This is a genomic window from Flavobacterium sp. HTF, assembly GCF_003105115.1.
GTDB lineage: Bacteria > Bacteroidota > Bacteroidia > Flavobacteriales > Flavobacteriaceae > Flavobacterium.
Genome location: NZ_QETH01000030.1, coordinates 1 through 49,790, shown reverse-complemented (window position 1 = coordinate 49,790; position 49,790 = coordinate 1). Strand labels below are relative to the sequence as shown.

43 protein-coding genes are annotated in these 49,790 nt (G+C 33.6%); 29 read left to right on the top strand and 14 right to left on the bottom strand.

All coding sequences use genetic code 11. From position 1 onward, the window contains the following. Positions 1 to 392 precede the first annotated feature (392 nt). Positions 393 to 836: a hypothetical protein gene (locus DCO46_RS11245; RefSeq protein WP_116752649.1), complete on the bottom strand. Its 444-nt coding sequence runs from the start codon at positions 834 to 836 to the stop codon at positions 393 to 395. A gap of 247 nt (positions 837 to 1,083) precedes the next feature. Between DCO46_RS11245 and DCO46_RS11240 the strand changes: the two genes are divergently transcribed. Beyond that, positions 1,084 to 1,458 (top strand): hypothetical protein, encoded by a 375-nt coding sequence (locus DCO46_RS11240; RefSeq protein ID WP_116752648.1) that lies wholly within the window; start codon positions 1,084 to 1,086, stop codon positions 1,456 to 1,458. A 132-nt stretch (positions 1,459 to 1,590) separates the two neighbouring features. On the opposite strand, the gene pheT is transcribed toward DCO46_RS11240, so the two are convergent. The 5 genes from pheT to DCO46_RS11215 all read right to left on the bottom strand — a co-directional run bounded on the left by pheT (position 1,591) and on the right by DCO46_RS11215 (position 10,706). After that, the gene (gene pheT / locus DCO46_RS11235) at positions 1,591 to 4,011 is read right to left on the bottom strand and encodes a phenylalanine--tRNA ligase subunit beta (protein WP_116752647.1); all 2,421 of its coding nucleotides are present in this window, start codon (positions 4,009 to 4,011) and stop codon (positions 1,591 to 1,593) included. Between the two features lie 181 nt (positions 4,012 to 4,192). Then, the gene (locus DCO46_RS11230; RefSeq protein WP_116752646.1) at positions 4,193 to 5,056 is read right to left on the bottom strand and encodes a bestrophin family protein; all 864 of its coding nucleotides are present in this window, start codon (positions 5,054 to 5,056) and stop codon (positions 4,193 to 4,195) included. A gap of 27 nt (positions 5,057 to 5,083) precedes the next feature. Further along, the gene (locus tag DCO46_RS11225; protein ID WP_116752645.1) at positions 5,084 to 6,394 is read right to left on the bottom strand and encodes a TolC family protein; all 1,311 of its coding nucleotides are present in this window, start codon (positions 6,392 to 6,394) and stop codon (positions 5,084 to 5,086) included. A gap of 55 nt (positions 6,395 to 6,449) precedes the next feature. Continuing rightward, positions 6,450 to 9,545 (bottom strand): efflux RND transporter permease subunit, encoded by a 3,096-nt coding sequence (locus DCO46_RS11220; protein ID WP_116752644.1) that lies wholly within the window; start codon positions 9,543 to 9,545, stop codon positions 6,450 to 6,452. 99 nt (positions 9,546 to 9,644) lie between these two features. Next, entirely contained in the window at positions 9,645 to 10,706 is a 1,062-nt protein-coding gene (locus DCO46_RS11215; RefSeq protein ID WP_116752643.1) for an efflux RND transporter periplasmic adaptor subunit, read from the bottom strand. A 639-nt stretch (positions 10,707 to 11,345) separates the two neighbouring features. On the opposite strand from DCO46_RS11215, the gene DCO46_RS11210 reads away from it, so the two are divergent. The 4 genes from DCO46_RS11210 to DCO46_RS11195 all read left to right on the top strand — a co-directional run bounded on the left by DCO46_RS11210 (position 11,346) and on the right by DCO46_RS11195 (position 13,886). Further along, the gene (locus DCO46_RS11210) at positions 11,346 to 11,945 is read left to right on the top strand and encodes a TlpA family protein disulfide reductase (protein ID WP_116752651.1); all 600 of its coding nucleotides are present in this window, start codon (positions 11,346 to 11,348) and stop codon (positions 11,943 to 11,945) included. 30 nt (positions 11,946 to 11,975) lie between these two features. Continuing rightward, a complete protein-coding gene (locus tag DCO46_RS11205) occupies positions 11,976 to 12,830 on the top strand; it encodes a hypothetical protein (protein ID WP_116752642.1) in 855 nt (284 codons plus the stop codon). A 62-nt stretch (positions 12,831 to 12,892) separates the two neighbouring features. After that, positions 12,893 to 13,210, top strand: coding sequence for a hypothetical protein (locus DCO46_RS11200; protein ID WP_116752641.1), 318 nt, complete (start codon positions 12,893 to 12,895; stop codon positions 13,208 to 13,210). A gap of 73 nt (positions 13,211 to 13,283) precedes the next feature. Further along, a complete protein-coding gene (locus DCO46_RS11195; RefSeq protein ID WP_116752640.1) occupies positions 13,284 to 13,886 on the top strand; it encodes a PAS domain-containing protein in 603 nt (200 codons plus the stop codon). 319 nt (positions 13,887 to 14,205) lie between these two features. Here the strand turns inward: DCO46_RS11195 and recG are convergent, their stop codons facing one another. Beyond that, the gene (recG, locus tag DCO46_RS11190; RefSeq protein WP_116752639.1) at positions 14,206 to 16,314 is read right to left on the bottom strand and encodes an ATP-dependent DNA helicase RecG; all 2,109 of its coding nucleotides are present in this window, start codon (positions 16,312 to 16,314) and stop codon (positions 14,206 to 14,208) included. Positions 16,315 to 16,604: 290 nt separating this feature from the next. Here recG and DCO46_RS11185 point away from each other — a divergent pair, with 290 nt between their 5' ends. The 5 genes from DCO46_RS11185 (at position 16,605) to DCO46_RS11165 (ending at position 21,876) form a co-directional block, all read left to right on the top strand. Beyond that, entirely contained in the window at positions 16,605 to 17,177 is a 573-nt protein-coding gene (locus tag DCO46_RS11185) for a hypothetical protein (RefSeq protein ID WP_116752638.1), read from the top strand. Positions 17,178 to 17,285: 108 nt separating this feature from the next. Continuing rightward, on the top strand, positions 17,286 to 19,529 hold the full coding sequence (locus DCO46_RS11180; RefSeq protein ID WP_207784967.1) for a DUF6892 domain-containing protein: 2,244 nt from the start codon (positions 17,286 to 17,288) through the stop codon (positions 19,527 to 19,529). A gap of 210 nt (positions 19,530 to 19,739) precedes the next feature. Next, positions 19,740 to 20,360: a hypothetical protein gene (locus tag DCO46_RS11175; protein ID WP_116752637.1), complete on the top strand. Its 621-nt coding sequence runs from the start codon at positions 19,740 to 19,742 to the stop codon at positions 20,358 to 20,360. 16 nt (positions 20,361 to 20,376) lie between these two features. Then, positions 20,377 to 21,045, top strand: a complete 669-nt coding sequence (locus tag DCO46_RS11170; protein WP_116752636.1) for a hypothetical protein — start codon at positions 20,377 to 20,379, stop codon at positions 21,043 to 21,045. Between the two features lie 45 nt (positions 21,046 to 21,090). Then, positions 21,091 to 21,876 (top strand): hypothetical protein, encoded by a 786-nt coding sequence (locus DCO46_RS11165; protein ID WP_116752635.1) that lies wholly within the window; start codon positions 21,091 to 21,093, stop codon positions 21,874 to 21,876. A gap of 68 nt (positions 21,877 to 21,944) precedes the next feature. On the opposite strand, the gene DCO46_RS22675 is transcribed toward DCO46_RS11165, so the two are convergent. From DCO46_RS22675 to DCO46_RS11145, 5 genes are all read right to left on the bottom strand, one after another. Next, positions 21,945 to 22,103 carry a hypothetical protein gene (locus tag DCO46_RS22675; protein WP_165828918.1) on the bottom strand — a complete coding sequence of 53 codons (159 nt, stop codon included), beginning with the start codon at positions 22,101 to 22,103 and terminating at the stop codon, positions 21,945 to 21,947. A 1-nt stretch (position 22,104) separates the two neighbouring features. Beyond that, positions 22,105 to 22,566 (bottom strand): hypothetical protein, encoded by a 462-nt coding sequence (locus tag DCO46_RS11160; protein ID WP_116752634.1) that lies wholly within the window; start codon positions 22,564 to 22,566, stop codon positions 22,105 to 22,107. 105 nt (positions 22,567 to 22,671) lie between these two features. Then, positions 22,672 to 24,138 (bottom strand): BT4734/BF3469 family protein, encoded by a 1,467-nt coding sequence (locus DCO46_RS11155; protein WP_116752633.1) that lies wholly within the window; start codon positions 24,136 to 24,138, stop codon positions 22,672 to 22,674. 168 nt (positions 24,139 to 24,306) lie between these two features. After that, complete coding sequence (locus DCO46_RS11150; protein WP_124019559.1) at positions 24,307 to 24,534, bottom strand: hypothetical protein; 228 nt, start codon at positions 24,532 to 24,534, stop codon at positions 24,307 to 24,309. 81 nt (positions 24,535 to 24,615) lie between these two features. Further along, the gene (locus tag DCO46_RS11145; RefSeq protein WP_116752631.1) at positions 24,616 to 25,107 is read right to left on the bottom strand and encodes a hypothetical protein; all 492 of its coding nucleotides are present in this window, start codon (positions 25,105 to 25,107) and stop codon (positions 24,616 to 24,618) included. 404 nt (positions 25,108 to 25,511) lie between these two features. Between DCO46_RS11145 and DCO46_RS23065 the strand changes: the two genes are divergently transcribed. The 10 genes from DCO46_RS23065 to DCO46_RS11095 all read left to right on the top strand — a co-directional run bounded on the left by DCO46_RS23065 (position 25,512) and on the right by DCO46_RS11095 (position 37,458). Further along, positions 25,512 to 26,159 carry a hypothetical protein gene (locus tag DCO46_RS23065; protein ID WP_207784966.1) on the top strand — a complete coding sequence of 216 codons (648 nt, stop codon included), beginning with the start codon at positions 25,512 to 25,514 and terminating at the stop codon, positions 26,157 to 26,159. 114 nt (positions 26,160 to 26,273) lie between these two features. Then, positions 26,274 to 26,888 (top strand): glycoside hydrolase family 19 protein, encoded by a 615-nt coding sequence (locus DCO46_RS11135; RefSeq protein ID WP_116752630.1) that lies wholly within the window; start codon positions 26,274 to 26,276, stop codon positions 26,886 to 26,888. A gap of 61 nt (positions 26,889 to 26,949) precedes the next feature. Beyond that, the gene (locus DCO46_RS11130) at positions 26,950 to 28,239 is read left to right on the top strand and encodes a Clp protease ClpP (RefSeq protein ID WP_116752629.1); all 1,290 of its coding nucleotides are present in this window, start codon (positions 26,950 to 26,952) and stop codon (positions 28,237 to 28,239) included. Positions 28,240 to 28,286: 47 nt separating this feature from the next. After that, positions 28,287 to 29,186, top strand: a complete 900-nt coding sequence (locus tag DCO46_RS11125; protein ID WP_124019558.1) for a hypothetical protein — start codon at positions 28,287 to 28,289, stop codon at positions 29,184 to 29,186. Between the two features lie 80 nt (positions 29,187 to 29,266). Further along, a complete protein-coding gene (locus tag DCO46_RS11120) occupies positions 29,267 to 29,845 on the top strand; it encodes a hypothetical protein (RefSeq protein WP_116752627.1) in 579 nt (192 codons plus the stop codon). A gap of 88 nt (positions 29,846 to 29,933) precedes the next feature. After that, positions 29,934 to 30,218: a hypothetical protein gene (locus DCO46_RS11115; RefSeq protein ID WP_116752626.1), complete on the top strand. Its 285-nt coding sequence runs from the start codon at positions 29,934 to 29,936 to the stop codon at positions 30,216 to 30,218. After that, on the top strand, positions 30,218 to 31,366 hold the full coding sequence (locus DCO46_RS11110) for a hypothetical protein (RefSeq protein WP_116752625.1): 1,149 nt from the start codon (positions 30,218 to 30,220) through the stop codon (positions 31,364 to 31,366). Before DCO46_RS11115 ends, DCO46_RS11110 begins: the two co-directional genes overlap by 1 nt. Next, entirely contained in the window at positions 31,359 to 31,883 is a 525-nt protein-coding gene (locus tag DCO46_RS11105; protein ID WP_116752624.1) for a hypothetical protein, read from the top strand. Before DCO46_RS11110 ends, DCO46_RS11105 begins: the two co-directional genes overlap by 8 nt. Then, positions 31,884 to 36,962 (top strand): beta strand repeat-containing protein, encoded by a 5,079-nt coding sequence (locus tag DCO46_RS11100; protein WP_116752623.1) that lies wholly within the window; start codon positions 31,884 to 31,886, stop codon positions 36,960 to 36,962. A gap of 49 nt (positions 36,963 to 37,011) precedes the next feature. Next, complete coding sequence (locus tag DCO46_RS11095; protein ID WP_165828916.1) at positions 37,012 to 37,458, top strand: phage holin family protein; 447 nt, start codon at positions 37,012 to 37,014, stop codon at positions 37,456 to 37,458. A 67-nt stretch (positions 37,459 to 37,525) separates the two neighbouring features. On the opposite strand, the gene DCO46_RS11090 is transcribed toward DCO46_RS11095, so the two are convergent. Further along, positions 37,526 to 38,008, bottom strand: coding sequence for a hypothetical protein (locus DCO46_RS11090; RefSeq protein WP_116752621.1), 483 nt, complete (start codon positions 38,006 to 38,008; stop codon positions 37,526 to 37,528). Continuing rightward, a complete protein-coding gene (locus DCO46_RS11085) occupies positions 38,001 to 38,777 on the bottom strand; it encodes a hypothetical protein (RefSeq protein WP_116752620.1) in 777 nt (258 codons plus the stop codon). The genes DCO46_RS11090 and DCO46_RS11085 overlap by 8 nt, the downstream gene beginning before the upstream one ends. A gap of 139 nt (positions 38,778 to 38,916) precedes the next feature. Here DCO46_RS11085 and DCO46_RS11080 point away from each other — a divergent pair, with 139 nt between their 5' ends. The 9 genes from DCO46_RS11080 (at position 38,917) to DCO46_RS11040 (ending at position 49,205) form a co-directional block, all read left to right on the top strand. Continuing rightward, the gene (locus DCO46_RS11080; RefSeq protein ID WP_124019557.1) at positions 38,917 to 39,468 is read left to right on the top strand and encodes a hypothetical protein; all 552 of its coding nucleotides are present in this window, start codon (positions 38,917 to 38,919) and stop codon (positions 39,466 to 39,468) included. Then, positions 39,468 to 40,637, top strand: a complete 1,170-nt coding sequence (locus DCO46_RS11075; protein ID WP_116752618.1) for a PBSX family phage terminase large subunit — start codon at positions 39,468 to 39,470, stop codon at positions 40,635 to 40,637. The genes DCO46_RS11080 and DCO46_RS11075 overlap by 1 nt, the downstream gene beginning before the upstream one ends. Further along, a complete protein-coding gene (locus DCO46_RS11070) occupies positions 40,625 to 41,233 on the top strand; it encodes a hypothetical protein (protein WP_116752617.1) in 609 nt (202 codons plus the stop codon). Before DCO46_RS11075 ends, DCO46_RS11070 begins: the two co-directional genes overlap by 13 nt. Further along, on the top strand, positions 41,233 to 41,634 hold the full coding sequence (locus DCO46_RS11065; RefSeq protein WP_116752616.1) for a hypothetical protein: 402 nt from the start codon (positions 41,233 to 41,235) through the stop codon (positions 41,632 to 41,634). The genes DCO46_RS11070 and DCO46_RS11065 overlap by 1 nt, the downstream gene beginning before the upstream one ends. A 2-nt stretch (positions 41,635 to 41,636) precedes the next feature. After that, positions 41,637 to 42,101, top strand: coding sequence for a hypothetical protein (locus DCO46_RS11060; RefSeq protein WP_116752615.1), 465 nt, complete (start codon positions 41,637 to 41,639; stop codon positions 42,099 to 42,101). Continuing rightward, positions 42,098 to 43,207, top strand: a complete 1,110-nt coding sequence (locus tag DCO46_RS11055; RefSeq protein ID WP_116752614.1) for a hypothetical protein — start codon at positions 42,098 to 42,100, stop codon at positions 43,205 to 43,207. Before DCO46_RS11060 ends, DCO46_RS11055 begins: the two co-directional genes overlap by 4 nt. Next, entirely contained in the window at positions 43,207 to 45,525 is a 2,319-nt protein-coding gene (locus DCO46_RS11050) for a hypothetical protein (protein WP_116752613.1), read from the top strand. Before DCO46_RS11055 ends, DCO46_RS11050 begins: the two co-directional genes overlap by 1 nt. A gap of 43 nt (positions 45,526 to 45,568) precedes the next feature. Next, complete coding sequence (locus DCO46_RS11045) at positions 45,569 to 48,319, top strand: hypothetical protein (protein WP_124019556.1); 2,751 nt, start codon at positions 45,569 to 45,571, stop codon at positions 48,317 to 48,319. A gap of 211 nt (positions 48,320 to 48,530) precedes the next feature. Continuing rightward, positions 48,531 to 49,205, top strand: a complete 675-nt coding sequence (locus DCO46_RS11040) for a sigma-70 family RNA polymerase sigma factor (protein WP_165828914.1) — start codon at positions 48,531 to 48,533, stop codon at positions 49,203 to 49,205. Positions 49,206 to 49,790 lie beyond the last annotated feature (585 nt).

The window sequence follows — 49,790 nt, the reverse complement described above, 5'->3', positions numbered from 1 at the left end:
ACCAGGTGGAAGCAAAATGCGAAACTGTAAGTAAATGATTATATTATGTATTTTTTTAAATATAAAATATTTAGAAAAAAAGAAACGATAAACAATATTAAAAATAATACAGCCGAGATTCTGTTGGTTATTTTTTTCAGAAGACTTCGCAGCAGTATTATGTAGGCGACGAAAGTAACGAACATGTAAAAATTATACACATAATAATTTAACAGACCCGTCCATTGTGTAAAATAATAGCCAACCAATTCGGTTAGTACTGAAAACCAGATTAAAAGTAGTAAAAATTTAGCTTTATTACCAGGTAACTTGTGAAGATAAATCAACCCGACAGTTCCTGATAGTAAAGCTAAATAGATAATATAAGATCTTAAAAATTCGAACATAATTTTTTAATAGATTAAGCTTGGTGGTCTCCCGATGTTTCCGTAGTTCATTGGTTCAAGGCTTTGAATGTCAGCAGATGCTGCCTGTTTTGCAGCCACAAAGCCTTGTACTTTATTTGTACTGTCATCAGAATCCGTATTTGTTTTTCTGCCTGTTGCAGATAAAAACAGGGTAGTCAGGCCTGCTTTTTCACCATGTTTTTCGTCGTCCGGATAAACCCCAAAGTAAAAACGTATTCCATCCACTTCATAACCACTATTGGCTCCGTGTGTTTTTATATAATGAATATAACTTTCTAATGCTTCTAGTGAATACCATATCGCATTAGCATCTTCTTTTCTGGAAGATTTTGCTGTTAGCTGTGCTTTTTTATTATTGTAATTCAAATTCAGCTGCTTAGCAAATTCTTTTGTAATTAACTGACTAGGTTTTTCAGCAAGGTTTTTCATGATTTTTAAGTTTAAATGATTAGTTACTTATTCGATGGTTTGAAAATATTTCTGACAAAATTATTTTAAAAGACAAAATCCTACAAGGGTGAAATTACCCTTTTTTCTGTAGGTAAAAATATTCAGTAAAATGGGGTAATGTGCTAGTAAATAGTGTTTTGTGAATATTTAATTTTATGCTGTTCATTTTGAAAGCAATTTTTTGATAAAAATAACAATCAGTTGATTTTAAGTAAAATAGAGAATTATGAGTTTTTTAGCAGATCAAATGATCAATACTTTATCCAATAAAGTGTTGCGTCTCGAAAAAGCAAACAGCGATCGTGATTATTCCGGCGGAGGCTGGTACGAAGAGATAAAATATGCAATTTTTTTATATGCTGATTTTAGTGCAGTTTATATAAAAGAATCTTTCAGGAGTGCTTCAAGCGGAGGTTTGTACATTCCCAATCAGTCATCCCAAAAGGATATTGGAAAATGGAATGTATGTGAAGAATACGGCAAAATATATCTCGAAGTAATTTTTGACGATAATTCGAGTCAGAAATTAGAAACACAAAATTTCGGGCCCGGGCTTCAGAAACTTGGCGATCATGTCTGGAACAGGTATATTATTGGTTAGTTTTTGAGTATGGTTTTGTTTTTCGGCGAAAGTTTGAGCAGGTTATCAGGTCTGCTTGCCGAAATGACAAAACGGAACAAAAAAACCGACAATGTCTGATTGTCGGTTTTTTTATTGTGATTTACATATTCCTTATCTTAAACTTGCGCCAAGTTCATTTTCAAATGTTTGTTGCAATTTAGACATGATTTTATCAATTTGAGAATCGGTAAGGGTTTTTGTATTATCCTGTATCGTAAAACTCAAAGCATATGATTTTTTTCCTTCCGGAAGGTTTTTACCTTCATAGACATCAAACAGATTTATATCTTTTAAAAGTGCTTTTTCAGTCTGTTTTGCCAGATTATAAATACTCTCGTAAGTAGTTTTCTGATCAATCAATAAAGCTAAATCTCTTCGTACTTCAGGATATTTAGGAATTTCAGAATACTTAATTTTTCCTGTGATAATTTTTAAAATCAAATCCCAGTTAAAATCAGCGTAGTAAACATCCTGTTTAATGCCGAAGTGTTTTAAAATCGATTTTTTTACCACACCCATTTCCACCAAAGTGTCGTTGTTGTAACAAATAGATGTTCCTTCAGAGAAAATATCAGATTGTACCGGAGCGTTTGATATTTTATCGATTCCTAAGCGTGACAAAATTGCTTTTACATATCCTTTCAATAAAAAGAAATCTGTAGATTTCTGAGGATTTGTCCAGCTTTCTTTGTTTCTCTCTCCCGAAATTGACAAAGTCAGATGTTTATGTTCTTCGAAACCATTCAGGTATTTATGGTATGATTTTCCAAACTCAAACAATTTCAAATCAGCATTTCTTCTGTTGATATTGTATGAAATCGCTTCAAGAGCAGAGAACAACAGCGACTGGCGCATTGTTGCCAAATCACCGCTCAACGGATTCAACATGGTAACGTTGTGTTCTTCCTTTAAAACAGTCGATAATTTTGCATAAGCGGCTGTTGTCAGTGAATTTGCCATCATTTCATGAAAACCTTGCGAGTTCAATTGGGAAGCGATGATATTCTGTACTTTATAATCTTCAGTTCTTGGCGAATTTGAAACTGTAGCATTGAATTTTTTAGAGAACTCGATATTATTATACCCGTAAACTCTCAAAATTTCTTCGATCACATCAATTTCACGCTGAACATCAACACGGTAAGCAGGAATTGTTAATCCTAATCCTGATTCAGAAACACTGTTTACTTTAATATCTAAAGAAACTAATATTTTTTTGATAGTATCTTTTGGAATTTCCTGTCCGATAATTTTTGATACATGGCTGAAATTCAAAAGAACAGAAAAGTCTTCTATTTTTTTAGGGTAAATTTCAACAACATCAGAAGTGATTTTTCCTCCGGCAACTTCCTGAATCAAAATAGCTGCACGTTTTAAGGCATATTCTGTGATAGTTGGATCAATTCCTCTTTCAAATCTAAATGAAGCGTCAGTGTTTAACTGATGTCTTTTTGCTGTTTTACGAACACTTACAGCATCAAAATAAGCACTTTCTAAGAATATAGAAGTTGTCCCTTCTGATACACCTGATTTTTTTCCGCCAAAAACACCTGCAATACAAAGCGGTCCTTTTTCATCGCAAATCATTAAATCTTCAGCGTGCAATGTTCTTTCGACATCGTCCAAAGTCGTAAATTTTGTACCTTCAGGTAACGTTTTTACAATTATCTTTCCGTTTATTTTTGCTGCATCAAAAGCATGAAGCGGCTGTCCTAATTCGTGTAAAACATAATTGGTAACGTCAACAATATTATTTTTTGGAGTCAGTCCGATAGCTTTTAGACGGTCTTGTAACCACGCAGGAGATTCTTCAACAGAAATCCCTGAAATTGTTAAACCGCAATATCTTGGAGCCAAATGAGAATCTTCAACACTTACATCAATTTTAAGAGTACGCATGTCAACTCTGAAATTGCTTACAGAAGGCGTAATCAATTCTATGTTTACACCACGTTGTAGCATTCCTGCTCTTAAATCACGTGCCGTACCGTAATGGCTCATAGCATCAGCACGGTTGGGAGTTAAGCCAATTTCGAAAACTTCATCGCTGGTGATATCAAAGACCTGTGCAGCAGGAGTTCCCGGTTCCAGATTTTCGTCTAAAACCATAATTCCGTCATGGCTTGTACCAAGACCCAATTCATCTTCAGCGCAAATCATTCCGTGACTATCCTGTCCACGTATTTTTCCTTTTTTGATAGTAAATTCTCCGCCATCTTTATCGTATAAAACGGTTCCGATAGTAGCAACAGGAACTTTTTGACCTGCAGCAACGTTGGCAGCGCCACAAACAATCTGTATAGGAGCTTCCTGACCAATGTTTACAGTAGTCACTTTTAGCCTGTCGGCATCCGGATGTTTTTCACAAGTAAGTACGTGTCCTACAACAACTCCTTCCAAACCACCTTTTATAGATTCGTATTTTTCAACAACTTCAACTTCCAGACCTAAATCTGTCAGTAATTCTGAAGTCTGCTCTGATGTCCAGTCTGTTTTAATGAATTGTTTTAACCAGTTGTAAGATATTTTCATGTTAACTTTTTATTCTTGAATAAGGATACAAATATAAGGATTAGGTGCTGTAGTAAGAAAGAATTTATTTGGTTTTTTGAAACTGTTTTCTTTTTTTAATTCTTAATCAATATTGCAAGTTTTATATCGGTATATTATAATTCTTTGTATTTATTAGAAGTAAATTTTAGAATGTTTTATATTAGATCAATTCTTCAACGTGCTTTTTAATATTCTCAGCAATCTTTTTTGTTGGCAAATCATTTTCATCATCGCCAAAAGGGTCTTCAATTTCTTCTGCGATAAGCTCCAAACTTGCCAGTACATAAAAGATAAAGACTACAACAGGGGCTACAAAATATCCTAAGCTGATAGAATAACCAAAAGGCAGTGTCATCGTATAAAAGAAAATGAATTTTTTGATGAAAGCGCTATAAGAATAGGGTATAGGAGTATTTTTTATTCGCTCGCAGGCACCGCAGATATCTGTAAACGATTGTAATTCCTGATTTATCGTAATAAGCTGATCACCTGTAATTTTTTTAGTTTCGTATAAATAATTGATTTTATGATACATCATTCGCATTACCTGATTTGGTTTGTGTTTATGATGGTCAATTTCAAGGTCAACGTCTTCAAAAAGCTGTTTGCTGGTTTCTTCGTCTTTTAAATGTTTATGCAGAAAAGAGGCGTAAGTCGCAATTATTTCCCTAAAAAACTTTTTGTCGCTTTCGTCTTTTAGAATGGCAGAAAGTTTAATCGCAAGGTTTCGGCTGTTGTTTACAAGACTTCCCCATAATTTTCGTCCTTCCCACCAGCGGTCATAAGCTGTATTCGTTCTGAAAACCAATAATAAAGAAATAACAAAACCAAGCATTCCGTGCATAATCGGAATATTATGGATGTAATGGTTTTTATTAAATTCAAAATATTCTACTTCAAGATAGCCTACAGCTGCCGAATAAACCCCTATAGCGAGCATAATCGGAAGTAATTTTCTGATCGTATCCGATTTGTGAAAATGAAAGATAAAAGTAAACCAGTCCTTGGTATTGTATGAAATCATTTAAATCTGTTTTTGAACAAATTTAAATTAAAAATTAATATTTCCCGCTAATTCTTTTAGTGCAATTTCAGATAATTTTGCTTCGAACTGGGCATTACTGTAACGTACTTTTGCATTGACATAATTGAGCTGTGCCGTTCTGAAATCAATGGTTGTAATGGTTCCGATTCTGAATTTATCTAAAGTGATTTCTAAATTTTGTTTGGCAATTGCTTCGTTATCTTCTTCCAGGTCAATCAGTTCCAAATTGGTTAAATAGGTCTGAAATGCTGTGCTTAATTGCGTATTCAAAATCAGATTTTGCTGTTCGATGGCAATTTGAGAATTTTCAATTTGAATTTTAGCCACTTTTTCATTTCGATGCTGATTAAAACCGTCAAAAATATTTAAGGTAGCATTAAAACCATAATTTAAACCTCTGTTGGATGTTGAACTGGTAAAGCCTAAACTCGATTCGCTTTCCGCAAAATTATATCCGGAAGTTAATCGTACAACAGGATAACGGTCTGCTCTTACCTGTTTCAATTGCAGTTCGGCTACACGTTTGTTTATGATTTGTGTTTCCAGAACAGGATTTTGTTTTTGGGCTAAATTCATCAAATCGGCCAAAACCAATTTGTTATCAACGGTTACATTATCGGTTACTTTAAAATCAATTTTCGGGTCACGGGCCAAATATTGGTTTAATAATATTTTGCCGTTTGCATAAGCTTCTTTTTGTCTCAATAAAGCAACCTGATCAGAATTTAAATCCACCTGCGCGTTTAAAACTTCTAATTTTGAAGCTTTACCAATGGTAAAACGATTTTGGGCCAGAGTCAGTCTTTGTTTGGAAATAACGATTGTGGTGTCTAAAGCCGCTAATTGTTGCTGTTTTTGCACAAGGTCATAATAAGCAGAATTTACCTGACCAATTTTGACAAGGATAGTACTTTTGAGCTCGGCATCGCCCAGTTTCTGAAGTTCTTTTAACTGATCGTATCGGGCAAACATTTTCATTCCGTCAAAAACAGTCCATCCTAAGCTAACGCCATAAGTCAAACTGTTGTTTTTAGCATTATCCAGATTGGTCGAAGTTCCGTCCTGACGTGTTTGAGATGAATTCTGAATACTATTATTATCTGTAACAGAAGCAGTAGCAGTAGGTAACATTCCGGCATTTCCGACAGTTACATTGGTTTCGCTTACTCTTGTATTGTTTTTCGCAATTTTAATTTCAAAGTTGTTTTCCAAAGCTATTTTCATAGCTTCTTCGATAGTCAAAACTTCCTGCGCCTGTGTGCTTATGGCGCAAAAGAAGAATAGTATTAAACTACGGAATAGAATTTTAGTGTTCATGATTTTTTTCTTTTACCTGAAATTCAGATTATAAACTGAATTTCAGGCTAATAAATTATTTACTTTCTTTTTCATATTCTTCGATATGGTCAAATTCCGGATAATGTTTCCTTGCTTTAGACCACATTAAATAAATTGCCGGAATAACAAAAAGCGTTAAAGCCAATGAGAAAATAGTTCCTCCAACAATTACAACTCCCATTCCGATTCTGCTGGTAGAGGCAGCTCCCAAAGACATCGCAATTGGTAATGCTCCTAAAGCAATCGCTAAACTCGTCATTAAAATCGGACGTAAACGCGCTTCTGATGCTTCTAAAATAGCTTCTAATTTTGGTTTTCCCTGTTCTCTAAGCTGATTGGCAAATTCTACGATCAGAATACCATTTTTAGTAACCAGACCAATAAGCATTACCGTACCAATCTGACTAAAGATGTTCCATGTCTGGTTAAACAGCCATAATGAAAATAAAGCTCCTGCAACGGCCATTGGCACAGTCAGGATAATAATGAAAGGATCAATAAAACTCTCAAACTGAGCCGCAAGAATTAAAAAGATTAATAGCAAAGCCAATCCGAACGCAAAAGAAGTATTTGAACTACTTTCTACGAAATCTCTTGATTCTCCGCTCAAATCGGTTGTAAAGGTTTCGTCCAGCACTTTTGCCTTAATCTGATCCATGGCTTCAATACCGTCACTGATACTTTTCCCAGGTGCTAAACCTGCAGAAACGGTTGCAGACATATAACGGTTGTTATGATACAATTGCGGAGGATTACTTTGCTCTTCAATATTAACAACATTGTCCATCTGGATTAATTCACCACTTTTGTTTTTAACGAACATTGAAGTTAAGTCCAAAGGTTTGGAGCGGTCTTTTTGGTCGAATTGCCCGATTACCTGATATTGTTTTCCGTTTTTTATGAAATATCCAAAACGCTGACCGCTTAAGGAAAGCTGTAAAGTTTGTGCAATATCAATAATAGAAATTCCTAAACTCTCGGCTTTTGCACGATCAATGCTTACGTTGATTTCAGGTTTATTAAATTTTAAGTTTACATCGTTATTCGAGAAAACATCGCTTTTACCGACTTCTTCCATAAAAACAGGAATTTTTTCTCTTAATTTTTCAAAAGTCGGAGCCTGAATGATATACTGTATCGGTAATCCTCCACGTCTGTTTACAGCGATGGTAGGCTGTTGAATTACAGAAGTTTTGGCATTTGGATATTTTTTCGTCCATTTGGATAATTGATCAGCAATATCTTTTTGGGATTTTTCTCTTTCTCCCGGATCTTTTAATGAAAGCCTGATAAACCCGGAATTTGCTGCCGAACCTCCCGAACCTGGAGCCGTAATCACCAAACTCACTTTTTTCTCGGGAATAGAATCATCAACCAATTTTGAGATTTCCTGCATAAATCGGTTGGTGTATTCATAAGACGAACCTTCAGGTGTAGTCATACGCATCGTTACAGAACTACGGTCGTCGTAAGGAGCTGTCTCTTTTGGAAGTATGGTGAAAAACAAATAAATCAATCCGAAACACACAATCAAAATCGGGAAACTAATCCATTTTTTGTTCATGAAACGGGCCAAAGAATCGGCATAACCGCTGTTTAATTTTTCAAAAAACGGTTCTGTTTTAATATAGAATTTCGATTTTTTCTGTTCGCCGCCTTTCATCAAATAAGCGTTCAGCATCGGTGTTAGGGTTAATGATACAAAGGCAGAAATTAATACCGCAGCACCAATTACAACTCCAAATTCCCTAAAGAGTCGGCCAACGAAACCTTCGAGGAAAATAACGGGTAGAAATACCGCTGCCAAAGTTACCGAAATCGAGATTACAGCATAGAAAATTTCATTAGAACCTTTTATCGCTGCTTCAATTGGCGACATTCCTTCTTCAACCTTTTTAAAGATATTTTCGGTCACTACAATACCATCATCCACAACCAGACCAGTTGCCAGTACAATAGCCAGAAGAGTTAATACATTTATGGAAAATCCGAAAAGCCACATAATAAAAAACGTAGCAATTAACGAAACCGGAATATCAATCAGAGGCCTGAATGCAATTGCCCAGTCCCTGAAGAATAAATAGATAATAATGATTACCAATACAATAGAAATCCCTAAGGTTTCTGCTACTTCATGCACTGATTTTTTTACGAAAAGGGTATTATCAAGGGCAATATTTAGTTTAATATCCTTTGGTAAATCTTTTTTTAAGGCATCATATTTTTTATAAAATTCAGATGAAATATCCAGGTAATTGGCTCCCGGCATAGGCACAATCGCCAAACCAATCATCGGAAGTCCTGAAGAAGTTAATCCGGTTTCGATATTTTCCGGCCCTAATTCTGCCCCGCCGACATCACTCAGACGAACAATTTTTTCCCCGTCTGTACGAATGATAATATTGTTGAATTCTTCCGGTTTAGAAAGATTTCCGATTGTTTTTACCGTTAATTCTGTATTGTTTCCGGTTAATTTTCCGGATGGTAATTCTACGTTTTGAGCGTTTAAGGCGTTACGAACATCAGAAACCGTACAATTGTAGGCGTTTAATTTTATAGGATCAATCCACAAACGCATGGCATAACGCTTTTGTCCCCAGATCTGCACTCCGCTTACTCCCGGAATGGTTTCTAAACGTTGCGAAATGACATTCTCAGCATAATCACTTAGTTCTAAAGCACTTCTTGTATCACTTTGAACGGTCATCGAAATAATAGATTCACTATCGGCATCTGCTTTGGAAACTACAGGCGGTGCATCAATATCCTGAGGTAAACTTCTGACAGCCTGTGAAACTTTATCACGAACATCATTTGCGGCTTCCTCTAAGTTTTTATCTAAATTAAATTCGATTGTAATGTTACTGCTTCCCTGATTACTTGACGAAGTGATATTTCTAATTCCGTCGATTGCATTTACCGCTTTTTCAAGAGGTTCTGTAATTTGTGATTCAATAATGTCTGAATTGGCTCCGGTATAGTTTGTTCTGATAGAAACCTGTGCCGGATCAATAGACGGGAATTCACGAACACCCAAAAAGGTATAACCAATAAAACCGAATAAAATAATCAAAAGATTCAGTACAATGGTTAAAACGGGTCTTCTTATACTTGTAGTTGATAAACTCATATGAGATTTTAGATTTTAGATCATAGATTTTAGATTGCTAAATATCTATTTTCAAGTTTTTTGTCTTTAGACTTTATGACTTTAAACTTTAAGACTAAATTATTTTTTAACTTTCACTTTTATTGGAGCGTCATTTTTTAAGGACATAACACCACTTGTAATGAGGGTATCTCCGGCTTTTAGCCCCGATAAAATTAAGATCGAAGCATCTGTTCTGGTAGTAGCGTCCACCATCACTTCTTTGGCTTTTCCCATATTGGCGATAAACACTTTTTTACCACTCTGCACAGGTACAATAGCTTCTGAAGGAACTACGATAGCGTCTTTAATAATATTTAAAGGAAGTTTTACATCTGCAAAAGTACCGGGAAATAGTTTTCCGTCCGTATTAACGGCTATGGCACGAATTTGAAGAGTACGTGTTGCTACAGCCACTTCGGGCTCAATCGCATATATTTTTGCGGCATATACCTTTTCAGATCCAGAAACAGTAAATTCGATATTTGATCCTGATTTTACTTGTGAAGCATATTTTTCAGGAATAGAAAATGTGATTTTTAACTTGCCCGTGTTAACTAGTTTGGCAACTAAAAGGGCAGGGGTGATATAAGTTCCCGGAGATATGGAACGTAAACCGATTTTTCCTGAGAAAGGCGCTTTCACGGAAGTTTTGGCAATTTGGGCGCTGATTAGCTGGCTTTGTGCTTTCGCGGAAGCGTAGTCTGCATTGGCAACATCAAATTCTTCCTGGCTAATGGCTTCTTTCTGAAGTAACAGTTTTGCTCTTCTCTGGTTTTCTCCTGCCAGATTCTCTTTTGTAACAGCCTGTCTTAGTTGTGCTCTTAACTCAATATCATTTACTTTAAAAAGAACCTGACCTTTATTTACATTAGTACCTTCATTAAAGTAAATACCTTCCACAATACCCGAAACTTCACTGTGAATCTCTACTTGTTCATTGGCTTCAATAGAACCTGATAAGGATAGGTTATTATCAAATGTAGATGTTTTGACCACAATTCCGGTTACAGAAGTAGGGTTGTCTTTGTCTCCGAATTTTTTAGATTCTTCGTTTTTACTTTTATTAGATATGATTCTGTAGGCAATAAACCCTCCAATTCCGATAATAAGAAGGGCATAAATTAGGTTTTTTACTTTCATAAAATTGAGGTAAATGTATTTTGGTATGTGTTTAGGTAAGTGTACAAAATTAGCTTTTTGAACTGAATACTAAAGAGCTTATTTTTTATTTAACATTTGTATGTACAAATCTTTACATTAGTTTTAAAATGTTGTAAATCAGTTAGTAATGTGTTTTTTTTTGTGTTTGTTATAGTGATAAATGTAATTTGGTCATCAATAGTTTTTTCCGTGTTTTAAATTAGGATATAGTCATGAAGAGTTTAGACTGCGTTTTTATTATTTGGTTTAATGCGATATTGGCTTTTTTTTAATTTTTTAACAAATTTTCCAATAAACACCTTTTAATGACGCTATTTGTCTGTTTTTACTCACGTAATTTTACTCAAAAATATATTTTAATTTAAGTAATTTCTTTCAAATAAATAAATATCTGCATTTTGTCTGATTTTTTTTGCACTTTATCGATTTTATTCGTAACATTGATAAGCTTAAACAAAATGATGAATTTTTTGTGAGAATAATAATGTTTTTGGAGCTTAAGCGTTAAAATGTGTAGGTTTTTTATTTGTTTTTAAGTTAAAATTATTAATTTATAAAATCAATTAATTAACAATTGTTTATAAATTGTTAATGTTTCTTTCCAAAAACTACTTATTTATGGCGAAAAAATTATTGCTTGGCTTATGGTTATGCTTATTGCTGTTTGCAATATCCTATTTATTTTGGCAAAATGAATTCAAATACAGTCTTCCAACGCCTGTCCCTAAAAACTACCATCAGATTGCGATGGGATCCAGAATTGATTTAGGAAAATGCTGGGTTACCAACAACAAGCCGGTTTTTATCCATTTCTTTAATCCTGATTGTCCATGTTCCCGTTTTAATATCCCTCATGTAAGCGGTTTGATCAAAAAATATGGAGATCAGCTCAATTTTAAAATCGTAGTCCTCAACAAACATAAAAATTTTACCATTGAGGAAATCCAGAAAAAATTTGGAGCCGATGTTCCGGTTTATTTTGATTCGGCAATGGCAGAAAAATGTGGTGTTTTCTCAACGCCCCAGGCCGTTATTATTGACCCTTCGCACAATTTATATTACCGTGGAAATTATAACAAAACCAGATATTGCACTAATGCTGACAGCAATTATGCCCAAATGGCAATTGACGCTTTGCTGCAGCAAACCAAAAGCCCCTCGTTTAATGCTTTGGCTCTAAGAGCTTACGGATGTTCGTTACCAAAATGCACTAAATAAATCTAACCCCTTAACCCAAAAACCAAAATTATGAAAACAAAAGCTAGTTTGAATGAACAGGATTACCTGCACAGTTTTACGTCAACCATGACTCAAAAGTCTGATACCATTATCAATTACGTTCTGGCTATCTATTTCCTACTCGGAATCGCTCTGGCCTTTAAATACGATACTTTTGAGATCGGTGTGGGTGTGGGTACGATCAATCTTTTATTATATTATTCTGCAAAATGGTTTCTTAAAAAATCTAATTTTTACCAATACGTATTATCTGTAGTGCTGGCTATTTTTATGGCACAATACATTTATCAGATGCATGGTTTGTTCGAGATGCATTTTACAGTATTCATTGCCAGTACGATTCTGATTATTTATCAGAACTGGAGATTACAAATACCGCTTACGCTTTTGGTAGTGCTGCACCACGCAGGTTTAGCCTATATGCAGAGTTTTGTATATAATGATCCAAAAGGGCTGCAATTGTATTTTTCACAGGTAAATTTTGATTTAGAAACGCTTCTTATTCATGTTGTTTTGGCCGCTGTTGTATTCTTTATGAATGGGTACTGGGCTTATTATTTTAAAGAACACAGTCAAAAACATATTTCTAAAATATCTGACGAGTACGAACTGGAAAATATAAAACTGGCATCTGCAAAATACAGTTCGTTATCGGCCAATAATGAGTTTAATGTTTTTGTTTACAGAACGGCACAGGATTTAAAGCTTCCGGTAAATTCTGTTTTAAAACTAATTGATGTTTCAAAAGGGCATACCGATAACGATAAACTGCTGAGTTATCTGGAAATGATGAGAGAAAGTGCTAAAAAAATTGATGATTTGGTCAATGATATTCATGGTAAATCAGCAAACAGGGTTTCCTGATTAGCGCTGAGCTGTATTAAAGTATATTAAATCAATCAGTTTTTAACTTAAATTCTTATTGTATGTCCAAACATGATTTTGAATCAGCAAAAACAATGCTCGATTCTCTCAAAAAATCTTTTGATTCAAATTCGTATGAGAAAATAGGAAGTGAAACCGAATTTGGAAAAGAAGTTGCTTCTATATTTAGTGAGTACAAGGGTAATCCAAATGCAAAAAATCTGGATTTTCAATACAAAAAACTTATCCAGATTGCCAATGATATCCAGCATCTCAAGTTAGCCAACGATGCAACTCTCCCGGACTGGCTGGAAGAGGAACTCGAAGCGGTTTTCAGGAAAATAAAAGACACCTTGATTATTTTAGAAAACGATCTTTAATGAGAATATTACTTTAGAAAAGACATTTTTAAAAGCACAAAATAATAGCATATTAATTATTAAATAAAAAATTATGGATACCAGAATTACCCGCCCGACTCCATCCGACAGAGAAGTTGATTGGAATAAAACTAAAGTATTACTCAGTAAAACAGATACAAAAGGAACAATTTTATATGCTAATGAAGCTTTTATTGATGTATCGGGTTATGATGAATTTGAACTCATCGGACAGCCGCACAACGTTATTCGTCATCCTGATATGCCAAGGGTTATTTTTAAATTTTTGTGGGATAGTATCAAAGCCAATCAGAATATCCATGCTATTATAAAGAATATGTCTAAAACAGGCAGATTTTATTGGGTAATTACAGATTTCAAAATCATTTCTGATTCTGATGGGGAAATTGTGGGTTTCTTCGGAACCCGAAAATCAGTCCCTGAAGATATAATTGTAAAATTTATCGAACCGCTGTACAAAAAACTGCTGCATATTGAAGAAGCAAGCGGAATTCACGCTTCTGAGGAATATCTGGTTGGTTTTCTTGAAGAAAGAAACAAATCTTATATGGAATATGTAGATCATCTGGTGGCAACGGGAAAAGATGACAAAAACAAAGTAAAAAAAGGTTTTTTTAATGGCTTTTTCGAAAAGAAAGATGTCAAAAAGAAATAGATAAGATAAAAATACGCTTCATTGTATCAGCTCTAAAATAGTAAAGCTTTTTTGCCCCAAATCTATCAAGCTTACTAATTTAATAGAATGTTTTAGACTTAAACACGGAGGGTTTAAGATGATACTTTGAAGTGTTTTTTTTGAAGGTTCAAAGCTGCAGAGGTACAAAGGTGCAAAGGTATTAAGTTGCTATCCAGAAGCTTGAGATAATACTTTCAGCTTTTAAAAAACATAATTCGCGAAATTTTAAAATTAAAAATCTTAGAATACATTACTATCTCAACACCTTTGCACCTTTGTCCCTCTGTACCTTTGTCCCTCAACTAATATAATTCCAAATATTCTTCTTCTTAGTGAGTTCTATAAAGACGGCTTTTAGGATTGCGTGTTCGGGTTTTTGGAGTGCGGGATCTTCTTTTAATATTTTCATGGCATAATTTCTACCTAAAGATAAAATATCACGGTCTCTTACAATATCGGCAATCTGCAGATTCAGGACACCGCTTTGCTGTGTTCCCATCAAATCTCCGGGACCGCGAAGTTTAAGGTCAACTTCGGCAATTTCAAAACCATCGTTGGTCTGTACCATTGTTTCCATACGCGTTTTGCTGTCGGAACTCAGTTTATGGCTGGTCATCAGGATACAATAACTTTGTTCGGCACCACGGCCAACGCGCCCGCGCAGCTGGTGTAATTGTGACAGTCCAAAACGTTCGGCACTTTCTATGATCATTACACTGGCATTCGGTACATTTACACCCACCTCAATTACCGTTGTGGCCACCATGATATTGGTTTTACCTTCAGAAAAGCGTTTCATTTCGGCATCTTTATCTGCGGGTTTCATTTTTCCGTGCAAAATCGAAATTGAATACTGAGGCAGCGGAAAATCTCTTGAAATACTTTCATAGCCATCCATTAAATCCTTGTAATCCATTTTTTCAGATTCCTGAATCAACGGATAAACGATATAGATTTGTCTTCCTTTTGCAATTTCATCCCGAAGGAATTTCCAGACTTTCAGTCGATTCGTGTCGTAACGGTGCACGGTTTGAATTGGTTTTCTTCCCGGCGGCAATTCATCAATTACAGAAATATCTAAATCTCCGTATAAACTCATCGCCAGAGTCCTCGGAATAGGAGTAGCGGTCATGACTAAAACGTGCGGCGGAATATCATTTTTCTTCCATAATTTAGAACGCTGCTCCACACCAAAACGATGCTGCTCATCAATCACAGACAAGCCTAAATTTTTAAATTTTACTTTGTCTTCCAACAAAGCATGCGTGCCGATTAAAATATGCAAAGTTCCATTTTCAAGTTCTTCATGAATTACTTTTCTGGCTGCAGTTTTGGTTGAACCGGTTAGTATTTTGATGTTGATATTTAATGTTTTAGCCAGTTCGGATAATCCGATGAAATGCTGATTGGCCAGAATTTCCGTTGGTGCCATCAAACAGGCCTGAAAACCATTATCAATAGCCAAAAGCATGCTCATAAAAGCCACAATTGTTTTTCCAGAACCTACGTCTCCCTGTAATAAACGGTTCATCTGGGCATTGCTTCCCATATCTGACCGAATTTCTTTGATCACTCTTTTCTGTGCATTGGTCAGATTAAACGGCAAATGATTTTGATAGAATTCATTAAAAAGTTCTCCCACTTTCGTGAAAGGATGCCCTTTTATTTTATGTTTCCGAATGAGGTTTTTTGTGATTAACTGCAACTGGATGAAAAACAATTCCTCAAACTTTAAACGAAATTGCGCTTTCGCTAAAGCATCCGTACTTTTCGGAAAATGTATATTGAATAAAGCGGCTTTTTTAGAAATCAGTTTTACTTCGTCCATTAAATACTGCGGAAAAGTTTCCATAAACAAAGCCTGGGTTTCAATAAACAGCTGTTGCATTAATTTATTGATCGTTCTGTTTGAAATTCCTCTGTTTGTCAGCGTTTCCGTAGAAGGATAAACGGGCTGCATGGCAGAACGCAGGCTTTTTTCATGCTCACTTAACAGTTCAATTTCCGGATGTGCCATACTAAACTGGCTTCCGTACAAAGAACATTTTCCAAAAATTACACAAACCTCGTTCAGTTTCAGACTCTCGCGAACCCATTTGTGCCCCTGAAACCAGTTTAAATCAATTTGTCCTGTATCATCCACGAAAGTGGCAACAAGACGTTTTTTGTTTTTAGCAAACTCAACTGTTTTGATATTAATTATTTTTCCGATAATCTGAACCTCAGAGCCTGTATTTTGAAGTTCGTTTATCTTATAATAGCGGGTTCTGTCGATATAGCGGTTCGGAAAAAAATTAATCAAATCTCCATATTTATGAATTCCCAATTCCTTGCGAAGCAGCTGGCCGCGACTCGGACCAACACCTTTTAAGTATTCGATTGGGGTTTCCAGAAGATTATTAGACATTAGGTAATTTTAGATTTTTAGATTTTAGTCCGATTCCGAAATTTCGGGACGGAATTGATTTAGACTTGAAGGATTGAATTTTTGATTTGGAATTTTCCAATAGCGAAGATAGATTTTAATTGGGAATTTTGAAAATTCAATTCTTTGAAGATTAATTAATAGCCAGTCATTTTCCTTTTCATATTATTTATATATAACAAAAACTTATATTTAATTTTTTTTATTGCCTTTGTAAATTCTTTATGTAGCTAATTCGAAACCAAAATGCATAATATAAAATATATATAACAATGAAAAAGCTTTATAAATTTGATAAAGACGAATTATGGTATGCTGAATATTGGATTTCAGATTTAAAGAAAGTTATCATCCATACTGGTAAAGTGGGTACAAAAGGAACTACAGAAGAATTGGATTTCTCAAACTTTGATCAAAACGATAAGAAGCTAGATGATTTTTTTCAAGATCGTTTTAGAAAAATGGGATTTAACGAATTTCATAGTGATAATTTATATTGGTTAGTTGTCCAGTATAAAATGAAGAGTTTAAAAGGAAATACTCGTGATTACTGGTTGAGAGATAAAGCGACAGACTATTTGAATGATGAACTTGGATGGAAAGGTTTAGGACATGTTGATGGATTTGATATGGGAAAAACAATAACAGATTCAAAAAAATTTGTACTTAACATATTTTGTGTTGTAGTGAACGAAGAATTAGGAATTAATGCAATTAAACGTTGTTTAAAGGAATATAGACTCGATTATACGCAAATTAAAATTGCATCAAGAAAATATTCATTTGATGGACAATATAAATTAAAATATTCAGCTAAAAAAAATGATCAGACCTTCAATATTTAGAAGACATAAGCTTTTTAAATAGAGGAGTTTTTGTATTTATTTTAAACGATAATATTTTAATAAATAAAGATAATTCTTAGATTTGTTCAACTATAAGCCACTAAAAAAATGAGTAAAGAAGAAAAATTTCCTTTTGAAACTATTGAATTTGCAGGTGTTACATTTAAAGTTATTAACCGACATGAAGCCCACGAAATTATTGGAAATCTAACGGATTTTAAAGACCAGAAAATCTACAATGTTTTTGAAGATACCTGGCGTTTTCCTGATTATGAAGAAAATGCAATATTTCTATTGGCAGAAGCTGATGTTGAAATGGATTCCTTCGAGATGGAATTTAATACAGAAGAACATCCGGATATTTTTATTCTTGGTTTTATTTTTAAAGGAAATCTGATCGTAAATAAATTAATCAGTTCTTTCGATACAGACAATTCCCCGGCACTGATTGTACTCGGAAAAACGACTACTCTGAATATCAATTTGTTTGGCAACGTGCATTATCTTGGTGGCGGACTGCAGTGTGATACCCTCGCAGGAGAATACAATCATGGAGAACTTTTTGTAAAAGGAGAGGTATCAGCCTGGTTGATTTACAGCGACGACATGCAGATGCATTTTGAAATGTTTAATAACGTTCAGTCCGTTATTAGTGCAAATCGCCCTGATGTAACGATCTGCAGCAGGCTTAGTACGGCAGATGGAGAAACGATTATGATAGAAAGTTATTTCCCATCTACGCATAAGTTATCTGATATTGTAAAAGATTTATATGTCGAATATTCAACAGATTACGATAGAGAAACATTAATTTCTGATTACTTCGAAAAGGTCTTCAAAGAAGGACTTTCGCTTATTGACCACGAAAAAGAAGACCGGTATCTGTATACCAATTTTCGGGATCAGTTTGTTGTAATGGTACAAACGTTATTAGATAATGAAGTCACCGTTAAAGACGGAAGTTTGTATGTTGAGGACGGAATTTCAAAATATAGTTTTGTTAAGTTTTCACACGAAGAAGAACGTTACTGTCAGATCGCAACAACAATTATAAATGGATTTGACATTAGAATACGTGCGTTATGGAATGTTGAAAGCAAAGAAATAACACTTTTGCTGGAATATCTTGATGAAGAAGAAAACACCAAATACCAATGGATAAATAATGAAACGGCAGTAGGAATTGAATATTACGCTGTAAAGCATGCTATTATAGAAGCCTTTGAAATCTTAAATAAAGAAAGCCTTGCCGTATATGATGAAACTGAAGAATATGACGAAGAAGATGAAGACAAACTAACGTTAGAGGATTTTTTAGTTCAGTTTGGAGAATCTGAAGTTCCTGATGATTTGCTAAAATTATTCGAATTTCAATCTGAATATGGAGGAGAATCATTTTCAGAATCATTTTATTTTTATACGTACGATAAGACCGGAATAAAAACATGGTCTGAAGATGAAGAATTTTACAATAGCTTTATCGAATTTGCCACTGCCAACGGATCAGGAAGTTCTTATGCCTATTGGCTTGTTGACAAAGATTTGAATAAATGCCCGATTGTCGTTTTTGGAGATGAAGGTGGTATTCATGTTGTAGCAGAAAATACAAAACAGTTTATTTCCCTGCTTACTTACGATACTGAAATTTCGGTTGATCACGAAACTGTCTATTTCTACAGAGATGACGAAGAGTATGAGGAAAGCGAAAATAAAGAGGAATTTGTAAACTGGGTAAAAGAAACTTTTGGTTCAGATGCTGTTGATACAGAAGAAGAAGCCGAAAAAATCCTTCATAACGCCAAAGAAAAATTCGGAAAGAAATTGAATGCTTTTTTGGAGAAATTCGACATTGAAACTTTTGAAGAACAAGAATATAAACCGAAAGAAAAAGTAGCTTCGGATAAGTATGCCTTTCAAAAAATTGAGGGAGAAAAAATAGAATTTAAAGATTTTAATTTTAAACTGGCAGTCATTCAGATTTTGATGTACGAAAAAGAATTGCTGCACCCGAAATTTGATTTGTACGAGTTTGTAGAAATTTATGACAAAAGGGAAATTGATGTTGAAGAAGAAGGTTATGGTTTTATTCCCGAAGTAACGGAATACTTTGAAAACCTTGAAATTGACAGGAAATTTGCAGACGAAATAACAGAAATTATTCAGGATGGCGGAGACGATATTTATCTGGAATTATATCGTTTTTGGGATGGCGAAGATGATGTCTTTAATATCAAATCGGCAGATGATTTTAAGAATTTTAAAAACATAGCCAAAGTAGAATTGTTTTATGATGAAGATGACAGCCTGATAAACGAACTGAAGAAAATGGGGATAGAAACCGACTATATTTAGACTTTACGACCGGAATAAATTATCTTTGAATAAATTTAAAAAGAATGACAACACATTTAGCACTTTTACAAGGTATAATTTAACTGCACTATGATTTTATATTATTGATTTACAATGTTTTAGCTTCCTAAAAAAAAGTAAAAAAAATTAAACTTTAACATTTGCTATAATACTTCTGATAAATTATTATATTTAAATCAAAAAAAATAGATGGATATTCTTATATATACTGTTATAGCATTTGCGTGTGGTTTAGTGCCAACACTACTAACACTGTGGTTGAATGAAAGGGTCAAGGGGAGTGTAAAAAATACCTTCGATAAACAGTTAGAAGTCCTAAAAAAAGAACATTCAAAGGAAATTTTTCAATTTCAATCAGAGATAAATCACCTTAAATCTAATGATAGTTTTAAGTTTACAAAGTTGAACGAAATTCGACTTAAAGTGCTGGCAAAAACACATCAACTTTTAAATGAAAATTTATCGTTGCTTAAAGAATATACATCACCAGTCAAAATTGTTCCTAACGGAAAAACTTTCGAGGAAAGTGAAAGGGAATTCAGTTTAAAATATCGAGAGGCACACAATAAATTTTTAAAATACTTCAATCACAACTCTATTTATTTGTCTGAAGAGATGGAGAATTTAATATTAGACTACGTGGCCAAATGTGCTTCGATATTTGACACTTATGATGCAAAAGTACAATATCCAAAAAGTGAAAACATAATCTTGCGTGATGCTTATACCGTTTATAAGAAAATACCAGCAGAAATTCACCCGTTAAAGAAAGGAATTGAAGTTGAATTTCGTAAACTTTTAGGAGAATAATTTAACGATTTAATTTATGTTGAACTATCCAGATATAATATACCAAATACTAGGTTTTGTTGGCTTACCTGCATTATTTACATTGTACTTAACTGAAAGAGTTAAAGGCAACATCAAAAGCACGTATGACCGAAAGCTCGAAGAAATTAAAAAAGAAAATACTAAAGAAATTGAAGAAGTTAAAAAGGAGCATTCAAAAGAAATTTCTCGCTTTCAAGCTGATGTAAATCAATTGAAGTCCCGAGAGAATTTTAAGTTTACAAAATTACACGAAAAGCGATTTGAAGGCTTAGCTGAAATCTACAGTTATCTGTCACAATTAATGGAGCTTTTACATATATACAGTGTATCCATAAAGAATCAACAAACTAATAATATAGACAGTATTGAAATTGCTAACGCTCAAAATAGTTTTATAAATACCTATGCTGAGTCATCAAAATATATATCTCGCAATATGTTATTCTTTGATGACAAAACTGAAATAATGCTTGTAAATTATATGATACATTGTAGAGACTTTTTTAATACATATGACCAATATAAGTATATGCAAGAAATTAATAAGGAAGATAAATTAGGTTTTACATTTAATTTTGACGCAGAGTATCAAAAATTGGAAAAATTAATATTTCCTCTTAAGAAAGAAATAGAAAAGGAGTTTCGTAAATTTTTAGAGGAATAATCTTTTCCCATTATAACCAATCTGTAATTCAATAACATATAATAAATGATTCAAACTGGTATAAAAGTTAAAAGCGTAATTGTCTTCATTAAAGAAAATCTAAGTATCATAATTATATTGCCAGCGTTGTTTGGAGGTTTATGGCAGTTATTTGAACTATGGAGCATTGCGCCATCTTTTATTAGATTTTTTTCAATATCGCAGATTGTACCAGATGGGTTATTCATCTTATTTCTTTTAATATATTGCTCTCTACCTTTTTTAGGGGCACATTTAGTACATACTGCAATAATTAAAGATGATAAAACTACTTTCGAACTAATGACCCTTCCAATAATTAAAAATAAAAAAGTGAAACTAAAGGTCTATGGGTTAGGTTTTTTATTACTTACGTTATGTGGTATTATCCTTTATTTGTATTCTTCATTTATCGATGACACAATCATAAGAATGGATATGGGACTTATATTAGCAATTCCATTGATTGCGTTTTCTAATTTATTTCTTAATAATTGCTACAATACTACCAGTCCCGAATCAAAGTACAACTATAAATTAGGAAATTTTCTTCTACTAATTTTGTATTGCGCAATTGCGATATATGCCTTTAAAAGAGTTCATAAAATTCGATTACCACGTAATATAGCGAACATTGAATACATTACTGCTGTCACACAAAAAAAATATCCTGATTCAAAGAATGAAATTCTATATTTCAATGATAAATTCATTTTTTTTAAAATCACCGACAAACATAAAATTGATAAAGAAACAGATGAACTTACTGAGAAGATTGAGATACTAAAACTTGATGACCTTTTCATCAAGTAATTCTGCTATAATTAAAAAGCCACTTAGAGATAAGTGGCTTAATTTATTGTTTATAGCTTCAATGCTTTCTATTCATCATCAAGTAATATATCTGATGAAATTATGAATTCATCAATTGCTTCAAAGAATTCTAATTGATTCCTTTTGTAGCGTTCAATTTGAATCAATATTTGCTTTAATATTTCATCTTCTGGTGTTTCATTTTCTAATGTTGGTTCTTGTTTCATTTTAGTTAAGTTTTCCTTTATGTGCTTCAGTTCCGATTTTGCAATTGTATATTGGTTTTGGAACTTGTTGCTTATTACCAAGATTGGTTTTGTTTCTATTTTGGATTGTTGGTACTTGCTTAATATGAGTGTCTGTTGTTGTCCAAATTCGTATCACATCATCGTTATAAATATTGATATATTGAATCTCAATATTAACATCATCTTCATTATCAATATTCCGATAAACTTCTAATAAATTATCGTGCTTCTTTTGTTCATAATCCCAATTACAATATTCATTTGAATTGTAATTCCGTTTCTTTATTTCTCCAATTATCTTCGTTGTACCAGAATAATATATTACGTCCCAATGCGCATAATCATCTTTTGATTCTTCTTTAAAGTAACACCACGATTGTGTATCGCAATATGATTTGAAGATTTTCCGTCCGTCTTCATCGGCTTGCCTAAATTTGTTCATTCTATTCTGTTTTTTCTTGTGGTTGTTCGCCAGTATCCGAACCTGTTTTATTATGTGTTTATTATAAATATCTAGCTTTTTCCAAAACGCCAGATTATTTTCATTTTAATATGAAATTCTTTCTTCCAGCTCTTCCAACGTTAATATCTGACCGTTATCAATTTCATCTTGGATTAATGCCTTCTGGATATATTTGATATTCGCTTGGCTTAGAATTTCTGATAGATAATGTGAATCAATTGAATCTATTTCGACTTCAACTCTTTGATTTATTTGGCCAATAAATTCATCGGCATATGTGGTAGCAGATTCTCTCATCATCGCCAGAAATAAATCATCATCATTTGGTTCGATATCTTGTGTTTTAGGCTCTGAATTTAACCTCATAACACTATTGTTGTTTTCCTTGTTTAAATCGCCTGTATAATCTTTGAAGTTGCTCCAATACCTTTTAATTGTGACTGTACTTTTATTTGTCTGGTTCGCCACTTTTTTCTGGGTAATTTTCCCCTCTTTTTCAAAGTCCCAATTTTCTAGTACTTCGTAAATTTCCTGTGATGTTTTATCTCTTCTAAGTTTGGATATTTCTTGACAAACAATTTTTTGTTTTTCTTTTTTATCCATTTTTAAATTTGGATTGAAGAGGATTCTTCGTTCCTTATTCAAATGAACATCTAAGGTGTTTTCGTTTCTTTTTTTCATAACACTTGAAATGATGCCTTTGATTTCACTTTCTTTTAGTTGGGGATGCATATTTTGATTAATCACATTTGCGCACGCTCTTAAAAATGGTTCACCTTTCGTCTGGTTCAATAGTGCGTATTGTGATAGAATGAAGAACATTGTTGAATTTCTGTTACCACTTTCAATTCTTCTGGGTATAAATGGTATACACATATTTTCTTTGTGGTCAGTGAATACAACATAAGGTGTATCATCACTAAAATATTCGTCAGTGTTATCAAATCTTAGTTTCGTTGAATCATCTTTGAAAAAGGTATCATTTGTCGTTATACATCTTTCTCTCTCTTTCTTATTATCAACAAATGATACCTTTTTTGCAATTTGATAAGTTAAACTGCTTTCGTTGTAATATAAATTAGGGTCGTATGATAAAACTGTTTGTTGAGTTGCTTTCTTAGCACCTATATCTGCTCTGATTCCAAGTAAATCTGATACCTCAGTGTAAGTGTCCGAGAAGTTCTGTAATGTTAGGCCATTAACCTTAACAAGAATTCCAAACCCCGTTTCGGAGATTGATTTCCAACTTGCCATAACATATTCGTTATTGGTAATAGTGGTCTCACCATCAACATCAATATATAGTAAGCCAGTATTGCTTTTGATGTTGTCATTTGTAGCTTTTTGATTGAAGTTAAAGTTGAAACGAAACGTTGGGAGTTTCGATATTTTAATATCGTCAAATAAGTCATTGGCTTTACCAATTTGTCGTAGTGATTGGATTGTTTGAAGGTTTGAATCACCTTCTTTGATTGTTTTTAATATATCAATTATTGGTAACGATGATATAACGTTTGAGTTTTTTCCGTTCTGGAACTTGTTGATTAACATTGTTCATATTGTATTCTGTTTTTCGTTAGATTCTGTTTTTTAATGGGTAACAGAACCAGCAGTAGATGGCCGTCTATTTGTCTGCTGGAAACCCAAATTTGTGAAAGTTTATTCTTTTTATATTAAATATCTACAATTAACTAAAAATGTACATGCTATTGTTTTTTTTTACTGGGAGAATTCGCTAAAATTACCTGTATATGATATAAAATCTTTCTTCTTAGTATCCCAAATATAGCCCCAAATAGTGGGGTTGGATATTGTAGCCATTCCTAAACTAAGATAGGCATCTGAAATCTTCGAGTAGTCACCCTCAAATGATTCATCTTCTATATTACCATTTGTATTAGTTGTTTTTCCATTCCCGTAAAAGAGAGTATATCTTTTTGTTTTCATTGTATTACTTTTTTTGTTATGGTTGCCCATAGGCAACCATTTATGTTTTGTGGTTAGTATAAAATGTAAATTATTGGTGATTTATTTGATACTTTGAAAAAGGTATTCAACCTTTTGAAAAAAATCGTTGGTGTGGTTAACCTTTTCATATCTTAATGTGTGAGCATATTCGTGAGCCACTAACCATTTAACCAGCTCCGCTTTGTTACTTACATTTCTTCTGATGAACTTAGTTTCTTTTTTATATTTAGATTCAATTTCAGTCACTGATGGATATTGCAAGAAATTCAACAATGATTTCATATTTACGTGAATTCTATTTTGTTTATAATTTGCCCAAGCTAATTCTTTTCCATCAGCTTCAATAAATAGGGAAGGTTGTTCCTTCATTTCATCTAGTACAATTTCGATACTGTAGTAATTACGAACAAACTTCTCTTCACCTAATTTATTTTTAAAAATTTGTTTGATAGTATTCTGCCTTTCTTGAAGTGGGATAATATGTTGAGTTTTCAACTTTGCAAATGTGTTTTCAATCAATTTGATTACTTCTTTTTCTTCAGTTAATTTCATTCTATTCTGTTTTTTATTAGGTCATCTGTCAATGACCTCTTTCATTATTGCTTTATTATAAATATTGGCCGAATTTGAAAACGACCAAATATCATTGTTAAGTTTTTGTTAACATTGACTTGGTCAATAGCTGGTGGTTCTGCTATTGTATTCGATAAAGTTTTAATTGAATGACTGCCAGCGTTGGTGGTTTCTTGCTGTTTTACTGGTCATATACAAAGATACTTCTGAAAGTATATTCGACCCAACCCCCAATACCAACTTTTTTTAAAAATTTTTCAAAAAGGTATCATTTGTCGTTATACACCCTTCTCCTTCTCTTTTTCCTTATTAACAACAAATGATACCTTTTTTGAAGACTTTACAATGACCTTGCTTGACAGTATAGTTCTTTTAAAAACTATATGGGTATCCCAAATAATGGAGAAAAAATAATACTACACTTGTGTGCAGACCTTGGAAGTGATACAAGATTCTTCAAAGAAAGTGATGATTTTAAAGTAATAATGGTTGGTGAAAGTATTGGTGTTGAAAATTATGTTCCACCAAAAAATGTATATGGTGTTGTAGCCAATCCAGTTTGTACACAACTTTCAACAGCAAGCGGTTTTCACAAGCAAAATGATGTGGATAAAGGTATGTTTCTGGTGAATCACTGTATCAGAATTATCAAGGAATGTAATCCAAAATGGTGGGTCATTGAAAACCCCGCAAATGGTCGTTTAAAAGACGTTCTCGGCAAACCGAACTACGTATATCAACCGTGGCAATTCGGGTCACCTTGGACAAAGAAAACAGCTCTTTGGACTGGCGGTGATTTCGTGATGCCAGACCCGATTTACAATAGTTGGGCTGACGTGCCAAAAAATGAGTTTCTGTACGTTAGACCCAATCGACCGAAGCCAGCTTTGGCATTTCTGCACAAGAGTGCCATCAAATACATTCCAGAATTTGAACCCTTCAAGTCATTTGTCAAAAATGATGCTGATTTTCGTTCACTATGTTCACAAGGCTTTGCACAAGCAATGTTCGTGAGCAATAGTACAATTTAAGTTGTGTTGAAAAAGGTATCATTTGTTATTATACATCTTTCTCTCTTTCTTATTAGAGACAAATGATACCTTTTTGTGCTTTACATTTTGTTGTGGAGAAAGTATCATTTTGATATGAATCAAATACAACAATTTCAATCGAATTATGGCCTAATTGCCGACGGTATTATAGGTAAAAAGACACTTTTAAAACTCAAAGAAGTATTGAAAATACAGACCAATGAAGATTTATCACACTTCATCGGCCAAATAGCTCACGAAACTGGAAATTTCAATTCAGATACTGAAAATCTCAATTATTCAGCAAAAGGATTGATAACAACCTTCAAGAAATACTTCCCAACAACCGATTCAACAAAAACCTTCGCAAATCAACCAGAAAAGATTGCTAACAAGGTTTACGCTAACAGAATGGGTAATGGAAATGAAGAATCTGGTGATGGTTTCAACTATCGTGGTCGAGGTGCATTACAATTGACTGGTAAGGCTAACTACAAGTTATTCTCAGATTATGTTGGCGAAGATTGTATAAAAAGTCCGGGATTAGTTTCAACAAAATACTTCTTCGAATCGGCCAAATTTTTCTTCGACAATAATAAGTTATGGAACTTAACAAAAACTGTTGATGATGCTTCAATTACCGTTGTTTCAAAAAGGGTAAATGGTGGTACAAATGGTCTTCAGGATAGAATCGCCAGAACAAAACACTTCTATCAATTACTTCAATAATCCCTAACAATAATTAGGTACTGCTTTACAAGCAATCATTGTGTAAGTACTATTCAGTTATATGATAGGAACAATACACATTAATGGCGTAATCGGTGAGGATACAACTCTACTTGATGTAATAAAACAAGTTAAATCACAATCAAAAGCAGAATCATTTTTAGTAAAGATAGATTCACAAGGTGGTTATGTGGATGCTGGAAACGATATCTACAATTATTTAAAAAACTTATCTCAATCAATCACAACATATACGACGCGTGCATACTCGATTGCTAGTGTGATTTTTATGTCTGGTGATAACAGAATTATTCCAGATGGCGCTGAAAATGCATTGATGATTCACTTGCCTTGGTTAGAAGCTGCTGGCGATTACTCAACGCTAAATGAATATTTGGGAGAATTAAAAGCGACAGAAGATAAACTGGTAAAATTCTATGCTGAAGCACTCGATTTAGATAAGGATACAATTCACTCATTACTTAAAAGTGAAACATATTTAAGTGCAACACAAGCAATTGAATTAGGCTTTGCAACACAACTTCAAGTTGCACCGAAAGCGGTAGCCATATTACACAATAACAAAGAAGAAAAAGAAGAAAGTTTAATGACTAAACTAAACAAAAAAATTGATGCCTTAATGAATCTGGTATCGAAAAAAATTAAAGCTGAATTGGTTCTTCAAGATGCAACAGGTGTTGAACTTGTTTTTCCTGATTTAGATGCTACAGAAGTACCAACAGTTGATGCAAAAATTGTGGTTGACAACAAACCAGCAGAAGGTGAATTTATAATGCCTGATGGGTCAACAATCATTGCTTCAAATGGTGCAGTAAGTGAAATCAAAACTGCTGAAGAAGAAGTTCCTGCTGATGAACCAGAAACAGAAGAACCATTGGCAAAAGCTGAGATTATCAAAGAAGTTGCAAAATGGGAAATCAATGTAAACAATACATCTTTTGAAGTTGGCGAGATTTTAAAATATACCTACGAAGAAGTTGAGTACAGCGTGTCGGCTGGAGAATATGAGCTAACGGACGGTAGTAGAGTAATTGCCGATGCTGACGGGAAAATCGTTGAAATCAAACAAGCAGTTACAGAATCAGAAACTGATGAAGCACCAGTTGACGAACCAGTTGAAAGCAACAATGAAGACATTGAAAAATTACTTGGTATCATTGAAGTAATGGCTCAAAAGAATTCTGAATTGGAAACCAAATTCCAAGCATTAGCAAAAAATATTGGTTCAGAGTTCAAAGCATCAAATACAAAAGAAAATAAAACAAACGTGAAATCATCTGCTGATAACACAAGCAGAGCATTTCAAATATTAACCTCAAAAACAAAATAACATAAGGAAAAAAACAAAAACAAAAAATGGCATATAATGTAAGTCAATTGGCTAACTATACGGAAGAACAAAATTTTCCAATCTTAAAAGCTTCAATCTTAGGAGCAAAAACAGCCTCTTTATTCCAATTGCAGACAGGAATTAAATCAAGTTCTGCCATCAACTTAATGGATGTTGATGTTGTATTACAAAACGATTCAGTTGGTAGTGATGTTGCTGGTGGTGGTGATGTGAAATTTTCACAAAGAATGCTTAGTGTAGCTCCAATTGCTGTTCGTGAATTCTTCGACCCTAAAGTATTAAATCAAAAATATACGCAATCACAAATTAAAGCAGGTTCTGCTGATGACGAAATTGTATTTGAAAAAGAAATTGTTGATGCTGTGACAGATAAAGTTGCTGCAATAATGGAAAATGCATTATGGAAAGGTGATACAACACTTACTTCAAATTCAAACTTAAAACACTTTGATGGATACTTAAAATTAATCAATGCATCAACAGGTGTAACATCAACTACAGCTGCAACATTTACAACTGCAAATGCTATTGCAAGCATTGACTCATTATATGCATTAATCCCAGTTGAAGTATTGGATGCGGAAGATATGTGTGTTTATATGGGGAGAGATTACTTCAGAACATATACAACTGCATTAAAAACTGCAAACTTATTCCACTACAATGCTGATTCAAGTGATGGAGAAATCACAATTCCTGGCACGCAAATTAAAATCATTGCTTTAAACGGATTAAACACTTCTAAAACTGTGGTCGCTGGTAGAAAATCAAACTTCTGGATTGGAACTGATTTAGAAGGTGAAGAAGATAATGCTTCAACTGTGTACATCGATGCAATTGAAAAAGTTAAGATGAAAATCGCTTTCAAATATGGTGCTCAAATCGCATTCCCACAAGAATTAACAGTATTAAAAGTAACTGCATAATTAAAGTAAAGAACTGGGTGCTTACTAAAAGCACCCAAATCTTTAATAATAACGAAAAAGAAAAAAGATGAAATAAAAATATGTCTTGTATAAATAAATTAACTGCCAACATAGCTTATGATTGTAATGCTACAAACAGAGCTAAAGGTGGTTTAGAATCAAAAGCTGTATTAATCAATACAGTCGATATTGATTTAACTGCTCTTACTCAATCAGGTGCAACAGTAACAAACTTAACATTGAACGCTGGCGCAACAGGTTATGAAATTGGTTGGATTAAACAATTGGGGTCAACTGCTAGTGAGTTCGCAGTTAATGATGGCCTAGATACGTTCTCTCACTCATTTGCTTGTAGAGTATTTGGTCAGGGTTCAGCAGATGCCGAAAGAATTAAAGAATTATCTCAAGGTGAATTTGTGGTTGTAGTTGAAACGAAATATAAAGGAACTGGTAATGTAGATAGTTACAAAGTGTTTGGAATTGAGAATGGATTAAAAATGTCTGAAGGTTCATTTACTTCTTTGGAGAATGACGGTTCATTCTTATTTACACTTAAAAGTGTTGAGAATTTTGGTGAATCATATCCTTACAAAGTTTACTTAGAAGGAACTTATGCTGCTTCAAAAGCAAAGTTCGATGATTTGTTTGCGAGTGAATAAATTTCTTTACAAAGAATGATAACAATAGTATAATTAAGGGGTAGATGGTGTATAGCTATCTACCCCTTTTTATTAAAAATAATTAAATATGGAAAAACCAAAAAAATCTTGTTGCACTTCAAAATCGAAACCCAAAGTGGAAAAAATAATCGAAAAAACAACAAAAGAATATAGTTCAAATTTCAAATTAAGAGCGGATTTAGGTGTTTCAAAAATATCATTTGCTGATGGTCAATTTATAACAATTGATGAAGCACCAGACAATACTTGTATTGGTTTTTTAAAAGCAAATCCAAGCCGAATATCAATGTTTGAGAAGTATCCAGAAAATTGGAAAGAATTAATAACGAAAAATGAAAATGAAAATGAATAGTGAGGATAAAATTAGTTGACCTAGACAACAGATTATCGGTAAAATATAACAAGCAAGATGGCATTTATAATTGGGGAGATGATAACGCATATCCGCAATTGGTGAAATCACTAATCAATTCAAGCGTTACTGCAAAGCAATGTGTTGATTTAAATTCGAAATACATATATGGAAAAGGATTTGAATTTGTTCAAAATATAACTAATAAAAATAGCCTAATAATCAATAAAAGAGGTCTTAACATCAATCAATTGCTACGCATTGTTAGCCGTGAATTTTCGGAACAAAATAATATCTTTTTACACGTTAATTATAATGCATTATATGAAGTAAGTAGTGTTGATTTACTGACTTCTGAGGATGTTAGAATTGGAAAAAGTGATTCAACTGGTTATTCGGGGAAATTTGTTGTTTATGATAATTGGGATAAATCAAAATCAAAAAAAATTGAAAAAAAAGATTTCATTTTAATTGATAAGTTTAATCCATCGCCAGCAATTATAGAAGCGCAAGTTGAGGCAGCTGGTGGTTGGAATAAATACAAAGGACAACTTTTACATATAACTGCCGATTTCAATGAATTATATTCATTATCAGATGTTGATTCAGTTTTATATGATGCAGACTCAGAATATCAAGCATCAGTTTTTAAAAATTCAGGTCTTAGAAAAGGTTTTTTTGGAGCTAAATTATTTGTTACCAAACCATTTACAGATGATATGGAACGAAGAGATTTTGAAAAAACTATCAATGACTTAAAAGGTTCTGAAAATTCATCAGGTGTATTATTACTTGAAGCTAATGGCCAAAGCGATGTTCTTTCTGAGCATATGCTAATTCAAAATATTGATTCAAATATTGATGATAAACAATTTGAATCAAGTGAACAATCTTCAGCAAAAAATATTAGAAAAGCCTTTGGTGTTCCATCAATCTTAATCGAAGATGGGGATAATTCTATATTCGGACAATCTGGTGAATTGTTAAAAGAAGCTAAAAAAACGCACTGGGAAAACAAAGAAGAAGAGAGAAATATAATAACGGATACTTTCCAATTATTGTTTTCAAATTTTCATACACCAATAAATCCATTTAACAATTGGAAAATAACACCAATAATCCAAATGACTCAAGTAACAAATGAATAATTTATTAACGCCAGAACAAATACAATCCTTTAAAGATATTGGTGAAAAAATCGATGTTAAGAAGATTAATCCAATTATTGAACAAGCACAAACCGTTGATTTAAAATCGACACTTGGAGACCGTTTTTATTTTGATGTTTTAGCGAATAAAGATAATCCTGATTATGCGCCACTATTTAGTGGTTGTTCTTTCACGTATTTCGATATAAACTATTATCAAGATGGATTGAATTCATTATTAGCTGATTATTTTATGTCAAAATATGTGCTTCAAATAAACACAAACTTCACACCTTTTGGTGCAACAATTAAATTGGGAGCAAATGGTGAACCAGCTGATAGGAATTCACTAAAAGATATCAGTACTCAACAATTACAGTTGGCTGGTTCGAGATGGGAAATCATTTATTTATACCTAAATGCAAACCCATCATTGTTTCCAAATTGGAAAAATAACATATATAGTTCTGAATCAGCACCAGCTGGCGATAGAACATTTAGATTTCGCAAAATATAAATGCAAGTAATACAAAATATCAATTCAACAAGTTTTACTTTAAATGGCTTAAAATATGTAAAAAACTTTATCGTAATTAAACAGGGCACTACTAACATTGCCATACATAATTACTTTGATACGAATTTTCAATTAATGCCTAGCACACCTTTTAATCAAGTGCAGGTAAATGGCAGTATTTATTCAAGCCAAAGTCAGTTGATGTCTGTATTAGCACCTCTATTGTTTATAAAAGATGGTGGTTCAGGTGGTGGTGATGTCGAATCTGTGAATGGAAAAACGGGTGTTGTAATATTGACTAAAGATGATTTAGGATTATCAAATGTGGATAATACATCTGATGCTGATAAACCTGTTTCTAATGCTACGGCAAATGCCATCCAATTCCAACCTCAAGGGACTAGTGGAATCAAATCAAAACATTCAAATAATATTGCATCAGGAGATTTTTCATTTGCGGTTGGTTTTGAAGCGGAAGCTCAAGGAAATACATCATTAGCACAAGGTTTCAAAGCGAGAGCCATTGGTGATAATTCAGTAGCATTAGGTACAAATGTAATTGCTCAAGGTTATCAATCAACAGCTTTGGGTGTCGATTCTATTGCATCAGGATTTGGCTCAACTTCTATGGGTTCAGGTTCAACGGCTTATGGTTATATCGCGATTGTTGGTGGATATGGTAATGAAGCATCAGGAACAACGGCTGTTGCTTTAGGTGAGAAAAACTTAGCTCACGGTCATTATTCATTTGCCGCTGGTGCACAAAACCAAGCTCTTGGGGATTATGCTGTCACAATTGGTGGTAGAAATATCGCAACAAATGTTCACGCAAAAGCAATTGGACAAAGTTCTTCAGGAACTGGTTACAATTCACTAGCTACAGGTTATATTACATTAGCAAGTGGTGAAAATGCATTTACGGCAAACGAAGCAACAAAAGCTAGTGGTGAAAACTCATCAGCTTTTGGTTACTTGTCTCAATCTATTGGTTTTGCTTCACACGCTGAGGGTCAAAACACAAAATCTCAAGGTAATTATTCACACGCAGAAGGTTATCAATCAGAATCTCAAGGTTTAGCTTCACACGCAGAAAACTATTCTATTGCTTCAGGTGATTATTCACACGCTGGTGGTTACCAATCAGTAGCTAGTGGAAATCAATCATTTGCTCACGGTTCTAATAACGTTGCTATATCACCTAATTCAGTTGCCTTTGGTATTAATACTAAAGCAACAAATGGATTTGCATTTGCGGCTGGTAATTCAACAACAGCATCAGGTTCATCTTCAACTGTTTTTGGACAAAATTCAATCGCTGGTGGTTTCGTATCGACTGCTATGGGTTCAGGTACATACGCTAAAGGAAATTATTCAACATCAACTGGTATTGATACACTTGCTGAAGGTAATGCCGCATTTGCAACTGGTATTGGTTCTAAAGCGTTAGGTGGTTATTCATTTGCTATTGGAGGTAATAACGTTGCTTCAGGTGCTGCTTCATTCGCAAGTGGTGAAGAATCTAAAGCTAATGGTTATAACTCATTTGTTCACGGTTTAAATTCACAAGCTAATGCTGATTTTTGTATTATATTAGGTTCAAATATTACTGGTAATTCTCAAAACGTTACATTCGTTGAAGGATTAAATATAAAAAATGTTCCAACTGGTGTCAGCCTTAATAACTTAGGTATCGATGCTAATGGTCGTGTTGTTGTAGGTTCTGCTGGTTCAGGTGGAACTGGAACAAACTATTGGTCAGCTGGTACTGGTGCTAACTCATTCGTTACTGTAAACTCAAATTCAACAGCGGCTGGTGATTATTCATTAGCAATTGGTAATGGTTCACAGGCTAACGGTTATACTTCTTATGCAGAAGGTTTTGAAACTTTTGCTCAAGGTAACCAAGCTCACTCAGAAGGTTCAACAACTCAAGCGTTAGGAAACAACTCACACGCTGAGGGTAACTTAACATCAGCGATTGGAAGCACTTCTCACGCAGAAGGTTTCAATTCAATTGCATCAGGTGATACATCACACGCTGAAGGTCGTAATACTCTTGCTGGTGGTTCATATAGTCACGCAGAAGGTATAAACGGTCAAGCTTTAGGTTACGCATCACACGTTGAAGGTCAGAACACAAAAGCAACAGGTACAAACTCACACGCAGAAGGTGTAGCAACTGAAGCTAATGGTTTTGGTTCACACGCTGAGGGTAATTCAACTCAATCAAACGGTAATGGTTCACACTCAGAAGGTGGTGAAACAATAGCACAAGGTGATTTTTCACACGCTGGTGGTTTACAATCTCAAGCAAGTAGTGTTGGTTCATTTGTTCACGGTAGTGGTTCAACAGTTACTGGTGATTGGAGTGTTGTTTTAGGTAATGGAATAATTGGTGGATTCGATAACACAACTCACGTTGATAGATTAAATATTAAAAGATTTGGTACAGGGACACTTGTTGCTGGATTAGCAATAGATTCTAATGGACAAGTGATTACTGGTTCAACTTTATTAAATAATATTTGGTCTGCTGGTACAGGTGGTGATTCTGTTGTTCAAAGTAATACAGGTTCAAAAGCTTCAGGTCAACACGGTGTTGCAATTGGTTCAGCGACTCAAGCAATTGGCCAAGATTCATTCTCACAAGGTTTATTATCTAAAGCAATTGGTATTCGCTCAGTTGCAATGGGTGATTCAACGGTTGCATCTGGTTCAAGTTCATTTGCTATTGGTTATAATGCGCAAGCTATTTCACCAACAGCATTTGCTACAGGTCAAAATACAATAGCTAATGGAAACACGTCAGCGACATTTGGTTCAGGAACTCAAGCCAATGGAAATTATTCATTTGCACAAGGTGATGGAACTAGAGCTAATGGTTACGCTTCACATTCTGAGGGTTATAGTACAAGAGCTAACTCTGATTTTTCACACGCCGAAGGTGCAAGTTCAATTGCTTCTGGACAATCATCACACGCTGAAGGTAATACAACAATAGCCGGTGGTGTTGGTTCACACGCAGAGGGTAATGCTACATATGCAAGTGGACAAACAGCCCACGCTGAGGGTACACAATCTAGAGCAGAAGGTAATTACAGCCACGCTGAAGGTTTAGTATCAATCGCTAGAGGACAAGGTTCTCACGCAGAAGGCTCGCACACACTTGCAAGTGGAGATTTCTCACACGCACAAAATGCTTATGCTAATGCCACTGGAATTTATTCACACGCAGGCGGTTATGTAACTTATGCTAACGGTTTCGCTTCATTCGTTCACGGTAGTGGAAGTACAGCAAACGCTGATTTCGTAAACGTATTAGGTAGAAATATTACAGGAAATACGGCAGATACGACATATGTTGACCAATTAAATATTAAAAGATTTGGTGCTGGAACTTCAATTGCAGGTTTAGCAATTGACATAAATGGAAATGTTATTACAGGAACGACTGGTGGAAATTTCTGGAAAGCAAGTTATGGTAGTAACTCACTTGTAGCAATTGAAGGTGGAAGTTCTGCACAAGGTTTCAATGGTACTGCATTTGGTAGTAGTAGTGAAGCTAACGGAAATTATACTGTTGCATCAGGTATTGGTTCAAAAGCTAATGGTTTCGCTTCTAATGCAGAAGGTAACGGAACACAAGCTAATGGAACATCATCACATTCGCAAAATAATTTTACAGTAGCTGGTGGTCACTTCTCTCACGCTGGTGGATATTACTCTCAAGCAAACGGAGTCGGTTCATTTGTTCACGGTTCTGGGTCTACAGCGCAAGCTGATTATTCAATGATATTAGGTAATAATATCACAGGAACAATCGCTAATACCACTTACGTTGATAGATTCAACATTAAAAGTGTTGGTACAGGAACTTCAGTTTCTAACTTAGGTGTTGACGCATCAGGTAATGTTGTTGTTGGAACTTCGGGTGGTGATTCAGGCTTAACAAATACTAGTCCAGTTGGTGTTATTCCATTTACAAGTGATGTTTTAGGGAATATGTCAGGTAGTAACATTAGTTTTTTAGCTGATAGAACTGTTGTAATAGGTCAAATAATTGAAGAAACTACAATTCTTGACCAAGGATTTGAAAGTGGAACTATTGCTCCATTAGTTTCAACAGGTGCAACACCTTGGTTTATCCAATCAGCTATAACATATAATGGCAATTATGCATTAAGAAGTGGTGCTATTTCTGATAATGGAGTAACAGATGCTACTTTTACAATTACACCAGTATATGATTGTTATCTTTCATTTAGATATTATGTTGAAGCTGAGAACGGTTATGATTATTTCAGATTTTTAACTGGTGGTAATGAACAATTCAGAACAAGCAACACATATGGTTATTGGGAATCATATACATATTATATGTCATCTGGTTTTACTTATGATTTTACGTTTCGTTATGATAAAGACAGTGGTAGCTCATCAGGAATAGATGCTGTAATTATTGATGATTTAAAGGTTACCCAACCCGAAATTTATAATGGTGATGACATCAAGGCTAAAAAACTAATAGCTCAGGCAATTAGTATTAAAGACGAAAATGAATATCAGACAATAGAAACTACAGCTGGTGGAGGTTTACAAATTGTTAGAAATAGTAATGATTCAGTTGAAGCTTTATATGTACGTGGAGCAGGTGCTGGTATTTATATCAGTGCTGGTGGAACAGCTTTAAGAACACAAAGCAGTGGTAATTATGGTATTGACTTAAATCTTTCAAATTATGTTTTTGGTGGTCAAAGGGGTATAAGAATTCAATCACAAGCTCAAGCTTCTGATTCATTCGCTCAAGAAATTAGACATACAAGTGCTGGTAATGGTTTAAAGATTAATAATACTTTAGCAGGTACGGGTATTCCTTTCCAAATTACTAAAGGTGATGTTGTTAAAACAAGAATACTTGATAATGGAATTATTGAAGGTACTGCTTTGGTGACAACTCAAGAAGCACCGACACAAGGTGTAACTTCTGGTACAACAGGTCAAATAATAGCAACATCAGATTACATATATGTTTGTGCGGGTGGTACATCTTGGACAAGAGCAGCTCTATCAAGCTGGTAAAATAACATAATATTCGACCTATGAGTGAATAAAATTAATGATTAAAAAATTGAAAATAATAACAATATGCGTTTCGATTATCGGAACGTTTTTAACCCCAATAGCTGGTTTACTTTGGTTGATGATGCTTTTTGTCTTGCTTGATACAGCTTTTGGAATATATGCCAGTATCAAATTGGAAGGATTAAAATCTTTCAAATCACATAAACTTTTCAATATAGTAGTGAAGTTATTTTTTTATATGATGACGATTATAATGTCATTCCTTATAAACAAGCATCTATTAAATGAAACGCTTTTTGGAATCAAATATTTAATACCAAAAATTGTGACAGCTTTATGGATTTACATTGAAATAAAATCGATTGATGAATCTTCAATTAAGTTAGGAAACAAATCATTCTGGGTTTTATTAAAGGAAATGATTGAGAAATTAAAAGGAATTAAATCTGATTTAAACGAACTGATTGAGGATAAAAAAGATAAAAAGGATTAAATTAAAAAACCACCTGAAAATGGTGGTTTTTTATTTGTTATAATTCGAAACATCAGGTTTCATTTAATCAAAATGGTAAAATTCCTATTCTATCATTAACGGTTATGTTGATGTCCCAAAAGTCAAAATTCATTTTATGTTCACTAGATATCGTTTTGTAAATAGCTTCAGCTTTAGAATCACAAGTTACAAAGCAGTTAATGCTTTCCTCAATTGATGCTTGAGCAAAGAGTTTAGTATCATTTGGTATAATACTTCTTAAATCAGTACTTATAGCACCATTCCTTTTATGTCTAAATACGATTTCAGCAAAACCTCCAGCAAGATGTGCGTGTGGTAAATTGAAGTTAATTATCTGTAAATTTCTTATTGGAATATCTTCAAAATCTCCTCTTACACAATATTCTGCAATTGAAATAGTAGATATCTTCATTACTATTTTTTCCTTTAGAAAATATTGAAAATATCCCAATGCATTTTGATGTAAATCACTGGTGTTGTCTAAAAGTTTAATTAGGAAACACGTATCGATTAGTACTGCTTTAAGCATCGTAACCTCCTCTCATTTCATCAAGCCACTTATCACTATCAAAACCTTGCCATTTTGGTGTAGCATTTTTTATGCAGGAATTTAAATATTCTTCATCATAATTAGAATCGTATGAAATTAGTTCCAAAAACACAATTGATGATTTATCTATTTCCCCAGTACTTGCGTGCTGTTTCGTTTTAATTCTTGCACCAAAATTTCGATAAAGTGGATTGCCATCTAATTCTTTAATTACATCTTTAGATACTTGTATAGTTAGTGCACCATATTCTACGGTATCCAAATGCAAATTTGGTTTCGTTTTACCGCCAGCATCTGTAAGTTCTCCATACACATATAGTTCAGTCTCTACAAAATAATCCTTTGTTATAACGAATTTAGTTTGCGGGTTGATTTCTAATATTACAGAGTCAGATTCTGAAGAACTTATTTCAAATGTATAATTTTTTTGATAAGCTACTTTTTGAATTATCTCTATCGCCTTGGCTGTTTGAGGTTCTAAATGTTCGGTAGATTGTGCTTCTTGTACACTAGCAAATATTGCGGTAGATGATATTACAGCTTGTACAGTTGTTTTAAATTTATTCAATACAGAACCTTCACCCAATTCATATGTTATAAGAGGGCGATTTTTTTGATTAGGGTACAATATATCTTCAATGTTTGCCAAAAGACCAACAATTTCTTTTATATCGTAGTTAGACGGAGTTAGCTTTTCTCCTTTTGCCTCACCTAATACACGTATAACAAGTGTACCTGTATTTTCCATTTACTAGCAATTATACAACAAAATTTTGTTTTGGAGTAAAAATGGAGTTAATTTTTTGAAAAACAGTTATATCACGATTTCTTTTCGTGCTTTACAAACAACCGTAACAATAGTATTATTAATGTATAAACACAATAATATGAGTGATGGAATAGAAAAAAGGTTAGCTGGAAGACCTTTTAAAATGCAAGAGTGGGTTTTCGAATTAGTAAATATTTTAAGTGAAGAAGACATTCTTTTCTTATCAGATAAAGACCTTGTATTCTTAGTAAATCGAAGATTGCCAGAAGAAAACCAAATATCAATGTCAACATTTGAAAAATGGAAAGCTGGAAAATATGCTCCAAATGAAGAAGTCGGAAAAGAGTTTGTCGGATGTATTAATCTCGCATTAATAAGACAAAAACAATTGCTTTCCAAAAAGATGATGGAAGACAATAACGGACAGTGGACTAGATATGCTTGGATTATGGAACGCAAGTTTACGGAATGGAATCTCAAACACATTTCTGAAAATAGAAATGAACAATCAACTGTAATTAATATACAAGCTGGTAATGAAGAGCAGAGAAAATTAATTGACAACCTTATCAACGCTGATTTCGAAGAAGTAAAACCAATCCAACTATCAATATCAAAAGAAGTTAAATCATTAACCGATAACGAAAAAGAAGATGAATTGCCGTTTTAATGATTACACCAACAACTGCTTTTACAAAAATCGCAGAACTACAAAAACCAATACGATGTATTCAAGGTGGAACGTCTGCTGGTAAAACATATTCAATACTACATTACTTAATACTTTATGCATTAAAGCGTAATGTCTTAATATCAGTTGTTGCTGAATCAATGCCAGTTCTTAAACGTGGAGCTTACAAAGACTTTCAAGACATCATTATAAAAATGGGTCTATATGATGAAAAGTTTCACAATAAAACAGATAGAACCTACCAGCTAAATGATTCAACGTTTGAATTCTTTTCTGCCGATGATTCAACAAAATTGCGTGGTTCACGTCGTGATATTCTTTTTGTAAACGAAGCAAATAATATCTCATTTGAAGCATTTCAGGAATTAAATATTAGAACAAAAAAGTTCACATTCCTTGATTATAATCCAACAGCCCCATTTTATGCACACACAGATTTAATAGGACAAGATAATGTCGATTTTCTGATTGTCACGTATAAAGACAACGAATTTTTAGATTCTAAAATTGTAACTGAAATTGAGACTTGGAGAGAAAAAGCATTAACTTCTGAATATTTTGCAAACCGTTGGAAAGTAATGGGATTGGGTCAGCTTGGAATTCAATCTGGTGCAATTATTACAGATTGGACAGAAGTAGATTCAGTTCCTGTAAATGCTGAGTTACTTGGTTCGGGTCTGGATTTTGGTTTTACCAATGACCCAACAGCATTGGTTAGCGTTTACCGCTATAATGGAGAAGTAATAATTGATGAAGTCGTTTACCAAAAAGGTTTATTAAACAGTCAATTAGTTTCCCTTATAAAATCCAGTACTGCAAAGAATGCTGTAATCTATGCTGATTCGGCCGAACCAAAATCGATTGCCGAATTAAAGTATTACGGTCTTACAGTATTGCCAGTTATTAAGGGTAAAGATTCAATTCATTACGGTCTTCAACTGATTCAAGAACAACCGCTTCGTGTTACTTCCAGAAGTGTAAACTTAATAAAGGAACTTCAAAATTACACGTGGTTAAAAGATAAAGAAGGTAATTCAACATCAATACCTATTGATACATACAATCACATAATCGATGCATTAAGATATTTTTTCTTAATGAAATTCAGCAAGAAAAGCACACACTTCAATTTGAGATGGAAAAGATAATTAACTACAAGATAAAAGACTTCTTTCAGCTTCAAGATGAATTAATTATTGCTGATTACCTGAGCATTCTAGATTGTTTAAATCCATTGAAAGAAATTAAAAACCCAAATTATAAATGGTATAAAAGAAACTCTAAATTTCTACAGGTTAAAGCTGTACGATTGCTAACGTTCGCAGAAGTGACTGAAATTAGAAACAATTTTAACCAACCATCAATTGAAGGTATTATTGATTCAATTAAAATAGTCACTCGCTTGACAGATAAAGACATTATGAACTTTACAATAATACAGTTTTACGGTATTATTTCATATATCAAAAGTGAGTTAATGGACATAACAAATATGGAAGCTAACGAACTGACTGATGATTCATTTGATATAAATGTTGAAGCTGTGAATGCTAAACAAAGAATGGGAAGATTCGGAGTTTTAAACGCCATTGATACATTGGCCAAAGAAGATATTCTTCAATGGGAAGCAATTGAAAAATTACCATATATGACTGTTTTAACCAAGTTAATAATGGATAACGAAAAGAATAAAATTCAACAAGAAATTGCTGAGTTGCAGAGAAAAAAACAAGTTAAAAATTAATGTATGATTTTTTAAAGAGTATTGCGATTGATAATGACTGGGTATTTAAATATGCACCATCCGATTATCAAAATTTATACAGTGAATCAACGGTGGACAAGGTTCATTTATTTATTGACCCAATTACAATTGAAAGCCGATTCTCGGATTCAGGAGTTGAAGTACAAACCTTTTCAGGATATTTTATGTTGCTTTTTTCATCTGACGTTGATGAAGATTACACCACTAAATACGAAACCTACATCAAGCCATTAATCACTACTGGTACACAAGTTATCAAAGATTCATTACTGTGTGCTGATATACAAGTCAACAAGTTTCAATTAACTGAAGTAATCAACAGATTTGATTTTAATCTGGATGGAATTCTGGTTAACTATAATATCATATTACTTGATTAAAAATGAATATTGAAGATGAGAATCAACGTATTGTAATTGAAGAAATGGAATCGATTAAGGCCGATATACTGACAGTTTATAATGCTTCTGGCAAAAGAACTTCAGGTGAATTTGAACAAGGCTTAGAATTAAAATATGAGCCAAATAAAGCCAGTCTTTTAGGTTACGAATATTTGGCTGGTCGTAGAGGTGGTAAGATGCCACCGATTGAAGCCATTGAAAAATGGCTGACCCAGAAAGGGATTAAACCAATCGAATCTGCAATGAAAATTTCAACACTTGCTTATTTAATTGCTCGAAAGATTGCGAAAGATGGAACTCGAAAAGAATCGCAATTGATGATATACAAACAGGTTATCACACCTGAAAGAATACAAAACATAATGACAAAAATATCTCAGATAAATGTTCAATTATTTGTTTGGGAGCTTAACCAAATGTTAAGCAGTTTAGAAGAAAATCAATGATAAATTTTACCAAACAACCTCTAACAATAAATCCAGCGTACAATGATTCAATAATAGAATATACATCAACTCTAAAAGGCGTAACGTATTCTAATATCTATGTTGGCACTAATTTGTTTAAAACTTATCCTGTTGCTGGAATCTTCACTTATAACTTCAAACCAATTGTATCAGTTCTAATTAATAATAATAGATTTCAAGATTCTATCATTCCCGATTTCACTAACGCTTATGTGTATGAAGACAATACGCTAAACTACAATTTGCAACCAGTTATTCGTGTGTACAATAATAACACATACGAAGAAACTATTCCAAGCTGGCAATTTATTAAGTCGGTTGAACAATTAGTTGGATACCGTGAAAAATCTGAGGTAGAAAAATCAATTAGAATTCTATTGCCAACGAATAATAAAACAGATTATTTTCTGCCATACTTTGAGGGATATCCGAATGACTTTGCCATTTACGGTATTCCAGAAGGTGCTACATATAATTTTAAAAATGTGACCACAATTAGTGAGTCACCAACCTTTACGGCTGAAACATTTGGAACTCATCGGGTTTATTTATCTGATGGAGGACAAAATGAATTTGCATCAAATTTCCTTGGATTATCAACAACTGACAACCTTGTCGAATTGTGGGTTAATGGAAGCTTTAATTCAAATATTACTATCAAACGAAATAATTCAAGATGTGGTGTTTATCTGAAATGGTTTAATAATACAGGGTCGTATTCATATTGGTTATTTGACCCAATTTATACTGAAACAGTACAAACCAAAACACTAGATGATTTAAATGGTGAGTGGGATAATTTACAGAATGTGAGTGCGACAAGTCGAATTGCTGGTAAATCCGCAACCAGAACACTTAAAATTTCAACCAGATACACTTTACAGGAAAAAGAATATATCAATTCTATTTTGACTAGTCCAATGGTTGAAATGTATGTTGATGACAAACCTTTTAGCAAAACCGACGTGAACAAATTCGTTGGAGTTACTATCACTGATGGTTCAACTCCAAGCACTAATAAATCCACAAATAACAAATTGGATTTGACAATAACATTACCAGCTATTTACACCCAAACAATATAATGTCATTAATTGAAAGAGAAAGACTTTTTATAAACGAAATTGAAATTGAGCTTGCAACTGATGAAAGTGCCTTCGCTCGAACACTTCAGGTAAATGATTTGGTTAATATCGAAAACCGTCAGACCAATTTCACAAAGAATATCAAAGTGCCTAAAACGCCAAAGAACATTCAAACATTTGACTGGCTTGGTGTATCGGGTAATGTATCACAGTTCCCTTATCAAAAGAACATTGCGAAATATATGATTGGCAATGAATTTTTAATTTATGATGGTTGGGCATTAGTTAACCAAACGGACGGTTTCTATAACATCAGTATTTACGATGGTGCAATTGATTTATATAAGGCAATTGAAAACATAACGCTTGCTGATTTATCAATTAATGAAATTGACCACACTAAAAACATTGAAAATGTTATTGCATCATTTGGTGATGACTTGAAGTACAAATACATAGTTGCCGATTATAATGGACAATCACAATATTCATCAACTGGTGGCACATTGAACGATACAGTAAATATAGATTATTTAGTTCCGTCAACCAAGATTGGGTATCTGTTGGATAAAACATTTGAATATGCAAATGCGACTTATGACGGAAGCATCTTTAATACAGATGATTTTAAAAACACGTATATATCTTATCTAAGGAAAAATGACGGCACTGAAGTAAATCAAGTAATTTACAATGGTTCGGGTGAACACTATTCTTATGGTGGTGCTATACAGCCGAATATTGTAAGTGTTAAACATAACGTAACAAGCGGTGTTACGGGTGGCGGTTCATTCGATGCTGATACAATTGGTTTCACAGTTGATTCTTCAGGTATATATGAAGTATCATATTTCTGGTCAATCTTTGCAGACGTTGATTCAGGCAGTTATTTCTATCAAAATCTAAGACTTGTTCCCAAAGTATTAGTTAATGATACATTCTATTATCCACTTTCATTTAGTGATAGTGAGATAAGTGGAAGTACGCAAGTTCCAATGAACGCTGGTGACTCATTTAAAATAGTTGCAACAACTTCAGCTGGGAATATTTTGTATCCTTTAAGGTTCGGTATTAGTGATTCTATGATACCAATACCATTGTGGTTTCATCTTCAGTACAAGTTTGTATCGACAAGTTCTGAAACTTCCAGAAAGGCATTGGGTGAATTCAAAGTAAAAGAGTTTCTAAACGAAATACTTTGGAAGTATGGATTGACGATGTATAAAGATAAATATAGAAACCATTACACATTCAAAAACTTATCCGAGATAATAAACGAAAACAATACTATTGATTGGTCAGATAAATTCCAATCCGTAAGTAGTGAATCATATTTATACGGCACTTATGCGCAGTCGAATCAATTAGCACTTAAATATAATTCGGATAATGTTAACTATGATGACGGCTATATCACGGTGAATAATAAAAATTTAAATGATTCGAAAGTAGTTATTCAATCCAAGGTTTATGCTAAAGAAGAAGACAAAACTTCTAATCTGGGATACGAGTCAAATTTATACAAGTATTGGGATAAGGAGATTAACGATGAAGGTGAAGTAAATTATAAATCTTTATCGAGCAGGTTTTATTGGATGACATACACTAATAAAAATTATCCTGCTGGAAAATGGTTTGGTTCACAGTCACAAGCAACAAGAGCAAAAGCTTATGTTGTTCCAGAAGAATCAACTACTAATCAATCATTTAATTACACCGTAAGTAAATACTATAGTGAGTTTAATAAAATTCTGGACAATGCGAAGATTGTTACAGCTAATGTATGGCTGACTTACCTTGATGTGATTGATTTTGATTTTAGCAAATTGTATTTCATAAAACAGTTAGGTGCATATTTCTTAGTAAATAAAATCATCAACTTTCAACTAAATAAAAGTACAAGCGTCGAATTAATTCAAATTGATAATCCACTAAGTAGTACGGGAGTTCAACCACCTGCACCATTAAATGCAACAGCAGTAACACCTTATCAAGATAGTAGTGGCTTTTACTTAACATATGAAATATTAATAGAAGACGGATATACCCAACTTGAATTGGAAGCAACTTTTATGCGAATCAATGGGACTATGACAACCATTGAGAACATTACCAATGTCGGAAACCTGTACAAATTTAGAACTGGCAGAGTTGCAACAACTGCTACTGGTGGAGGGATTCTATTAGATGCAACAAGATTTAATTTCTTCAATGTCTATAATAAGATAATGTCAAGCGGTGCTGTACTTTATTTTTCACCAAGTCAGGTCAGTTCAAATGCACCAAAGGAAATACTTCTTGAATCAATCTACGAGTAAGGAACACAAACAATAACATAAAAAGATAATACTATGAAATAGAATGGCAAACCAAGTAGAGGTTCTACAATTGGATATCAACACGTCAGCACTGATTGCAAAAATGACTGCAACACGTGCTGAAATTGATAGAATAAAACAATCTCAAAAAGAATTAACCGCAACAAATCAGCAGTCAACTGACGCATTCACAAAGAATGAAGTTGAACTTAAAAGATTGCAAACACTTTACGGACAACAAAGAAATGTTGTCACACAATTAAATACTTCAACCAACGCATTCGCAAACGGAACTGAAGCTTTGACTGAAGCAATTGATAAAGAAATTGTTTCCATAGATGCCGCAACTGAAAATAATAAACAGCTAAAGGCAATTAGAAATCAGCTTAATACAGCAACGGAAGAAGGAGCACAAGCCCTTGCCGAAATCAATAAAAAGATTGATGAGAACACGGCTTTTATTAAAGCTAACGTAAGTGCCGCTGAACAACAGAAGATGGAAATCGGTGCTTATAAAGACCAGATTAAAGAAGCCTTTTCAGAAATGAATATCTTCAATGGTGGCCTTGTAGGTTTTATTGATAGAGCTAAAGAAGCTGGTGGTGTTGCACCATTACTTAAAAATGGATTTGGAACAATAACAACAGCTATCGGTGGAATGATAAAAGCTTCACTTGCATTTATTGCTACACCACTTGGTGCCGCAATCGCTGCAATCGCTGTTGTTGTAGGGTTAGTTGTTGGAGCGTTTAAGTTTATGTCTGCTTCAATGAATTCAACAGAAGCTGGTTCACAAAAGTTAGCTAAAGTAACAGCAACTATTACTGGTATTTTCAGAGGTTTATTCAATGTTATTAAACCCTTTGGTGAATGGTTAGGTAATGCATTCGTTAAGTATTTCGAAACTGCAATTGCAATTGCTGAGAAAGGCGCACGAATTATTTCAGCTGGTTTGAGAATGATTGGCGCAAATTCGGCCGCTGCTGGAATTGATAAGTTTACAAACTCCGTTAAGCAGGGAGCGAAAGCTGCCGCAGACTTGGCTGTTGCCGAAGGAAAGCTTGCAACAATGCAACGTAATTCCCAGAAGATACAATTGGATTATCAAAAGATAGCTGAAAAATTAAGACAGCAACGTGATGATGAAAGCAATTCAATTGCAAAGAGAATGCAGATAAACGAACAGTTAGGCGCAGTACTAAAAAAACAATCATCAGCCGAAATGCAGATTGCAAATCAGCAACTAAAAGTTGCCAACTTAAGAATTGCCGCAGAAGGAAAAACAACTGAAGCACTGAATGCAAAGTCCGAAGCTGAAACTAACATTAGTGATATCCAAGAACGTATCACTGGACAAGAATCTGAGCAGTTAGCAAACTTGAATTCATTAAGAAAAGAAGCCACTGATAAAGCAAAAGAAATTAATGATAAGAGAGTTGCAGACCATCAAAAAGCGGTTGATGCTGTCATACTAAAGAACAAGGAAGAACTTGATTTATATGTTGCTCAAGAAGGAAAGCTAAAGAAAACAATGGCAGAGCAATTGGCCTTTGAAGAGTCTTTAAAAGATAAGAAACTTGCCAATCTTAAAGCTGAATTTGATGCTGGAAAAATCTCCAAGACAAAGTATGAAACGGACAAGCTAAATATAACAAACGAATTTGCTCAAAAGCAAATTGATATTGCTGTTGCAAATGCCGATAAAGAACTTGAATTATTTATTGCAAATAATCAAACAAAACTTGACAACAGCAAATTTATAAGTGATGCAATATATCAACAAGAAATTGATAGATTAAACAAGATTTCAGAAGCAGAAGCATCGGCTCAAACAACCCGTTTGCAGAACGGTTTAATATCTGCTGAAGAATATGCGATTGCAATTAAAGCAATCGATGACAAATTCTACGCTGATAAAAAATCAATCGATTTACAAAGAGAAGAAGAAGCGAAACAAAAGAAAGAACTTGATTTACAAAATAAGATAGTTGCAGATGGTGAAGCATTTGCATTTGATTTAGCATTACAAACAGAACAAGAAAATCAACGATATCAAGCAGAACTTCTTTCAGCTGAGAAAACTGGTGCAGATGTTGATTTAATAAAACAAAAGCACGCTACGATTCAAAAGGGAATTGAAAGAAGTGTTCAAGAAAACAAATTACAATTAGCTTCTGATACACTTGGAAACCTTGCAACAATCTTAGGTAAAGAATCTAAAGCAGGTAAAGCAATGGCAGTTGCCCAAGCTACAATGGACACATATAAAGCTGCAACATCCGCTTACTCAGCAATGGCTGGTATTCCAATTGTTGGACCAGTATTAGGAGCTGTTGCCGCAGGTGCCGCAGTTGTTGCTGGTATTGCTAACGTGAAAAAGATTACATCAACAAAAGAAGCTAGTGTTCCAACACGTGCTGAAGGTGGAGCAATACCAACATTGAGAAATGGTTTAATCAATAATGGTTCAAACGTAGTTCCGTTATCAAATGGTGATGATACACTTGCTTATGTTAAACAAGGTGAGGTTATTCTAAACCAAGAACAACAAGCACGAGCAGGTGGTCACAGATTCTTTCAATCAATCGGAGTGCCAGGATTCGCAAACGGTGGTTACGTTGGTGCGCCAAGCTATTCACAAGCCAATGCAAGTTATTCAATCGACTATGAGAGGTTGGCCACTTCGATAGCAAAAGCTAATTCTACATTGCCAGCACCAGTAGTTAATGTGACTGATATTACATCTCAACAGAATAGGGTTCAGGTAATTGAAAACTACGCTAACCTTCAATAATAAAAACAACCTTCAGTACCTAAAAAATATTGAAGGTTTTTTATTTAAATCTGTCTTTTTTGTTTTTCACAAGTATTTATATGTAAAGAAATATATGAACTACGAAAAACAAATCATTAACAAAAAGTACTATCAAGACTTATCAAAATTTGAAAAATTAACGAAAGAACAAATCAAAGATTTATACATCCTAATAAATCAAAACGATTCAATGGCATTGAATAAACTAATTACATCTAACCTTAAATTGGTAATTCATTTTGCTAAACAATATAAATCAGTATTACAAAAATCAGATGCGATTGAATTAGATGATTTAATTAGTGAAGGTAACATTGGATTGATAGAAGCAACCAGAAGATTCAACCCAGATTTAGATATTAAGTTTTCATATTATGCCAGTTTCTGGATAAAGAAAGCAATAAATGAATTCATTATAAAGGCAGGTAGTACAATCAGAAGTCCGCAAAGCAAATTAATGTCTGATAAGAAGATTGCGAAGGCTATAAATGTATTATACCAGAAGAACCAATATGAAGTATTTGAAAACGATATTGAAGCGTTAAATCAATTCTCTGAGTCTGAAATTAATCATTACTTCTTTTCTAAACCAAACACGGTAAGAATGGAAAATGAAACCGATATAAATTGCCCGAACGACATTGAAGAACACGACAATGCTGATAAGAAAAAGAAGCTCAGATATAATATGAAATACCTTAACCCACAAGAAAGAAATGTCATTCAGATGCTTTTTGTTGATACTAATGATGAAGGTGATTGTAAGACCACACAGCAAGTAAGTGAAGAATTGAATCTAACCAGACAAAGAATAAACGAAGTAAAACTAAATGCTCTAAAAAAACTTAAAGAAAGAATGGCCTAGTTTACTGGTCTAAGATATAATAACAAAACAAAAAACAACATCAACTTAAAAAATGAACAGATATGAACTGCTAAAAAAAAACAAATCAATAACATTTCAATTCGTAAAGAATGGAATCCTGTCATATATAATATTAAGAGATATTGAAATATTTGAATCGTACAATTCAATTGAAGATAATATCACCAAGGAATTAAAATACATTATTCTGGCTGAGCAATACGAATTATCGGTTAAAAGAATTGAGCAAATAATATATAATATGCAATCTGTAATAACTTAAGATTGCATATTAATTTTTTCAGGCTATTTTATTGCAGTTATAATAGCTTTGTATTTACCGATAATAGGGTTACGTGTATGAACATCTTCTATAACTAAATTATTGTCAGAATCTAAAGACATAACATTTTTATATATACAAAAAAATTCAGTTGGGTATTTTTGTGGAGGTAAATCACAATCTAATTTTATGTTACCATCATCTTCACCATAACCGCTTAAAGATACACTTGCATCACACCCAATATTTTGTTGATTATTTGCTGTTGTAATATCGAATTAAAAAGTAAAATTTATATTTTA

Excerpts from the sequence above, each read along its gene's own strand:
- DCO46_RS11240 (WP_116752648.1), top strand. The coding sequence starts at position 1,084 with ATGAGTTTTTTAGCAGATCAAATGATCAATACTTTATCCAATAAAGTG.
- DCO46_RS11065 (WP_116752616.1), top strand. The coding sequence starts at position 41,233 with ATGTATGATTTTTTAAAGAGTATTGCGATTGATAATGACTGGGTATTT.
- DCO46_RS11070 (WP_116752617.1), top strand. The coding sequence starts at position 40,625 with ATGGAAAAGATAATTAACTACAAGATAAAAGACTTCTTTCAGCTTCAA.
- DCO46_RS11130 (WP_116752629.1), top strand. The coding sequence starts at position 26,950 with ATGATAGGAACAATACACATTAATGGCGTAATCGGTGAGGATACAACT.
- DCO46_RS11115 (WP_116752626.1), top strand. The coding sequence starts at position 29,934 with ATGGAAAAACCAAAAAAATCTTGTTGCACTTCAAAATCGAAACCCAAA.
- DCO46_RS11150 (WP_124019559.1), bottom strand. The coding sequence starts at position 24,534 with ATGAAAACAAAAAGATATACTCTCTTTTACGGGAATGGAAAAACAACT.
- DCO46_RS11210 (WP_116752651.1), top strand. The coding sequence starts at position 11,346 with ATGGCGAAAAAATTATTGCTTGGCTTATGGTTATGCTTATTGCTGTTT.
- DCO46_RS11080 (WP_124019557.1), top strand. The coding sequence starts at position 38,917 with ATGAGTGATGGAATAGAAAAAAGGTTAGCTGGAAGACCTTTTAAAATG.
- DCO46_RS23065 (WP_207784966.1), top strand. The coding sequence starts at position 25,512 with ATGGGTATCCCAAATAATGGAGAAAAAATAATACTACACTTGTGTGCA.
- recG (WP_116752639.1), bottom strand. The coding sequence starts at position 16,314 with ATGTCTAATAATCTTCTGGAAACCCCAATCGAATACTTAAAAGGTGTT.
- DCO46_RS11145 (WP_116752631.1), bottom strand. The coding sequence starts at position 25,107 with ATGAAATTAACTGAAGAAAAAGAAGTAATCAAATTGATTGAAAACACA.
- DCO46_RS11205 (WP_116752642.1), top strand. The coding sequence starts at position 11,976 with ATGAAAACAAAAGCTAGTTTGAATGAACAGGATTACCTGCACAGTTTT.
- DCO46_RS11165 (WP_116752635.1), top strand. The coding sequence starts at position 21,091 with ATGATTCAAACTGGTATAAAAGTTAAAAGCGTAATTGTCTTCATTAAA.
- DCO46_RS11215 (WP_116752643.1), bottom strand. The coding sequence starts at position 10,706 with ATGAAAGTAAAAAACCTAATTTATGCCCTTCTTATTATCGGAATTGGA.
- DCO46_RS11225 (WP_116752645.1), bottom strand. The coding sequence starts at position 6,394 with ATGAACACTAAAATTCTATTCCGTAGTTTAATACTATTCTTCTTTTGC.
- DCO46_RS11060 (WP_116752615.1), top strand. The coding sequence starts at position 41,637 with ATGAATATTGAAGATGAGAATCAACGTATTGTAATTGAAGAAATGGAA.
- DCO46_RS11175 (WP_116752637.1), top strand. The coding sequence starts at position 19,740 with ATGGATATTCTTATATATACTGTTATAGCATTTGCGTGTGGTTTAGTG.
- DCO46_RS11155 (WP_116752633.1), bottom strand. The coding sequence starts at position 24,138 with ATGTTAATCAACAAGTTCCAGAACGGAAAAAACTCAAACGTTATATCA.
- DCO46_RS11170 (WP_116752636.1), top strand. The coding sequence starts at position 20,377 with ATGTTGAACTATCCAGATATAATATACCAAATACTAGGTTTTGTTGGC.
- DCO46_RS11180 (WP_207784967.1), top strand. The coding sequence starts at position 17,286 with ATGAGTAAAGAAGAAAAATTTCCTTTTGAAACTATTGAATTTGCAGGT.
- DCO46_RS11230 (WP_116752646.1), bottom strand. The coding sequence starts at position 5,056 with ATGATTTCATACAATACCAAGGACTGGTTTACTTTTATCTTTCATTTT.
- DCO46_RS11120 (WP_116752627.1), top strand. The coding sequence starts at position 29,267 with ATGTCTTGTATAAATAAATTAACTGCCAACATAGCTTATGATTGTAAT.
- DCO46_RS11075 (WP_116752618.1), top strand. The coding sequence starts at position 39,468 with ATGATTACACCAACAACTGCTTTTACAAAAATCGCAGAACTACAAAAA.
- DCO46_RS11160 (WP_116752634.1), bottom strand. The coding sequence starts at position 22,566 with ATGAACAAATTTAGGCAAGCCGATGAAGACGGACGGAAAATCTTCAAA.
- DCO46_RS11245 (WP_116752649.1), bottom strand. The coding sequence starts at position 836 with ATGAAAAACCTTGCTGAAAAACCTAGTCAGTTAATTACAAAAGAATTT.
- DCO46_RS11105 (WP_116752624.1), top strand. The coding sequence starts at position 31,359 with ATGAATAATTTATTAACGCCAGAACAAATACAATCCTTTAAAGATATT.
- DCO46_RS22675 (WP_165828918.1), bottom strand. The coding sequence starts at position 22,103 with ATGAAACAAGAACCAACATTAGAAAATGAAACACCAGAAGATGAAATA.
- pheT (WP_116752647.1), bottom strand. The coding sequence starts at position 4,011 with ATGAAAATATCTTACAACTGGTTAAAACAATTCATTAAAACAGACTGG.
- DCO46_RS11045 (WP_124019556.1), top strand. The coding sequence starts at position 45,569 with ATGGCAAACCAAGTAGAGGTTCTACAATTGGATATCAACACGTCAGCA.
- DCO46_RS11185 (WP_116752638.1), top strand. The coding sequence starts at position 16,605 with ATGAAAAAGCTTTATAAATTTGATAAAGACGAATTATGGTATGCTGAA.
- DCO46_RS11100 (WP_116752623.1), top strand. The coding sequence starts at position 31,884 with ATGCAAGTAATACAAAATATCAATTCAACAAGTTTTACTTTAAATGGC.
- DCO46_RS11040 (WP_165828914.1), top strand. The coding sequence starts at position 48,531 with ATGGCATTGAATAAACTAATTACATCTAACCTTAAATTGGTAATTCAT.
- DCO46_RS11135 (WP_116752630.1), top strand. The coding sequence starts at position 26,274 with ATGAATCAAATACAACAATTTCAATCGAATTATGGCCTAATTGCCGAC.
- DCO46_RS11055 (WP_116752614.1), top strand. The coding sequence starts at position 42,098 with ATGATAAATTTTACCAAACAACCTCTAACAATAAATCCAGCGTACAAT.
- DCO46_RS11050 (WP_116752613.1), top strand. The coding sequence starts at position 43,207 with ATGTCATTAATTGAAAGAGAAAGACTTTTTATAAACGAAATTGAAATT.
- DCO46_RS11220 (WP_116752644.1), bottom strand. The coding sequence starts at position 9,545 with ATGAGTTTATCAACTACAAGTATAAGAAGACCCGTTTTAACCATTGTA.
- DCO46_RS11085 (WP_116752620.1), bottom strand. The coding sequence starts at position 38,777 with ATGGAAAATACAGGTACACTTGTTATACGTGTATTAGGTGAGGCAAAA.
- DCO46_RS11195 (WP_116752640.1), top strand. The coding sequence starts at position 13,284 with ATGGATACCAGAATTACCCGCCCGACTCCATCCGACAGAGAAGTTGAT.
- DCO46_RS11090 (WP_116752621.1), bottom strand. The coding sequence starts at position 38,008 with ATGCTTAAAGCAGTACTAATCGATACGTGTTTCCTAATTAAACTTTTA.
- DCO46_RS11200 (WP_116752641.1), top strand. The coding sequence starts at position 12,893 with ATGTCCAAACATGATTTTGAATCAGCAAAAACAATGCTCGATTCTCTC.